General features: G+C 69.4%; 52 protein-coding genes and 6 pseudogenes (1 of these 58 running past the window's edge). 22 read left to right on the forward strand and 36 right to left on the reverse strand.

What is annotated here, in order from left to right; translation table 11 throughout:
- Positions 1–381: 381 nt before the first annotated feature.
- Together ABZ370_RS42405 and ABZ370_RS42410 are read left to right on the forward strand one after the other, a co-directional pair.
- A pseudogene (locus tag ABZ370_RS42405) lies at positions 382–895 on the forward strand (transposase); the annotation flags it as partial.
- 11 nt (positions 896–906) lie between these two features.
- A pseudogene (locus ABZ370_RS42410) lies at positions 907–1,574 on the forward strand (ISAzo13 family transposase); the annotation flags it as partial.
- Positions 1,575–2,093: 519 nt separating this feature from the next.
- Here ABZ370_RS42410 and ABZ370_RS42415 read toward each other — a convergent pair.
- The 8 genes from ABZ370_RS42415 to ABZ370_RS42450 all read right to left on the reverse strand — a co-directional run bounded on the left by ABZ370_RS42415 (position 2,094) and on the right by ABZ370_RS42450 (position 12,735).
- Positions 2,094–2,531: an HIT family protein gene (locus ABZ370_RS42415; RefSeq protein WP_358633415.1), complete on the reverse strand. Its 438-nt coding sequence runs from the start codon at positions 2,529–2,531 to the stop codon at positions 2,094–2,096.
- Positions 2,532–2,554: 23 nt separating this feature from the next.
- Entirely contained in the window at positions 2,555–4,063 is a 1,509-nt protein-coding gene (locus ABZ370_RS42420; RefSeq protein ID WP_358633418.1) for an amidase family protein, read from the reverse strand.
- 750 nt (positions 4,064–4,813) lie between these two features.
- Positions 4,814–6,544, reverse strand: a complete 1,731-nt coding sequence (locus ABZ370_RS42425) for a CocE/NonD family hydrolase (RefSeq protein ID WP_358633421.1) — start codon at positions 6,542–6,544, stop codon at positions 4,814–4,816.
- An 11-nt stretch (positions 6,545–6,555) separates the two neighbouring features.
- On the reverse strand, positions 6,556–8,073 hold the full coding sequence (locus tag ABZ370_RS42430) for a long-chain fatty acid--CoA ligase (RefSeq protein WP_358633424.1): 1,518 nt from the start codon (positions 8,071–8,073) through the stop codon (positions 6,556–6,558).
- Between the two features lie 133 nt (positions 8,074–8,206).
- A complete protein-coding gene (locus tag ABZ370_RS42435) occupies positions 8,207–9,064 on the reverse strand; it encodes a fumarylacetoacetate hydrolase family protein (RefSeq protein WP_358633427.1) in 858 nt (285 codons plus the stop codon).
- Positions 9,065–9,154: 90 nt separating this feature from the next.
- Complete coding sequence (locus ABZ370_RS42440) at positions 9,155–10,246, reverse strand: mandelate racemase/muconate lactonizing enzyme family protein (RefSeq protein ID WP_358633430.1); 1,092 nt, start codon at positions 10,244–10,246, stop codon at positions 9,155–9,157.
- Between the two features lie 75 nt (positions 10,247–10,321).
- Positions 10,322–11,815, reverse strand: a complete 1,494-nt coding sequence (locus ABZ370_RS42445) for an MFS transporter (protein ID WP_358633433.1) — start codon at positions 11,813–11,815, stop codon at positions 10,322–10,324.
- 131 nt (positions 11,816–11,946) lie between these two features.
- Positions 11,947–12,735 (reverse strand): class II aldolase/adducin family protein, encoded by a 789-nt coding sequence (locus tag ABZ370_RS42450; protein ID WP_358633562.1) that lies wholly within the window; start codon positions 12,733–12,735, stop codon positions 11,947–11,949.
- Between the two features lie 381 nt (positions 12,736–13,116).
- On the opposite strand from ABZ370_RS42450, the gene ABZ370_RS42455 reads away from it, so the two are divergent.
- Together ABZ370_RS42455 and ABZ370_RS42460 are read left to right on the forward strand one after the other, a co-directional pair.
- Positions 13,117–13,734, forward strand: coding sequence for a TetR/AcrR family transcriptional regulator (locus tag ABZ370_RS42455; protein ID WP_358633436.1), 618 nt, complete (start codon positions 13,117–13,119; stop codon positions 13,732–13,734).
- 14 nt (positions 13,735–13,748) lie between these two features.
- The gene (locus ABZ370_RS42460) at positions 13,749–14,933 is read left to right on the forward strand and encodes an alpha-hydroxy-acid oxidizing protein (RefSeq protein ID WP_358633439.1); all 1,185 of its coding nucleotides are present in this window, start codon (positions 13,749–13,751) and stop codon (positions 14,931–14,933) included.
- A 132-nt stretch (positions 14,934–15,065) separates the two neighbouring features.
- Here ABZ370_RS42460 and ABZ370_RS42465 read toward each other — a convergent pair.
- A pseudogene (locus tag ABZ370_RS42465) lies at positions 15,066–15,788 on the reverse strand (acyltransferase domain-containing protein); the annotation flags it as partial.
- A gap of 1 nt (position 15,789) precedes the next feature.
- Between ABZ370_RS42465 and ABZ370_RS42470 the strand changes: the two are divergent.
- Entirely contained in the window at positions 15,790–16,269 is a 480-nt protein-coding gene (locus ABZ370_RS42470) for an extracellular solute-binding protein (RefSeq protein ID WP_358633442.1), read from the forward strand.
- 334 nt (positions 16,270–16,603) lie between these two features.
- The gene (locus ABZ370_RS42475; protein WP_358633445.1) at positions 16,604–17,320 is read left to right on the forward strand and encodes a helix-turn-helix domain-containing protein; all 717 of its coding nucleotides are present in this window, start codon (positions 16,604–16,606) and stop codon (positions 17,318–17,320) included.
- 633 nt (positions 17,321–17,953) lie between these two features.
- Here the strand turns inward: ABZ370_RS42475 and ABZ370_RS42480 are convergent.
- Complete coding sequence (locus ABZ370_RS42480) at positions 17,954–18,895, reverse strand: AraC family transcriptional regulator (RefSeq protein ID WP_358633448.1); 942 nt, start codon at positions 18,893–18,895, stop codon at positions 17,954–17,956.
- Positions 18,896–18,976: 81 nt separating this feature from the next.
- On the opposite strand from ABZ370_RS42480, the pseudogene ABZ370_RS42485 reads away from it, so the two are divergent.
- The 3 genes and pseudogenes from ABZ370_RS42485 (at position 18,977) to ABZ370_RS42495 (ending at position 21,381) form a co-directional block, all read left to right on the forward strand.
- Positions 18,977–19,815: pseudogene (locus tag ABZ370_RS42485) on the forward strand (NAD(P)H-binding protein).
- Between the two features lie 122 nt (positions 19,816–19,937).
- Positions 19,938–20,567, forward strand: a complete 630-nt coding sequence (locus ABZ370_RS42490) for an NAD(P)H-dependent oxidoreductase (RefSeq protein ID WP_358633451.1) — start codon at positions 19,938–19,940, stop codon at positions 20,565–20,567.
- Positions 20,568–21,048: 481 nt separating this feature from the next.
- Positions 21,049–21,381, forward strand: a complete 333-nt coding sequence (locus tag ABZ370_RS42495; protein WP_358633454.1) for a VOC family protein — start codon at positions 21,049–21,051, stop codon at positions 21,379–21,381.
- Positions 21,382–21,511: 130 nt separating this feature from the next.
- On the opposite strand, the gene ABZ370_RS42500 is transcribed toward ABZ370_RS42495, so the two are convergent.
- Positions 21,512–22,054, reverse strand: a complete 543-nt coding sequence (locus ABZ370_RS42500) for a TetR/AcrR family transcriptional regulator (protein ID WP_358633457.1) — start codon at positions 22,052–22,054, stop codon at positions 21,512–21,514.
- Between the two features lie 93 nt (positions 22,055–22,147).
- Between ABZ370_RS42500 and ABZ370_RS42505 the strand changes: the two genes are divergently transcribed.
- The 4 genes and pseudogenes from ABZ370_RS42505 to ABZ370_RS42520 form a co-directional block, all read left to right on the forward strand.
- Positions 22,148–22,894: an alpha/beta hydrolase gene (locus ABZ370_RS42505; RefSeq protein ID WP_358633460.1), complete on the forward strand. Its 747-nt coding sequence runs from the start codon at positions 22,148–22,150 to the stop codon at positions 22,892–22,894.
- A 490-nt stretch (positions 22,895–23,384) separates the two neighbouring features.
- Positions 23,385–23,843 carry a hypothetical protein gene (locus ABZ370_RS42510; protein WP_358633462.1) on the forward strand — a complete coding sequence of 153 codons (459 nt, stop codon included), beginning with the start codon at positions 23,385–23,387 and terminating at the stop codon, positions 23,841–23,843.
- Between the two features lie 57 nt (positions 23,844–23,900).
- Positions 23,901–24,152, forward strand: coding sequence for a hypothetical protein (locus ABZ370_RS42515; RefSeq protein WP_358633465.1), 252 nt, complete (start codon positions 23,901–23,903; stop codon positions 24,150–24,152).
- 107 nt (positions 24,153–24,259) lie between these two features.
- Positions 24,260–24,541, forward strand: a pseudogene (locus ABZ370_RS42520) (transposase family protein); the annotation flags it as partial.
- A gap of 333 nt (positions 24,542–24,874) precedes the next feature.
- Here ABZ370_RS42520 and ABZ370_RS42525 read toward each other — a convergent pair.
- The 3 genes and pseudogenes from ABZ370_RS42525 to ABZ370_RS42535 all read right to left on the reverse strand — a co-directional run.
- Positions 24,875–25,224: pseudogene (locus ABZ370_RS42525) on the reverse strand (DDE endonuclease); the annotation flags it as partial.
- On the reverse strand, positions 25,221–25,520 hold the full coding sequence (locus tag ABZ370_RS42530) for a winged helix-turn-helix domain-containing protein (protein WP_358633468.1): 300 nt from the start codon (positions 25,518–25,520) through the stop codon (positions 25,221–25,223). The gene ABZ370_RS42530 and the pseudogene ABZ370_RS42525, both read right to left, overlap by 4 nt.
- Positions 25,521–25,929: 409 nt before the next feature.
- Positions 25,930–26,490, reverse strand: coding sequence for a GrpB family protein (locus ABZ370_RS42535; protein WP_087684447.1), 561 nt, complete (start codon positions 26,488–26,490; stop codon positions 25,930–25,932).
- A gap of 597 nt (positions 26,491–27,087) precedes the next feature.
- On the opposite strand from ABZ370_RS42535, the gene ABZ370_RS42540 reads away from it, so the two are divergent.
- Positions 27,088–27,444: a hypothetical protein gene (locus ABZ370_RS42540; RefSeq protein ID WP_044570566.1), complete on the forward strand. Its 357-nt coding sequence runs from the start codon at positions 27,088–27,090 to the stop codon at positions 27,442–27,444.
- Positions 27,445–28,056: 612 nt separating this feature from the next.
- On the opposite strand, the gene ABZ370_RS42545 is transcribed toward ABZ370_RS42540, so the two are convergent.
- From ABZ370_RS42545 to ABZ370_RS42610, 14 genes are all read right to left on the reverse strand, one after another.
- On the reverse strand, positions 28,057–28,842 hold the full coding sequence (locus ABZ370_RS42545) for a hypothetical protein (RefSeq protein ID WP_358633471.1): 786 nt from the start codon (positions 28,840–28,842) through the stop codon (positions 28,057–28,059).
- A gap of 29 nt (positions 28,843–28,871) precedes the next feature.
- Positions 28,872–29,414: a SigE family RNA polymerase sigma factor gene (locus ABZ370_RS42550; protein WP_358633474.1), complete on the reverse strand. Its 543-nt coding sequence runs from the start codon at positions 29,412–29,414 to the stop codon at positions 28,872–28,874.
- A gap of 829 nt (positions 29,415–30,243) precedes the next feature.
- Entirely contained in the window at positions 30,244–30,462 is a 219-nt protein-coding gene (locus ABZ370_RS42555) for a hypothetical protein (RefSeq protein ID WP_358633572.1), read from the reverse strand.
- A 314-nt stretch (positions 30,463–30,776) separates the two neighbouring features.
- The gene (locus ABZ370_RS42560) at positions 30,777–31,469 is read right to left on the reverse strand and encodes a hypothetical protein (protein WP_358633477.1); all 693 of its coding nucleotides are present in this window, start codon (positions 31,467–31,469) and stop codon (positions 30,777–30,779) included.
- Positions 31,466–32,623, reverse strand: a complete 1,158-nt coding sequence (locus ABZ370_RS42565) for an ROK family glucokinase (protein WP_358633479.1) — start codon at positions 32,621–32,623, stop codon at positions 31,466–31,468. The genes ABZ370_RS42560 and ABZ370_RS42565 overlap by 4 nt, the downstream gene beginning before the upstream one ends.
- 190 nt (positions 32,624–32,813) lie before the next feature.
- Positions 32,814–33,596, reverse strand: a complete 783-nt coding sequence (locus ABZ370_RS42570; protein ID WP_358633482.1) for an ATP-binding cassette domain-containing protein — start codon at positions 33,594–33,596, stop codon at positions 32,814–32,816.
- A complete protein-coding gene (locus tag ABZ370_RS42575; RefSeq protein WP_358633485.1) occupies positions 33,593–34,699 on the reverse strand; it encodes an ABC transporter permease in 1,107 nt (368 codons plus the stop codon). The genes ABZ370_RS42570 and ABZ370_RS42575 overlap by 4 nt, the downstream gene beginning before the upstream one ends.
- Positions 34,696–35,640, reverse strand: coding sequence for a sugar ABC transporter substrate-binding protein (locus ABZ370_RS42580; protein ID WP_358633566.1), 945 nt, complete (start codon positions 35,638–35,640; stop codon positions 34,696–34,698). Before ABZ370_RS42580 ends, ABZ370_RS42575 begins: the two co-directional genes overlap by 4 nt.
- 203 nt (positions 35,641–35,843) lie before the next feature.
- Positions 35,844–36,563 carry a GntR family transcriptional regulator gene (locus ABZ370_RS42585; RefSeq protein WP_358633569.1) on the reverse strand — a complete coding sequence of 240 codons (720 nt, stop codon included), beginning with the start codon at positions 36,561–36,563 and terminating at the stop codon, positions 35,844–35,846.
- A gap of 116 nt (positions 36,564–36,679) precedes the next feature.
- Entirely contained in the window at positions 36,680–37,675 is a 996-nt protein-coding gene (locus tag ABZ370_RS42590; protein WP_358633488.1) for an ABC transporter ATP-binding protein, read from the reverse strand.
- Positions 37,672–38,700: an ABC transporter ATP-binding protein gene (locus ABZ370_RS42595; protein ID WP_358633491.1), complete on the reverse strand. Its 1,029-nt coding sequence runs from the start codon at positions 38,698–38,700 to the stop codon at positions 37,672–37,674. Before ABZ370_RS42595 ends, ABZ370_RS42590 begins: the two co-directional genes overlap by 4 nt.
- Positions 38,697–39,593 (reverse strand): ABC transporter permease, encoded by an 897-nt coding sequence (locus ABZ370_RS42600; protein WP_358633494.1) that lies wholly within the window; start codon positions 39,591–39,593, stop codon positions 38,697–38,699. Before ABZ370_RS42600 ends, ABZ370_RS42595 begins: the two co-directional genes overlap by 4 nt.
- Positions 39,590–40,573: an ABC transporter permease gene (locus ABZ370_RS42605; RefSeq protein ID WP_358633497.1), complete on the reverse strand. Its 984-nt coding sequence runs from the start codon at positions 40,571–40,573 to the stop codon at positions 39,590–39,592. The genes ABZ370_RS42600 and ABZ370_RS42605 overlap by 4 nt, the downstream gene beginning before the upstream one ends.
- Before the next feature lie 20 nt (positions 40,574–40,593).
- On the reverse strand, positions 40,594–42,264 hold the full coding sequence (locus tag ABZ370_RS42610) for an ABC transporter substrate-binding protein (RefSeq protein WP_358633500.1): 1,671 nt from the start codon (positions 42,262–42,264) through the stop codon (positions 40,594–40,596).
- Positions 42,265–42,603: 339 nt separating this feature from the next.
- Between ABZ370_RS42610 and ABZ370_RS42615 the strand changes: the two genes are divergently transcribed.
- A complete protein-coding gene (locus ABZ370_RS42615; protein ID WP_358633503.1) occupies positions 42,604–44,550 on the forward strand; it encodes a cellulase family glycosylhydrolase in 1,947 nt (648 codons plus the stop codon).
- 175 nt (positions 44,551–44,725) lie between these two features.
- Positions 44,726–45,364, forward strand: a complete 639-nt coding sequence (locus ABZ370_RS42620; RefSeq protein ID WP_358633506.1) for an HAD family hydrolase — start codon at positions 44,726–44,728, stop codon at positions 45,362–45,364.
- Between the two features lie 122 nt (positions 45,365–45,486).
- Here ABZ370_RS42620 and ABZ370_RS42625 read toward each other — a convergent pair whose 3' ends face one another.
- From ABZ370_RS42625 to ABZ370_RS42650, 6 genes are all read right to left on the reverse strand, one after another.
- Positions 45,487–46,773 carry a cytochrome P450 gene (locus ABZ370_RS42625; RefSeq protein WP_358633509.1) on the reverse strand — a complete coding sequence of 429 codons (1,287 nt, stop codon included), beginning with the start codon at positions 46,771–46,773 and terminating at the stop codon, positions 45,487–45,489.
- 163 nt (positions 46,774–46,936) lie between these two features.
- A complete protein-coding gene (locus ABZ370_RS42630) occupies positions 46,937–47,431 on the reverse strand; it encodes a hypothetical protein (protein ID WP_358633512.1) in 495 nt (164 codons plus the stop codon).
- Between the two features lie 92 nt (positions 47,432–47,523).
- A complete protein-coding gene (locus tag ABZ370_RS42635; RefSeq protein WP_358633515.1) occupies positions 47,524–48,411 on the reverse strand; it encodes a transporter substrate-binding domain-containing protein in 888 nt (295 codons plus the stop codon).
- Positions 48,412–48,621: 210 nt separating this feature from the next.
- Complete coding sequence (locus ABZ370_RS42640; RefSeq protein WP_358633518.1) at positions 48,622–49,278, reverse strand: bifunctional 4-hydroxy-2-oxoglutarate aldolase/2-dehydro-3-deoxy-phosphogluconate aldolase; 657 nt, start codon at positions 49,276–49,278, stop codon at positions 48,622–48,624.
- A 188-nt stretch (positions 49,279–49,466) separates the two neighbouring features.
- Positions 49,467–50,432: a sugar kinase gene (locus ABZ370_RS42645; protein ID WP_358633521.1), complete on the reverse strand. Its 966-nt coding sequence runs from the start codon at positions 50,430–50,432 to the stop codon at positions 49,467–49,469.
- Positions 50,433–50,651: 219 nt separating this feature from the next.
- Positions 50,652–51,077, reverse strand: coding sequence for a ribonuclease (locus tag ABZ370_RS42650; RefSeq protein ID WP_358633523.1), 426 nt, complete (start codon positions 51,075–51,077; stop codon positions 50,652–50,654).
- Positions 51,078–51,246: 169 nt separating this feature from the next.
- On the opposite strand from ABZ370_RS42650, the gene ABZ370_RS42655 reads away from it, so the two are divergent.
- The 4 genes from ABZ370_RS42655 (at position 51,247) to ABZ370_RS42670 (ending at position 53,593) form a co-directional block, all read left to right on the forward strand.
- Positions 51,247–51,903 (forward strand): XRE family transcriptional regulator, encoded by a 657-nt coding sequence (locus tag ABZ370_RS42655; protein ID WP_358633526.1) that lies wholly within the window; start codon positions 51,247–51,249, stop codon positions 51,901–51,903.
- Positions 51,900–52,082 carry a DUF6126 family protein gene (locus ABZ370_RS42660; protein WP_358633529.1) on the forward strand — a complete coding sequence of 61 codons (183 nt, stop codon included), beginning with the start codon at positions 51,900–51,902 and terminating at the stop codon, positions 52,080–52,082. Before ABZ370_RS42655 ends, ABZ370_RS42660 begins: the two co-directional genes overlap by 4 nt.
- An 82-nt stretch (positions 52,083–52,164) precedes the next feature.
- Entirely contained in the window at positions 52,165–53,025 is an 861-nt protein-coding gene (locus tag ABZ370_RS42665) for a hypothetical protein (protein WP_358633532.1), read from the forward strand.
- 94 nt (positions 53,026–53,119) lie between these two features.
- On the forward strand, positions 53,120–53,593 hold the full coding sequence (locus tag ABZ370_RS42670; RefSeq protein WP_358633535.1) for a carboxymuconolactone decarboxylase family protein: 474 nt from the start codon (positions 53,120–53,122) through the stop codon (positions 53,591–53,593).
- A gap of 50 nt (positions 53,594–53,643) precedes the next feature.
- Here the strand turns inward: ABZ370_RS42670 and ABZ370_RS42675 are convergent, their stop codons facing one another.
- Together ABZ370_RS42675 and ABZ370_RS42680 are read right to left on the reverse strand one after the other, a co-directional pair.
- Complete coding sequence (locus ABZ370_RS42675) at positions 53,644–53,841, reverse strand: hypothetical protein (protein ID WP_358633538.1); 198 nt, start codon at positions 53,839–53,841, stop codon at positions 53,644–53,646.
- Positions 53,838–54,221 (reverse strand): hypothetical protein, encoded by a 384-nt coding sequence (locus ABZ370_RS42680; RefSeq protein WP_358633541.1) that lies wholly within the window; start codon positions 54,219–54,221, stop codon positions 53,838–53,840. Before ABZ370_RS42680 ends, ABZ370_RS42675 begins: the two co-directional genes overlap by 4 nt.
- Positions 54,222–54,391: 170 nt before the next feature.
- Between ABZ370_RS42680 and ABZ370_RS42685 the strand changes: the two genes are divergently transcribed.
- Entirely contained in the window at positions 54,392–55,651 is a 1,260-nt protein-coding gene (locus ABZ370_RS42685) for a hypothetical protein (protein ID WP_358633544.1), read from the forward strand.
- 11 nt (positions 55,652–55,662) lie between these two features.
- Positions 55,663–56,189, forward strand: the 5' portion of a protein-coding gene (locus tag ABZ370_RS42690; protein ID WP_358633547.1) for a GNAT family N-acetyltransferase. The gene runs 22 nt beyond the window's last position; the window shows 527 of its 549 coding nt (coding positions 1–527); its start codon is at positions 55,663–55,665; its stop codon lies beyond the right edge, outside the window.

Here is a 56,189-nt window from a genome sequence, read left to right on the forward strand (position 1 = left end):
ACGCCCCCGCCCTGTTATCTTTCTTCCTGCCCGGGCCGTCCCCCCCCCCCCACGTGCCGCCCCGGCGGGCGGCCCCCCGCGCCCCCGCCCCCCCCCGCCCGGGCCTGCGCCTGTCAACCGGAGAGGACCCGTTGCCGACCACCACCTCATGCGAAATGTCGGGTACTGGGCCGCCACCTCCATGAGAGCTCAGTGCCCCGGGCCGGAACGGGTCCGGACGCTCGTCGCAGTGGCCGCGGGCGCCTGCCTTGGTACCGGCATGACGCTCATCGCCGGGGTGCGGCATGTCCAGGCCAGGGACGGGGCGGGTGGCGGCACCCTGGCTCAGGCAGAAACCAGCCGGGCGAGACGGCCATCGGCTGATTGAAGGAGATCAGCACGATGACCGCACCTGACAGTGTGCCCCTGCACGCCCTGACCGAGGACAATCTCGCCTCGGCGAGTCCGGATCTGCTCCGCGCGATGATCAAGACCTTCGCCGACGCGCCGATGTCCTCCGAGGCCGACGCCGCCTGCGGTGCCGAGTACGGGCAGGTCAACGACGAACACGTCAACCACCGCAACGGCGATAGCCTTCCGTAACCGCCCCCTGGACCAAGGCCCCTACACCTTCGTCTGGGTCGACGCGCTGACACAGAAGGCCGGCGAGGGCGGCCGCATCATCAACGTCCACGCGCTGGTCGCGGCCGGTGTCAACGCCGACGGACAGCGCGAGATCCTCGGCCTGGACGTGGCCACCGCCGAGGACGGCGCCGGCTGGCTCGCCCTTCTGCGCTCCCTGATCGCCCGCGGCCTCACAGGCGTGCAGCACGTCATCTCCGACGCACACACCGGACTCGTCGACGCCATCGGCGCCGTCCTGCCCGGAGCCTCCTGGCAGCGCTGCCGCACCCACTGAAGCCGTAGGAGCTGACCAGGCAAGGGCACCCGGTCTCCGCTCCGACCGTCGGCCGGCTGCTGAAGGGGCAGGGCTTCAGTCTGCAGGCCAGCGCCAAGAAACTGGAGGGAAAGCAGCACCCCGACCGGGACGCGCAGTTCCGCTATATCAACGAGCAGGTCAAGAGGCACCAGGCCGCCGGACAGCCGGTGATCAGCATCGATGCCAAGAAGAAGGAGCAGCTGGGCCAGCTGCCCAACCCCGGGCGGCAATGGCGTCCCGCAGGTGATCCGGTGCAGGTGGAGGACCACAGCTTCTACTTCATCGGCCCCGACGTCGAGGTGGCGATACCCTTCGGCATCTACGATCTGGCCCACGACAGTGGCTGGGTGAACGTAGGCACCGATCACGACACCTCTGTGTTCGCCGTCGAGTCGATCCGCCGCTGGTGGCGGGCCCGCGGCCGGGTGGACTACCCGGATGCCGACATGTTGTTGATCACTGCGGACTGCGGAGGGTCCAACAGCTACCGCTACCGCTTATGGAAGGCCGAACTCGCCGCGTTCGCCGCCCAGATGGGTCTTGCGGTGACCGCCTGTCACTTTCCGCCCGGCACCTCGAAATGGACAAGATCGAGCACCGGCTGTTCTCCCACATCAGCATGAACTGGCGTGGCAGGCCCCTGACCAGCCACGAACTTAAGGACGGAAGAGAGGGACAGCGGGGAGTGGCCGCTACGAGCGGCGGTCAGACCGCGGAGGCCGTGGGCTTGTCGACGCGCGCCACCTGGCGGCTCCTCTACGAGTCGGCGGCACGGGCCAAGGAACTGCTGTGCCTGAACGTCGAGGACCTGTTCACCAGACAGGCGTGGCAGGATCACTGCCAAGGGCGGCGCGATCCCGTGGATCCACTGGCAGTCCGGCGCGGCGCAGTTGCTGCCCCGGCTGATCGCCGGCCGCTCCGAGGGCCCGCTGTTCCTCGAGGAGATCTTCGAGGAGTCCTCCCGGCTGCAACTGCTGCCTGTGCACCCTGAAGTGGCCACAAAGGGGATTGCCGCCAAGCCTCACGGTCTCCGTACCGTCTCGGCCGCCACTCTGCGGCCGAGACGGAGCAGGCCGGGCTGTTCACGGCGGTTGCCCTCACCAGCGGCTACGGGCTCAACAACCACGCCGAGCAGATCTTCGCCAGCGGTCTGGGAGCTCGCGCGAGTTCCGGTTCACACTCCGGGGCCGAAGTCCCGTGCTTGTTCATAACCGAGTTCCAGCAGGGCGGCACGGAGCTTTGCTGCGGCTTCGTCCATAGCTGACTGGTCCTCCTCCTGCTTGGCCTTGCTGAAATCAAAGTCGGACATGTCCCAGACCGGCGCGACATGTATATGCAGATGCGGTACCTCAAAGCCTGCGATGACGAGGCCGGCGCGCGGAGCGTTCCAAGCCCGCTGCACCCCTTGCCCCACGGCCTGGGCTACCTCGAAGCAACGCGCCAGGAGGGCCCCGTCGGCGTCCGTCCACCGGTCGACCTCACGCCGCGGCACAACAAGAGTGTGACCAGGCCGCAACGGAGCGATGGACAGAAACGCGACGATTTCCGGATCCTGCCAGACGAAGCGTCCGGGCAGCTCGCCAGCGATAATGCGTGAGAATACAGTAGTCATACGTGAAATTGTCCTCAGAGACGTCAGGCCGCGGATGACGGCGTATCGGGCAACGACGGCCAGAGATGCGCCCACGGCCACGCCCGCTCCAGCTGCGCGGCCAGTGCCAGCAGTTCGGGCTCCGAACCCGGGCGCCCGACGAACTGGATGCCGAGCGGCAGCCCACTCGACGTCCGGCAGAGCGGCACCGACGACGCCGGGCGCCCGGTCACGTTCGCCAGCTGGGTAAAGGGCGCGGGCTCGAGGTTCGCGGCGGCCAGTTTCTCGACGAGGTTCATCCGGCCCAGCACACCGCCGATCCGGGCAGCCAGCAGCCCCCGTGCGGCGAGCCGGACCGGCAAGGCGAGATCGAACTCGCCGATCGGCCACGCCGGCCGGGCGGTGGTCGGGGTGAGCAGCATGTCGTAGCGCTCGTGGAACGCGGCCAGCGCCCGGGTGTGCTGATGCCAGCGGGACTGCGTGGCCAGATATCTCGGCGCCGAAAGGCTCCGGCCGATCGCAGCCATGATCCGGGTCTCGATCTCGAAGTCGTCCTCGGCACAGCCGGTGAACTCCCGTGCGGCGGTGACCTCGGCGGCGACCATCGCGTACCAGGTCGTGAGGAAGTCGGTGGCCAGGCGCTGCCCGTCGATGGCCGGGGCGGATTCCTCCACGACGTGTCCGAGTCCGGTGAGCAGCTCCGCCGCGTCCCGAACCGCAGTGGCGGCCTGCGGATCAACCGGTCCGCCGAGCGAGGACACCGTGGTCAGCCCGATCCGCAGCGGGCGCGGGGCGTCGACGACGGCGTCGGCGTACGGACGCTCCGCCGGAGCCACCCGGTACGGGCCCTCCGGTGCGGAGCCGGCCAGCACGTCGAGCATCGCGGCGGAGTCACGGACCGTGCGCGACAGCACGCCCTGCACCGCGGCGCCATGGAAGACCTCGTCGACGTCCGGCCCGGACGGGACGACGCCACGCCCCGGCTTGAGCCCGAACAGCCCACAGGCCGCAGCCGGGATCCGGATGGAGCCCCCGCCGTCGTTCCCGCCCGCGACCGGGACGACTCCGGCCGCGACGGCCGCCGCGGACCCGCCGGAGCTGCCACCGGGCGTCCGCGACGGGTCCCAGGGGTTGTGGGTCGGGCCCCCCGCGACCGGCTCGGTTATCGCCCGAGCGCCGAACTCGGGGGTCGCGGTCCGGCCGAACACGACCAGACCGGCATCGAGCCAACGCTGTACCACCGTGGACGTCTCCGGGCGCGGGAAGCGTGCCAGCGACCGATTCCCACTGCCGGTCGGAACCCCGGCGAGATGCTGACCCAAGTCTTTGATCAGGAACGGGACGCCGGCGAACGGCCCGGACAGCGGGCCGCGAGCGCGGGCACGGGCGTCGTCGTCGAGTCGGTGGCGGATCGCGTTGATCGTCGGTTCGACGGCATCGGCACGGGCAATCGCCGCCTGGAGCAGTTCAACCGGGCTCACCGCTCCCGACTTCACCAGCCCGGCCAGCCCGACGGCGTCGTGCTCCCGGTACTCTTCCCAAGTGATACCCATACGAGTGTTCCCATCAAAACGATAAAAGGGGCCGGTCCGCGGCATGCCCAACGTCACGCCCCGGTCATCGGCGTCCCGGCCACGGCCTCACGCAGGTCTCGGCCGGCCGGTCACGACCGCGTCAGACACCGCGTAGCGATGTTGATCAGCCGTGGTCCGAGTCAACACTGTGCCGCAACGGCACACTCAAGCCCATGGATACCGGAATCACACCACGCCGAGTGTCTGCGGCCGGCAGCTGCGGACGCGGGCACGCGATGAAGCTCAGACTGACCGGAGGCAGAAGGGGTGTCCGGCTGCCGGGCCGGCGTAGGCCCCTCCGCCTTCTTGCTATGCCGAGTTGACGTCGCCAGTGGGCTGCGGCTGACGCGCGCCATTTCGCGCGGTCTGGCCTTCCCGCCCCCGACCTGGCGCCTGACCCTCGCCGTCGTCCGCGACGTACTCGCGCAGGTCCTCGGACATCGGCGTCCGACGACCCGCACCCGCGCCACCTCGACGGCCGCGACCTCTACGGAAAGTCGGCGGCGAACTGAGCGAGACGGCTGGCGCGGGGCAGGTCGACAGCGATCGCCGAACCGCCGTACGGACCATGATCGCCATACCTGATGACGAGCGACTCGCTGGGCGGAGGTTTCGCCGCGATGTGACGCAAGTCACATCGCGCGAGGTGGCATCGTTCGTCACTTGATGCCTAAATCTCACTCCTTACAGCCGCCACTCGCTGTGCGCCCGGATCCGCCCGACGACTGCTCACGGAGCCGGGATCGCCGGGAGCAGCAGGTACGACTTCACATCGGGACCGAAGTGCAGGGTGACCGTGCCGCCGAAGATCTCTGCCGGACGATCCTCCGGGTCGGTGTGGATGAAGGGGCCGACGCCCGTCGTCGGGTACATCGCGTTCTCGATTTCCGTGCCTTGGTTGCTGTAGTCGCGACCACCGATGCCCAGCTCGAGGACGTAGCCGGCCGGGACCACGATGCTCGTCGGCCAGATCTCGATGTCGACGTCGACGGGCTCACCGGGGACGAGCAACTCGATGGCGTCGTGACTGTGCACCGGTCGATAGGGTTCGGACCTGTCGGTGTCGAGTCGCCGATGGGAAGCGCGGAGCCATCCCAACGCGATCGGCACCTTCGGGTCGTTGGACCCGATGAACGTGACCTCGGTGCCCTGCGGGTCGTAGAGCCTCAGGCTCAAGAAGAGATCAGCGTCGGCCGTGGCGGACGAGATCCGCAGTTTCGCTGCGGCTGGACCGGTGAACTCTCGATCGTGACCGGCAGGCGGGAGCCTGAAACGCAGGTCTTCGTGCTCCGGCTGGTAGCTCAACGTGCCCGAGGCGCCCGGCGAGGTGCGCAACTCCATGGTCTCCGGACACAGATGGAATTCGGTCCACTCGGTCCGTGCGATCGGCCACTCCTGCTCGAATCGCGGCTCGAACCTCTCTCCTGGATGGCGCACGAGAAGCTCGACGGGCGGCCGATCCAGCCAGCCGTTCTGTTCCCCCTTCAAGAATGTGCCGAAGAACTGCTTCTGCAGCCCGAGCCCGCGATCGTTGTAGAACGGATTGAAGTGGGTGTCCCCGTGCATCTCGAGCCACTTGAGCTCGGATCCGGCTGCCAGGAACCCCTCTACGTTTCCGCGCGTGTGCAGTCCCATCCCGCCCCAGTTGCCAGCCGACAGCAAGGGCACTTCGATCCGGGACAGATCGGCGGAGCGCTCCTGATAGAACTCTCCCTTCACCGGGCGCGCAAGGAGCTCCGCGTAGAGGTCGCGCCGGTTCTGCCGCAGGACATCGTCATCGAGATCGACGTCACCAGCGACGGGACGGCCGGTGTTGCGGTCGGTCGGTCCCCGGCTGCCCATGCCGTACTGGACGGTGAACATCTGGCGTGCCTGCGCTCCCTTGACGAACTCGCACGCGATTCCGCCATGGCGCGCACCCTCGCGGTAGTGGTCGGCGAAGCCCTCCCATACACAGATCGCCGCGAGATGAGGTGGCCGCAGGGCGGCCACCTGCCACTGGTTGGCCGCGAAGTAGGAGATACCGAGGAGGCCGACCTTCCCGTTGCTCCACTCCTGCTGCCCGGCCCACTCGATGCACTCGTAGAGGTCACGAGCCTGGAGCGCGGTCAAGACGTCCAAGAAGCCCGGGGACCGTCCGCTGCCCCGGGAGTCGACACGAACACACACATATCCATCGGGGACCCACTTTTCGGGGTCCGCCATCTCCCAGTTCTGGTAGCGACCCGTCGACCCGTGCGCCACCTCCGGGTATGCCTCATGCATGCGCCGCCAGTTGGCCGGGTAGCCGTCGGCCAGGTGCAGTCCCTTTCCGTAGGGGCCCATCGCCAGGATCACGGGGTAGTCGCCCGGCTCTGTCGGACGGAACACGTCTGCGCGCAGGACCGTGCCGTCGCTGACGCGGATCGGGGCGTCCCAGTCGATCGTGATCCCGTCGACCTCGGCGGGTTGGTCTCGCATGTGTGCCATCGTCAGCTCAGCTCTCTCTTGAGGATTTTTCCGGTGGACGTCATGGGCAGCGCATCGCGGAACTCCACGAGGCGCGGGTACTTGTACGCGGCGAAATGTTCCCTGCCCCAGGCGACGAGCTCGTCCGCGGTGATCTGAGCGCCTGGCTCGGCCACGACGATGGCCTTGACCTCCTCGCCGTGGGAGCCGTGCGGGACGCCGACCACCGCGACGAGCGAGATCGCAGGATGCGTCATCAGCACCTCTTCGAGTTCGCGGGGATAGACGTTGTAACCGCCACGAATGATCATGTCCTTGGACCGGTCGACGATGACGAAGTAGTCGTCGCCGTCCTTCCTGGCCAGATCGCCGGAGCGGAACCAGCCGTCCTTGATCGCCTCGGCTGTGGCCTCGTGCCGGCCGTGGTAGCACTTCATGATCTGGGGGCCCTTGATCGCGATCTCGCCGATCATCTCGGGGGCGCCCGGGGGTATGTCGCTCCAGTCGTCGTTGATGAGTTTCATCTCGACGCCTGCTATCGGCTTGCCGATGGAGCCGACGCGTGGGTCTTCCCCATAGACGCTGAATGACGAGATGGCAGAGGTCTCCGACAGCCCGTAGCCCTCGAGGATGGTGACGCCGAAGCGATTCTGGAAGTCCCTGTGCACCTGGGCAGGTAGTGCTGAGCCACCCGCGGCGGCGACGCGGAGGTTGGCGGCGATCTCGGCTACCGGGACGTCGGGGGTCAGCGCGCCGAGCAGAGCCCAGTACATGGTGGGCACACCTGCGAAGAACGTGACCTTCTCGCAAACCATCGTGGCGATCGCGGATGCGGCCTCGAAACGCGGCAGCATCACCACAGTGCCGCCGAAGGCGAACGCAGCGTTCTGGATCACCGTCTGGCCGAAGGCATGGAACAGCGGCAGTGCGCACAGGTATGTGTCGGGTCTTTCTGCGTCCGCACCGTACATGCCCTTACCCGACAGCGCGGTGAAGTGCATGTTGCGGTGGCGCAGCTCGGCGCCCTTGGGCTGACCCGTCGTTCCCGAGGTGTAGAGAATCACCGCGGTGTCGTCGTCGTCGCGCTCGACTCTCTCGAAGGCGGGCGACTGCTGCGACCACGGCGCCGACCCGCTCCCGAACACCACGAGAGCGACATCAGTCCCGTCGACCGCTTGGCGCGCCGTTTCCCCTGTAGGGAGTTCCGCCGTGCCCTCGAACGCGAAGTAAGCGACAGCGCCGGAATCATCGAGATGGTAGGCCACCTCGCGCGTCTTCAACAGCACGTTGAGCGGCACGACAGTCGCGCCGGCCTTCAGGATGCCGAAGTAGACGATCGGGAAGAAAGGCAGGTTCGGACACGAGAGCGCAACCTTGTCGCCCGGCTTCACGCCGTACTCGACCAGCAGTTTCGCCACCTGGTTCGCCGCCCCGTCCACCTGGGCGTAGGTCAATCTGGTGTCACCGAACACGACTGCGGTGCGCTCCGGATACATACCGACCGAGTTCTCCAGCAGGCCGGCGAGGTGACATTCAGTCATGGCCGATTCCCTTTCGATGAGGCGACTCACTCGATGCGGAGCGGACTGTCCGACACCAAGGCGACCCGAATACGCGTTCACGACTCACGAAACGCGCTCCGTATGCGCTCCGTGGGGCCGTCCAGCGGCCCGGTCACTGCGCGGCCCGGCCGGGACGGGCCACCACGGTGTTGCGCAAGGTGCCGAGACGCTCGACCTCGACATCGACGACGTCGCCGGGCTGCATCAGCCAGGGCGGCGTGCGCGCGTAGCCGACGCCGGAGGGGGTCCCGGTGGCGAGCAGGTCGCCCGCACGGAGGGCGAACGTGCGGCTGATCAGCGCGAGAGTGTCACCGACGGTGTAGACCATCTGGTCGGTACTGCCCTCCTGCACCACCTCACCGTTGACCCGCGTCCGAATGGTGAGCCCGTGGCGGAGGTCGCCCACCTCTGTGGCGGGTACCAGCGGCCCGAGCGGTCCGGAACGGTCGGCGTTCTTCCCCAGGGTCCACTGCGAGGTCAGCTTCTGCGCTCTGCGTGCGGTGACGTCGTTGAACGTCGAGTAGCCCACCACCGAGCCGAGTGCCTCTTCCGGCGTCGCGTCGGTGAGGGTCGCGCCGACGTAGGCGACGACCTCCCCCTCCCAGTCCAGACCGTCCTCATCGAGGGGAACCGGGATCTCCGCCCCATCCACCGCAAGTGAGGCCGGCCAGCGAGCGAACAGCGTGGGATGAGGAGGGATCCCGTCTGCTGCGTACGTTCCCTCGGCCAGATGCGCCAGGTAGTTCAAGCCGACGCAGATCACGCGCGCGTCGGGAAGCACAGGCGGGACCAGGTCGACATCGGTCGCGGGCAGCGAAGGTCCGGTCGGTGGCAGCGTCACCGCATGGTGGGGATCGGCCCAGAACTCTTCCAGTCCGCAGATCGGCGCGACGCCGGCGCCATCCTCGGCGAGCCTTGCGACGACGGTGCTCCCGTCGGTCTCGCGCAAACCGACCAGCCGTATGCCCATGCGAGGTGCCTTCCTGGAATGTCGCAACGTTCTCGAACCGGTGCCGGAGCCGGAGTTGACGTCGGGCGTCGCGCGCGGCGTCCGCAGCGGTTATTGCGCGACCTGGTATTTTTCGAACGAGGCAGGATCGATCGAGACACCTGTTCCTGGCGCCTGACTCACCGCCACGAAACCGTTCGTGATCTCCGGACGGACCGCGAAGAAGTCTTCCGGCAGCCAGTCGTAGTATTCGACTGCCAGGGCTGTGGTTCCACAGCACACCAACTGACTGTGCAGTTCCCATGAGGTGTGGGGAGCCACGGGGATGTTCCAGGTGTCGGCGAGTGCGAGGACGCGCATGAACTCCGTGACCCCGCCCATCCGATGGGCATCGGGTTGCAGGATGTCGACGGCTCCGTGCTCCAACAGCTCTCGGAATCCGTAACGCGAGTACTCGTTCTCACCGGCGGCGATCGGCACCCCGATCGTGCCGTGCAGCCGACCGTAGTCGTGGATGGAGTCTGCGAGTATCGGCTCCTCGAGCCAGGTGATGTCCAGGTCGGTGATCGCGGCGGCGAAACGACGCGTGGTGAGCAGGTCATAGCGCTGGTTTGCGTCGACCATGACGCGACCGGACGGGCCGACGACGTCGCGGACGATCTCGACCCGTCGGACCGCGTCGTCGAGGTCTGCTCCGACCTTCAGCTTGACGCCCCAGAAGTTGCGGGCGGCGTAGGCCTCGGCGGCCGCCCGTAGCTCGTCGTGTGACAACGAGACCCAGCAGCCGTCTCCGTAGACGGGGACCTCGGGGGCCACACTGCCGAGATGGGCATGGAGCGGCTGGTTCGCCGTCCTCGCGCGCAGGTCCCACACTGCGATGTCGACCGCCGAGATGGCGTACATGGCCACACCCTTGCGGCCCCGACTCAGCGAGTGCATGAACATGCGTTGCCACAGGTCGCGGACGCGTGCCGGGTCTGCCCCGATCACGAGCGGAACCAGTTCCGTGCTGAGGAAGGACGCCACGGAGGCGCCACCGCCGCCGATGACGGTGGTCCACCCCTCCCCCACCCTGCCGTCGGTGTCCGTGACCCGCACCACCACCACACCGAGGACATCGAGGGCGGACCCGTAGCTGCTCCGGATCGGGTGCGGCTGCGGGACGGCGAGGTGATGCACCTCGGCCTGGGCGATGACGGCCACGTGGGGTCCTTTCGTCGGAGGGGGGCGCCTTGCTGGGTGCTGCTGTCACGGACTGCCGTCGACGGACAGGAGGATTCAGTGACCTCCCGACTGCGATACAGCTGAGTCCGTGGTCGCGGGCTCGTCGCCGACCGACCGCGGAAGCAGTAACAGTGTGAGGCCGGCAAGGAGTGCGGCTACTCCACAGGTCGTCCACACGGTGAGGTATCCCGAAAGGGGGGCGTATCCCTCGTTCAGCCCTCCCAGCGAACCGGTCGCGGACAGCACGATGGCGAAGACAGCTGTCGCGATGGTGCCGCCGATGGTCTTGGCCGCATTGGTCATGCCCGTTGCGAATCCCGTTCGATCCGATGGGGCCGCCGACGCTGCCAGAACGGGAAAGGCAGCCATGACGGCTCCCGATCCCAGACCGGTGACAACCAGGTTGACCACCGCTTGGCCGGGCGAATCGTGGAAGGGAAGCCAGAGGCCATATCCGGCCGCGCCGACGAATGCCGCGGACACCACCGTCCGGCGTGCTCCGAGCCGACCTGCGACAAACGGGAAGACGACCGCACCGATCGCGATGAAGACGACGTGAGTTCCGATCGCGACGGACACGAACTGTGCACCGGCGCCCAATCCATAGCCTGTGACGTCGGGGTCCGTGCGGGCGAAGGTGACGAGCGGGATCTCGGCGCCGAGAACCGCGATGCCGAACAAGAGCGCCGCCAGCTGCACGGGCCACTGCGCGCGGATCTTCAAAAGCCGCACGTCGATCACGGGTTCGCGCTGGCGTGCTTCGTAGCGTACGAACGGGATCTGGATGAGCAGGCAAGTGATGACGAGCAGCCAGGCGAGTGGACTCGTCGCACCCTGGAGATGCAGGAGCACCATGCCGGCCAGGAACGAGGCAAGCGAGGCCGCCAGCAGCCCGAGCCCCACCCAGTCCGGACGCGCCGCAGAGGCAGTCGGCTCGTCACTCTCGATACCGAACCGGACGACGATGATGCAGGCAGTGGTCAGGACGGCTGGGATCGACAGCGACACCGGGAGCGGCACCGCGCCCGCCAGGGCGCCGCTGGAGACGGACCCGGCGATGATCGAGATGTAGAACGCACCGACAAGAAATCCTGCCGCGTGTCGGCTCAGGCGGTGGTGGTCCTTGGACCCCGCTGTCCGTCGATAGATGATCGCGATCTCGATCGGGAGCCAGACAGCGCATGCCCCCTGCAGCGCGTAGCCGATGAGAAAAGTGGTAAACGACGGGGCGAACACCAGAATCCACGACCCCAGCGCCGTGAGAGACGTCGTCCAGATCAGCACCTGCTTGTGCCCTCGGACGTCACCGAGTCGGGAGAAAGCGAGCACCATGAGTGCTGCCATGCCGTGCTGGGTGGTCTCGAACCAGTTGAACTCGCCATCGGAGATACCGAGGTGGTCGGCGACATCGGTGATGATCGGGCTGTAGAAGCCGCGCATGATGCCGTAGACGAGTTCGGTGAAGACGAGGAGTCCGATCACCTTCGCCAGTCGCGAGACAACCAGGCCCGGCGGTGGAGTGGCGGCTGAGTGTGTGTCGGCTGCCATCGGGAGGGGAACCTTTCGATCTGTGGACCACGCCGGGCATAGCGTCAGCACTCAGCTGCATGGCGGGAATCATGCGAGTTCGCGGAAGCTGCGCCGGCGACGCTGACCACGGTCACCACGGTGTGCGGAGGTCAGTCGAACAGATCGGGAGAGTCCGCGACGATCTGGTCCCACAGAGGCCGGAACTGGAACCAGCCGGCGACCGGATTCCCGGTCTGATTCCGCACGTCCACCGCCGTGTCGTGGTCGACGAGGGTCGGCGTGCCGGCAGCCATCGCCAGTAGTTGGGTCTGGCAGGAGCGCTCCATGGTGATGAACCACCACGCGGCGGCCGCGACGGACTGCCCCACGGTGAGGAGACCGTGGTTCTGAAGGATGACCGCCTTCGCACCGCCGAGCGCGACACCGATCCGGCGGCCCTCCTCGGTGTCGTTCACGACGCCACGGAAGTCGGAGTAGAGCCCCTGATCTTCGTAGAACGCGCACGCGTCTTGCGTGATCGGCGCGAGCGGGATGCCGAGCGTGGCGAAGGCCTTGCCGTGCGGCGAGTGGGCGTGGGCGGCGGCGACCGCATCCGGCCGGGCCTTGTGAACCTCGGAGTGGATACAGAACGCCGCCCGGTTCACCGGTCGCTTGCCATGGAGCAGGTTGCCGACGTGGTCGACATGGATCAGGTCCGACACCTTGATCTGGTTGAAGCTCATGCCGAACGGGTTGACCCAGAAGGTGTCGGCGTATTCCGGATCGCGGGCGGTGATGTGGCCGGCCACTCCCTCGGAGAAACCGAGCTTGCCGAAGACCCGGAACGCGGCCGCGAGCTCGCGCTTGCGGTGCTCCCGCTCCTCCTCGACGGTGAGGTTGACCGGAGGCAACGGCAGTTCGAAGTCGTCGGGAGCCGGCCCGATGCTGGCGCGGACCATCTCCAGGACGTCGGGCGTGACTGCGCTCGTCATGGCTACCTTTTCTATAGAATACAACTCTGTATGTGATAGGGCCGATACTCCGACCTATCCGGCCGACGTGTCAAGCGGTGCGGTCCACCCGCGAACACCAAGGGCGGCATGACCGGTGGCCACATGGACCCCTTGCCTGCGCGGCAACACCCCGGAGCGGGAACGATCCGTAGCGGTCCCGGGGCTCCACCGGTCGGCCGGTGCGCGCACCACTCACGCCACACCAACAGCCCTCGTGAGAAGCGTCGGTATCGACGCATGCTGACTGGAGTATTTCAGATACACTCATGTATCCGTAGGGACGAGCATGGAGGAGCAGTGCCACGAGGATCGACCGGCCAGCGTGCCGTGACGACCGCCCGGCTGCTGGCGAGCGCCGCCGAGGTCTTCGCCGAGCGTGGCTTCAACGGGGCCAGTATCGGAATGATCTGCGAGCGGGGCGGCTTCACACGCGGCGCGTTCTACTCCAACTTCGCAAGCAAGGACGAGCTCTTCTTCGCTATGTTCGAGGCGCATGCCGATGTGATGCTCACACGGTTGCGGACCGCGCTGGAGCATGCTTCTGGAGCGAGCGATCCGCTCCAGCACTTCGCCAGCCTCGCGACCCGCCAGTCCGACAACGATCGGCAGTGGTTCCTCATCTCGACAGAGTTCACCCTGTATGCGATCCGCAACCCCGCGGCGGCGGCCGCCCTGGCCCGCAAGGACGAGGAGGTCCGTCAGGAGATCGGGCGGATCTTCACCGAACTATTGGCGATGGCCGGCCGCGAGTTCGTCATTGATCCCGCTCTGGTGGGCCGCTTCGCGGTCGCCTTGCGTGAAGGTGGCAACGCCCAGGAGTTCGTGGAGCCGGGAAGCCTCGATGCCCGGCTCATGGAGCGGTTGATGCTGCCGACGGTTCTCGACGCATTCTCGCGGGCCTCCTCCGACCCCTCGAGCGATTCCCAAAGGACCGACCGCCAGTAGGAGCGAGAGACGAGATGGCCAATTACGCGGACTTCAATATCGGGCTCTACTTCACGGGGCTCGGGGGCGACAACCCGCCGCCGTACCCGGTGACCTTCGCGGGCCTGGAAGCGGCTGCGCGAGAGAAGCTGGAACACCGACTGTTCGACTACGTCGCGGGTGGGGCCGGTGATGAGCACACTCAGCGCGCCAACGTCACCGCTTTCGAGCAGTGGGGGATCATGCCGCGCATGCTCGCCGGCGCAGCCGAGCGCGACCTGTCGGTCGAGCTGTTCGGCCACCGGCTCCCTACCCCGCTGCTGATGTCACCGATCGGTGTCATCGGCGTGATGACCGACGACGAGCACGGCGACCTCGCAACCGCCGCTGCCTCGGCGACCTCCGGCGTGCCGATGGTGGCCTCAACCCTCATGCAGGACCCACTGGAGGACGTCGCCGCCGCACTCGGTGACACTCCCGGATTCTTTCAGCTCTACACACCCAACGACCGCGACCTCGCAGAAAGCCTCGTGCGCCGCGCCGATGCCGCCGGCTTCAGCGGCATCGTGGTCACCCTCGACACCTGGACCCTGGGTTACCGGCCCCGCGACCTGCAGCACGCGACATTCCCCCAACTGCGGGGATACTGCCTGGCCAACTACTTCAGCGACCCGGTCTTCCGCTCACGGCTTGCCGCCCCGCCCGAGGAGGATCCAGAAGCCGCAACCATGCACTGGGCGACGACCTTCGGCAATCCCACCCTGACCTGGGACGACCTCACCTGGCTGCGCAGCCTCACCGACCTCCCGCTCCTACTCAAAGGCATCTGCCATCCCGACGACGTACGCCGCGCTCGTGACGGTGGCGTCGACGCCATCTACTGCTCCAACCACGGCGGCCGGCAGGCCGCCACCGCCCCCGCCCTCGACCTGCTGCCGGCGGTCGTCGAGGCCGCCGACACCATGCCGGTGATCTTCGACTCCGGTCTTCGCTCAGGCCCTGACATCGTCAAGGCCCTCGCGTTGGGTGCCACCGCCGTCGGCATCGGCCGCCCCTACGGTTACGGCGCCGCGATCGGAGGCCAGGCCGGTATCGAATTCGTCCTCTCCTGCCTGCTCGCCGAAGCAGACCTGACCATGGGCCTCAACGGCTACGCCAGCATCGCAGATCTCACCCCGGACGTGCTCGTCCGAGGCTGGGACTGGTCTGGCGACGCTTGAGGCGCTCCAGGTGCTCCAGCCGCCGACGCGGTCGTTCGAACAATCTGCGCGGTTATGTGCTGGGTGTGCTCGGAGTGCTGAAGGTGGCCACGGCCCGCCGTAGTGTTGCGGGCAGGGGGTCCAGCCGTGGGTGAGCCGCCAGTGGCGCCCGGACCGCAGGTGGCCCACCACGGCGCGATGCAGCGTGGTCCGCTGCGGCAGCCGGTCGAAGTCGGCGGTGCCGGGCGGGACGTGGAAGACGAACTCCAGGACGTCGTCGTCGCCGACGGATCGGCTGCCGAAGTGGGTGAACCGTCGCTGGACGCGGAGGATGTTCGCTTCCGGCGGCAGGTACGCGGCGAGCTGGTCGTCCAGGAGCCAGGAGCTGCACGTGGCGAATCGGGCGGGCTCGTCGGGGAAGTGCCGTGTGAAGAAGTCCCGCGCGGCCCGCAGCGACGCGTCGCACCGGGCCGGGGTCAGCGGCCCGTCTCCGGGGATGTGCACGTCCAGGACCCGTTCGCCGTCCGCGGGCCCATCCGGTCCGGGCGGGCCGCCGAGTGCCGCTGTGTCCAGCGTGGTGCGCTCGAATTGCAGGCACCCGAGTCGGTGCAGTGTGCCGCGGAAGTGCCGCATCACCCACCGCTGCCGGTCGAAACCGCCGGTGCGGTGTGCGAGGCGGTACGTGGTCATCTTGGCGCCGACGTCGGCGAAGGTGGCGGCGACGATGTCGTCGGGGACATCGAGGCGGCGCTGCTGCTCCAGAGCCGACGGCAGTGCCAGCAGGTACAGGTGGACATAGAAGTAGCGTCCGGTTTCCCCGAGCGCGGCGGGCGCGTCGGGCCAGGCCGTCTCCCGCGGCGCGGGCGCCGTACACATCGTGGGGCCGTGGGGGCTCGCGGCGCTGAGCAACTCGGTACCCGGCACCTCCGGCCGCTGGCGCGTGGCCCCGCTGCCCCAGTGGGGCACGGGCAAGCCGGTCCTGGGCACCGACGGCGTCTCCCTGCACGCCATCACCGCCGACAGCCCCCGCAAGGAACGCGCGATGCGGTTCCTCGAATGGATGTCGACGACACCCGAGGCGATCACCACCCGGCTCTCCAGCGGCCGTTCGAGCCTCTTCCCCGCCGCGAAGAACCAGGTCGAAGCCGCCTCACGCCAGTTCAAGACCGACTTCTACGACGGCCAGGACCTGTACGGCCTGGTGACCGACCAGGCCCGCCTGCTGCGCACAGGCTGGACTTGGGGGCCACGGATGCAGGCCACCGCGACGTCCTTGCACAACGGCCTGGCCCGGCTCTGGACTGATCGTGCCGGATACCTGCTGGTCAGTTGCGTTGCCTCAGGTCAAACCCGGTGAAGCCATTTTGGAGCGCTACGGGCCTTTCAGGGCTTGCGGCGCCTCGGGCCAAGACGCTTCGGTCACCCGATGCGCGGCACCCGGCGCGGGCCAGAAGGGTCGCACCCGGACGGCCGCACGGTCCATCGCCGCGATGCGTGGGTAACCGGCTCCAAGGGTCCGGACGGCACCCCCCATCGCCTACCCGTTTTGGCGGCGACGCCCGCCCATGGATGTGCTCGACGTGCGGATCGAGGACGAGCGAAGTCCGAAACCGGTCGTGCCAGCTAGGGCGATGTGTCACTTAATGCCAATATGGCGCTGAGGGAATAAGATGGTGAAAGGGTGGCGAAAGATGACCGACGACGTGGCATCGACCGAACGCAGTCGTGGCGGGATGAGTGAGCAGCGGCGCCGTCGCGTACGTCTGGAGATCTCGCGTGAGGCGGCCCGCCTGTTCTGGGCGCAGGGCGTCGACGGCACGAGCGGTGACCAGATCGCAGAGGCGGTGGGTCTGTCGACCCGCACCATCTGGCGTCATTTCCGTAGCAAGGAGAGCTGTGCGGAGCCGATCGTTGCGCAGAGCGTGGAGTGGGAACTGGCCACTCTGCGCAGCTGGCCGCCGCACCGCTCTCTGGAGGAGCACTTCGCCACGGAGGCGAAGCGGTTGGCCAGCGAGATCAGTTCGTCGGAGCAGGGCGATGCCGGGCTGGGCGTCAAGATGATTCGATTGGCCGAGACCGAACCGGCCCTGCGCACGGCCTGGCTGATGGCCTGCGACCAGGTGGAACACGAACTGGCCGGGGTCATCGCGACTCGCCTCGGAGTCACGCCCGACGGCCTTGAGGTGCGTTTGCACGCCGCAGCCGCTGCGGCGGCCCTGCGAGTCATCAACGAGTACGTCGGAGCCGGTCTTCTGGACGGCGCCGATCCGCGGAAGCTCGGTGACGAGAGTTTCGCCTTCATCGCGGACGCTGTCCGCACGGCCACCGGGGGCGCCGTGGGTGACCCGGTCCACATAGACGAGGCGCCCGCCGAGCCGGACGAGGGCGCCGCCGATCGACAGGAGTAAGCGGTGTCCCCTGAGCGGCAGGAGGAGGCCCGGCTGCTGCCACACGCACCGTGTAGGCCGCTCACCCGTCAGTCCCCCAGAGCATGACAGCGCCGTAGCGGGCAGGTACCGTCGCAGCGCAGAGGGCTGCATCCGCCGTGAGTACAGCGATGTTGTGGCGCCGCAGACGGCGGTCCATGGCGCGCCGGGTGGCTTCGGTGACCCGGCGCCTGGTTCAGCTCAGCACTCACTGTGCCCACTTGAACCCTATGGCCCGGAGCGCCATTTTCGGCGAGTATCAGCCAGCGGGGCCGGGCAGCGGAAGCGTGATCACTCCCGCGACGGCTACGGCCAGTCGGGCTACGAAGACCCCGGCTCTCCATCCCCGATACAGCGGCCGGTGGCGTCTGGCCCAGCCCGGCGCCCTGGAACCGGGCGGCTTGTCCGCGGCGAATACGTCCGGGGGTCGAGACGGCCTCAGCCGGAGCCGCGTACCCCCGGCAGGAACCGCCCAGGACGGCCGCCTGGTCCGGGGCGCCCGGCGCGGATCACGCGGGCCGGACACCTCGGCGAGCCGCTCCAGCAGCACAGGCACCTCCAACGGGTTGCGGACGCCGCCCTCCGCAACTGGCCACCTGTCTGATCTCCTGCCACTCAGGCTTCGGCCATGCGGCGAAACTCGCTCGGGTTGGTGCCCCGGAGTCTCTTGAACGCCACGCTGAACGCGAACGGATCGGTGTAGCCGACGGCGCGGGCGACATGAGCGACAGTCGAGGACTCTTGCCCGACCAGGAGATCCGCCGCCAGCGTCATGCGCCAGCGGGTCAGATAGGTCAGCGGCGGTTCGCCGAGCAGATCGGCGAACCGTTTTGCCAGTGTCGAGCGGGAGACCCCTGTACGCCGGGCCAGTTCGCCCACCGTCCATGGCGCCGCCGGTTCGGTGTGCAAGAGGCGCAGCGCCTGGCCGACCACCGGGTCCTTCTGGGCGGTCCACCAAGCCGGGGAGTGGCCGCCGGGCCGGTCCAGCCAGGTGCGCAGCGTGCACACCAGCATCCAGTCGAGGAGCCGGTCGAGCACGACCTGCTGGCCCGGTTCGTCGCGGGCGACCTCGGAGGCGAGGTGGTCCAGCACCGGGTCACCGGTGTCTCCGGCGTCCACGCGCAGCACGACGGGCAGCGCGTCCATCAGCTGTCGGCTGATCTCGCCGCGGACCGGATAGGCGCCGACCACCAGAGTCGTCGCACCACTGTCGTCGTCGCCCCCTTCGCCGGGATCGTGCCAGCCCAGTCGATGCCGGGTGCCGCCCTGCTCGGGCGTCGCGCAATCCTCTCCGCAGACGATCGGCTCGGCCGCGCTGCCGGGTTCGTCGACGAACGTGAATGTCGTAGGACCGCGCACCACGATCGTGTCGTGGGCGCCGAGGCGCTCAGGCGGACGCCCCTCCGGCACGATCCAGCCTGCTCCGGTGAGGACGGTGCACAGGGTCAGCGGCGCACCGTCCACGAACTGCAGTGACCAGGGCGGGGACAGCGTCGAACTGCCGAACAGGGAGCCGCGAGCCCGCACCCCGCGGAACAGGTCACTGGTGACGTCCACAGCCACAGGGTAGACGATCGCAAAGGTATTGTGGCTTCTCACCCATGTGAACGTGTGGCCGGTGCGTGTTCAGTGGTTGTCATGACGCGAAAGACTCACCTCGTTCTCGGCGCGACCGGCAGGACCGGCCGCAGGATCACCGCTCGACTGCGGCTGCACGACGCACCGGTACGAGCCGCCTCCAGGTCGAGCCGGGTCCGGTTCGACTGGTCCGACCCCGACGGCTGGGACATGGTCCTGCGAAACGTCGGGGTGGCCTACGTGGTGCCCCGCCCGTGCCGGGTCCGGTGCACGAGTTCGTGGTGCGGGCCGAAGCCGCCGGAGTGCGGCGGCTGGTCCTGCTCTCCGGGCGCGGTGCGGACGGCTGGGGCGACTCCGCCTTCGGACGGCACATGCGGTCGGCCGAGGAGGCCGTACGCGGTTCGTCACTGGGATGGACCGTCCTGCGGGCGTCGAACTTCGCCCAGAACTTCGACGAGGACGTCTTCCACGCGCCACTGGTCGGAGGCGCACTGGCCCTTCCGGCCGGCGAAGTGCCCGAGCCCTTCATCGACGTCGAGGATCTCGCCGATGCCGCGGTCGCGGTGATGACCGGAGGGGACCGGCACGCCGGACGGGTGTACGAGTTGAGCGGTCCCCGCTCCCTCACCTTCGCCGAAGCCGTCGAACTGATCTCCCGGGCGTCCGGACGGCCCCTCACCTACCGTCGCGTCACCCGGGACGAGTACGTCTCGTCCCTCGCCAGACAGGGCCTGAGCCGGCACGACGCCGAGGACATCGCCGCCATGTTCGCGCTGATGGAGAGCGGACTGATCGCCGAGACGACTGACGAACTGGCCTCCGTGCTGGGACGTACTCCTCGAACCTTCGAGGAGTACGTCGTCCGGACAGCCGCAGCGGGCGCCTGGGACGAGCGATGAACCGCCAGGCACTTCACTCCGGGGCGCGGCCGACGCCGCCGTGTGCACCGGTTGCCCATACGGGCGACGCGGCGCCTCGCAGCACCGCCCCGGATCCACACCCCGCAGACGGAAGTACTGACATGAGCACTGATGACAACAACTCGCTGACCCTGGTGGTCACCGCACACCCGGATTCCGACTCCCTGACTCACCACGTGGCCGAACGGCTCGTCTCGGCCCTCCGCCCCAGGGCGGTCGAGGTGGCGGACCTGCACCGCGAGCAGTTCGACCCCAGGTTCACTCCGGTAGACCGCCGGGCCTATCACGAAGGTGGCAACCACCCTCCCGATGTTGTCCGCGAACACCGCCGTCTCGACCGCGCCACCGACCTCGTCCTGGTCTTTCCCGTGTACTGGTGGTCCATGCCGGCGCTGCTGAAGGGATGGATCGACCGCGTGTTCGTCAACGGCTGGGCCTTCGAGTACTCGGCCGAGTCGGGTGTGCGCCCGAGGCTCCAACGGCTCACGACACATCTGCTGCCCGTCGCCGGCGCCGACTCCGGCACATACGAGCGTCACGGATACGAACGGGCGCTGCGGACGCAGATCGAGCACGGCATCGTCGACTACGTCGGAAGCCGCCGTGGTGCCACCGCATTCATCCACGAATCCGAGCAACTCTCCTCCGCGGCCACGGCGGCGAGCGTCACACGCGCCGTACGCGCCGTCAGCGAGGCCGTACGGACGGAGAAAACTGTTTCCGAGGTTTGACGTGCTGGATGTGCTGGATGGGTTCCGACAGGCGCTGTGAGGATGCTGGATACGATCATCTCGACGGGTCTTTTCGCAGGTAGGAGCGCTGCACTGAACGTACCGCTTCGCGTACGTCGTCGTTGCTGGTCAGGGTGAGGTGGTCGCCGGCCTTGAGGCCGTGTCAGCCGTTCCTCGATGAGGAGCTGCTTCCTGTCCTTGTCGGCGGCGGTGAGATGCCTGCCGCTGCGCACGGCCTGGCTGATGGCCTGCGACCAGGTGGAACACGAACTGACCGCGGTCATCGTGACTCGGCTCGGACTCAAGCCCGACGGCCTTGAGGTGCGTCTGCACGCCGCGGCCGCTGTGGCCGCCGGATGCCCGTGCCCATCGCCCTTCCGCCTCTCTTCCACGTCGGCATCGTCGTGAAAGACTTCGACCGCGCCGTCGCCGATTACGAGAAACGGTGGGGGCCAACACAGAGCAGATAACGGATCTTGAATTGCCCACCGCCGAACTCCACGGGGAAGAGGTCGGCTTCTCTGCCCGTTACAGCTTCATCAGGACGGGATCTTCGGAGATCGAACTGATCCAGCCGCTCGACGGCCGCTCGCCGCACACGGAGCACCTCGACCTCCACGGAGAAGGCGTCCACCACCTTGCCTACGTGGTGGGAAGCATCGGCCAGTCCCTCGAATCGCTGCGAGCGACGGGAGAAGCGGCTCCTGCCACCTTCGAGGCATCGGTCGCAGGGCTGACACGCTTCGTGTACCTGGACGGTCTGGCCCATGGGCCGGCCATCGAGCTGATCGAAATGATCGGCGAAGACGCCTGACCACGACACGGTCCCGGACGTACGCGACACCGCAGCGGGCCGGTCAAGGAGGGCTGCATGACGAGCGGCACGATGCAGCCTCCGGCCCAACGACCGAGTTCGGTCCCTGCCCGCACCGAGAGCCCGGTCGTCAGAGGGCGGGTGCGAGGCCGGCCCGGAGGATGTCGAGGTAGTTGTCGATTGCAGTCCCCTGCCGCTCCGCCGGGTGCTCGCTGACGGCGTGGATCAGGCCGCACAGGAGCTTGAGCAGGTTTTCGCCGGTGAGGGCAGGGACAGGGCGGATGCCTGCGAGCAGGTCGGAGGTGACCTCGACCAGCTCTCCCTTGGCCCGGTGCAGAGACTCTGTCTCGTCGGACCCGGTGATCAGAACGTCGGTGAGGCCCGGTCGCGCCAGAGCGGTCAGCAGCGCCGTGCGGAGGAAGTCAACGAGAGCCTTGGCGGGATCGGGGTATCCGCCGGCTACGGCCGCCGCATCGATGAGCTCTCGGACCGCCTCTTCCAGGACGGACTCCCGCATGGCCCGCTGCGTGGGAAAGACCCGATAAACCGTCCCGACCCCCACGCCCGCCCTGCGCGCGAGCTCGTTGAGGGTGAGCGCAGTCTCCCCGCCGATGACGGCACCGCGGGCCTCATCGAAGATCCTCTGCCTGTTGCGTGCGGCATCCGACCTCATGATCCCTCCTTCGCACACCTATGTGGATAACCTATCAGGTGGATGCTACGGTGAAGTGGATAACCAATCCACTTCACTTCGTCAGGAGCGGTCATGACCGTTGTGTTCATCCATGGAGTACCCGAGACGCCCTCCCTCTGGAACGACATCCGAGCGCGGATCGACCGCCCCACCACGACCCTGCGGCTGCCCGGATTCGGCAGCCCTCGCCCGGCCCACCTGGACGGCAAGGAGGCGTATGCCGGCTGGCTGGCGAGGGAGCTGCGCGCCCTCGGCGAGCCCGTCGACCTCGTGGGCCACGACTGGGGCGCGCACCTGGTGATGCGGATCGTCTCCGCCTACGACGTTCCGGTACGCAGCTGGGTGTCCGACGTCGCCCACGGCTGGCACCCCGACTATCAGTGGCACGAGGCGGCCACCCTCTTCCAGAAGAGCCCGGAGGGCGAGGAACTGCTCGCGTCGCTGCGCACCCAGGCCCCCGGCAGTCCTGGTTTCGGTGACTACCTCCGCCCCCGGGGGATGAGCGCCGAACTGGCGGCAGAGGTCGACACCGTCTACGACGAGGATATGAGCACGGCCATCCTGACGCTCTACCGCTCGGCCTGGCCCAACTTCCACACCGACTGGGGCAAGGACTTCGACCGCCCCGCTCAGGCGCCGGGGCTCGTCCTGATCCCGACCGGCGATCCCATGGCACAGCCCGCGATGGACCTGGACATGGCCGCACGACTCGGAGCACAGGCAGTGGAACTGGACCACCTCACCCACTACTGGATGCTCCAGGATCCTGACCGGGGCGCGGAGGTACTCAACCGATTCTGGGACTCCCGGCCCGCATGACATCCGATGACATCTCGGTCGGTGACGGAGCGAGACTTCGGCGCCAGCCGCTACCTCATGCCTGACCAGCAGAAACCGCACATGGGGTTCGGAAAGAGAACGACCTCTGACCTCGAAGTTTCATGACGAGCCGCCGACGGAGTCGGTGGCTCGTCTTCGTGCAATGGACCGAGGTGGGGTAGGCCGGGGGCCCGAGTGTCGTCTCGCGTGGATTCCGGGTTCCACTGCTCCGACTGGAGGGGTCCTTCGTAGGGACGGGGGAATTCGCTGGTCAGCCGGGGTCCGGCAGGAGTGCGAGCCGGTCGAGGGCGGCGGTGATGTGATTGAAGCCCCGCCATCTTGAAGTCACAGGTCATCGGGGTGGCGTGATCGTTCGGGAGGGTGCTCGTGATGGTCGCGGGCAGTCTGGGGCCTTGATCGTCAGGCGGCGGTCAAGGCCGGTCCGTCCGTTTCCAGGTCGCGGAGGCGTACGGGTTCGTAGGCTCGCGGGATGACGGAGATCAACGAGATCGCCGAACGCGTCGCGGCTCGTCGGGCTGAACTCGACGAGGAGGAGAAGCTCCTGGCCGAGCGACTCGATGCGGTCCGTGCCGAACGCGAGGAACTCGCTGTGGCCACGCGCGGCGTGGGAGCGGATGCACGCGAACTGGACGCGGAGAAGCCCTCGGCGCAGGCGAAGACGGCACAAGTGGGCGGGCATGGAGTGCTGCTGGTGCCGCACCGGGAGACGGGCGCCGGCGAAGACGTCCTGCCGCCGGATTATCAGCGGCTGATGAAGATCGTGCGGAATGCCGGTGGTCCGGTCCGGGTCAAGGACGTCGGTGTCGAGCTGGGCCTTGAGGTCGAGGTGAAGGGCCGACTGGAGCCCCTGCGCGGCAAGTTGAGCAAGCTCGCCGGGCGGGGCCGGCTGCGCAAACTGCCCGACGGACGCTTCCAGATCACACCGTAAGCACGGAAGCGCACCCGTAACTGACGTGGCCCCGGAGGCCGTTGGCTTGACGTGTGCATGAAAGGGATCAACGGACCCGCCGGGGACACCGGCTTCCCTGTCTACCAGTGCCGCCTGCCGGTGTCCCGAAAAACCAACGAATACTGCACTGATCTGCTGACCCGCCACCTGAAGAAGATCGGATCCCGCTGGCGGGCCCTGCCGCCCGGACAGATTGTCATCATCGTGCTCGCCGTGCTCCGCCATGACCAGCGCATTGCTGACATGGCCGGCGGCAACGCCGTCGGCGACACCACCGTGCGCCGCTGACGGGATGAGCTGAATCCCTGCTCGCCACCCAAGCGCCCCGCCTGGACCGCGCATGCAAGAAGATCGCCAGACGGGGTGGTGAGGTCGTCCTGATCGACGGCACCCTCATCCCCACCGTCCGCCGCACCGGGACGGCGAACCGGCCCAACTACTCTGGCAAGCAACGACGTCACGGCCTGCACTTCCTCGCCCTCACCGACGAAAACGGCCGCCTGATCTGGATCTCCGCGGCCCGTCCCGGCCGCACCCACGGCATCGCCGCCGCCCGCCGCGACCACATCCTCACTCACTTACGCGCGGCCGGCCTCGGCGCCCTGGCCGACCTCGGCTTCCTCGACCTCGCCCACGGCGGTGACGATCCGGTGATCGTCACCGGCTACAAGGCCACCCGCGCCCGCAAGCTCACCCCGGGCGAGAAGGAGGCCAACCGGATCCTGGCCGCCGCCCGCTCCCGTCGAGCACGGCTGCGCGCACCTGAAGACCTGGCGCATCCTCACCAAACTCCGCACCGGCCCCGCTCGGGCCACCGACCTCCTGCGCGCCATCTGAGCTGGTACCCGTCGCTGAACTCGGTCGGGAGTGTCGCGAGCGGCCAGTTGCGCAACGGCCCGCACACTGACCTCGGCACGTTCACCCTGCTGAGCCGTCAGCAGGGGGTGGGCGGGCTGCAGGCGTGGAACGAGACCGACGGCTGGTTCGCGCCTCCGTACAACCCGGATGCCATCGGATGCATACGCCGGGAGGCGGACAGCGGTGAGCCAGTCGTGCTCGGCCTCGTACCGTTTGAGCCCGGCGGCGAAGTGGGTGTTGAGATTATCCCAGACCACCACGATCGAGCCGTCGAGCTGGATGTGCGCGCGGACCAGCAGATCCCGGTAGTCCTTCCAGGAGAAGCTCTTGCGGGCGCCCTTGAACAGGAGATGGGTGCGGGGCCGGTGGATGAGACGGCTCGGCTCGCCGGGTTTGTAGCAGCACAGGGCCGCGACAGAGGTCCCGCGGCGGGATCTGCCCCTGACACGGATGACGGGGTGTGTCCGCGCCGGCCTCAGGTACGGGCGCGGGACGACGTCATGGAGAATCCGGCTTCGTCCTCGAAGACGATCCAGGCCCCACACGCCGCCGCGAGGGTTTTACCCGCGGCCACACCTCCTTCTTCCACAGCTCGACCGCGTGCTCGTCGGGTTCGAGGGCCCTGCGGGCGGGCGCCTGCCAGGACCAGCCGTGCCGCTTCAGAAGCCGCCACACCGTCGCCACCGACAGGCTCAGCCTCAGACGGCGGCGAACCACCGCCTGGACGCGGGCCAGGGTCCACCGCTGATCGTCGAAGCCGTGCGCCGCCGGCCCCTTGCCGAGTTCTTCCTCGAGCATGACGAACTGGGCATCAGTGACGGTCGGGGAGTTCGCCGGGCCCGCGGAGCAAACCCCTCCACGCAGCCCTCGCGCCAGGCACGGCGCCAGCGCTCCACCGACCGCACACTCACCGCAGACCCTTCGCGATCACAGCGGTCTTCTCACCCGCAGCGAACCGTTCCGCAGCCTGAAGCCGGATCCCCTCACGAAAAGCCGAGTCTCAGCGGGCAGGCCCCCACCCTCCGGATAACGCATACCACCGGCATACCGCAGAGATCATCAACCGTCACCACCAACGACAACCCGCAAACCTCAGTAGGTCCCGGCGACGGTGGCAGTTCGTGACTCATGACTGTTCTGCGCCGGTGACGTAGGCGTCGCCAGTCGAACAGATTCACAGATCACAAACCCGTGACACCATCCCGCGTCATTGGCGAGCTGCCCTGGCTCGAGTCTTGATCGCGAGGATGACGTCGCTCTTGGCGTCGGCGTAGTCGTTCATGTCGTTCCACTGCTGGCTGAGCAGAGCTCGTTTGACACTCTCATACAGGGCGCGATCGTCTGCATTGGTGCGCAAGTGGTCACGGAAGAGAAGGTACTCGTGCACCGCTGCGTCCCCTCGTTCATATACGTGCACGTGAACGTCGCGAGTCGGCGTACGCACGAGCCGATGTCCTGGCTCACGAACCCGCAGTTCGTAACCTGCGGCCAACAGCCCGTCGAGGTAGTCCTCCTCTGCTGTGATGTCGGCCACCGCGACGACGATGTCAACAATCGGTTTGGCGGCAAGGCCTGGAACCGAAGTCGATCCAATGTGCTCGATATCGACGTCCACTGCCGCCAACGCGTCAAGGATCCGACGCCGGTGATGCAGGTAGACCTCCGCCCACCGGGCGTCATAGCTGCCAAGGCCGACCTCGAGCGCTTCTGGACCACCGATAATCTCGACCGTCGTGACGTCCGGCCGACGAGGCTTGCCGCTGTTCATCACCAACACATCCTTTACGTCTTGCGCCAGTTCGCCATCTCGATCGACGGGGCTACGGTTGGCGGCTTCGTCGAGCCTCGCCGTCGTCACGCGGGCTCGGCGGATCGGGACCTGCGTCGCGCCGAGAGCGACGCGTTCCTGCTCGACCCGGAAAAGGTCGATTCTACCGTGCAGCGCGACATGCTCGGCCCAGGCACAGTTGTCCTTGCTCAGCGGCATGGATTGCGGCGCGCGAACCAACAGGCCCCTGAAGCGGGCCAGAGGACTGTTGGCCCCTCGGATGAGCGGCTGCCCCTCCGTCATCACTGCGGACACTTTGTCGGCGCCGGGGCTAACGATGTCGGCGTCCCTGCTGTGAGTGCAGTACACAAGAACCCGATCTGCGAGCGGTCCCTAAGTCTGCCGCCGCTATCCCGGGTCCTCACTCGAGCGGCTCTCGGCAGACAACGCTTGCAATGAAGTCTGGCCTGAGTTACGTTTTCGGGCTGACCATTTCAGCCCGGCCAGGCTGTCGAAGTGCCCAGCAAGGTGGGCAAGACCCGCCGCGTGTTGGCGGCGAAGCCCGCGCCGCGGGCTCTACACAATCTGGAGCCAGTAATGACCGACACCGGCAGCGTTTCCGACGGGTTCCACACCTTCGACGAGCTGTACGAATTCAGGCTGCTCTACCACGCACACGCAGTCCGGGCGTGGCTGGCCGCCAGGTATCCCGTCGTCCGCTCATGGAAGCACCACGACGGTGAACCATGCTTCGGGGGCGGCTGGTTCATAGTCATGGCCCAGCTCCCCACGGGGCAGGTCAGCAATCACTACCGAGCCAATAGCTGGTCGTTGTTCGGTGACGTGCCCGAGGTAGAGACGGCGCCCGTGTGGGACGGGCACAGCACCACCGACGTAGCTCGCCGGCTGCGCACCCTCCTCAGTGGGGATGGATCTACGAGCGTGGCGAGTTGACGCTGCGCCGATAGGGCAGTCCGCTTTCGACATGAGTCGCGGAGGGCATCCCCGGCGCCACCCTCGCCGACCTCCCACGCGAGCGCCGCGCCCACCTCTTCACCACGGACCATCAGCGAGAAGCAGGCCGGCCTGCGCACCGAAGCGGTCGCCACGCTCCTCAGAGCAGAGGAAGAAGCCCCCGAAGAAGTCCTGTGCCGCCCCAGGACCAAGAAACTCGTGGAGGGCCTGCGCCTGTTAGGCACTGGCTCTTCCGAGAGCCGCTTGCGCGCACTTGCTGATCGCTGTGGACTGCCCCGGCGCCTGTCCGCGCCGCCCAGGTCACACTCGCATCATTCCTGCTCTGGGCAAGATCCGTGTGAAGACGGACCGTAGCGGGTACCCCGACGGGGACCCGGTGCGGCGGGGTTTCCCCCGTCGCCCGGTGCGGGCGGGGAGCTGTGGGGGGCTCGTGTCACCCCTCCAGGGAGGGGAAGGGAGAGCCTCCCCCTGCCCCCGGTGCCGCGGGCGTCTTCCGGAGCCCCGGCCCGGCCCGGACGGGGCTCCGGAGGCCGCCGGGCGTCGCGAACCGTCGTCCGACCTCGGCTCCCCGCACTCAGTCTCCCGCTTCGTCTACTTCGTCACCTTGATCCCCTCGAACGCGGTGGACTTCGGCGCCAGGCAGACGAACCAGTCGTAGGGCGAGTGCTTGGGGCTGTGGATGACCGGAACGGCGGCGTTCGCCTCGGTGGCCGCGGACGCACGGCCGACCTTGGTAGACGTGCCGTCCTTCCAGGTGCAGGTGACCTCCCGGGCGGTCTTGGCGACCTGGCCAATCACCAGGCGCGGGGCCGTGCCGTTCCCGGGGAGCAGCGGGAGCGAGACGGTCCCGGACTCGCCGCCGGACAGGACGTCGTCCTCAGGTAGCGCCATGTCCGCGATCTGAGTGGTCCTCGCCTCTTCACCGGTGACCCGGTGCACGAAGTGCGCGACCTTGCCCACCAGTTCGGAGGCCGTGGAGACGTCCTCCGGGTGCTCGCCGAACTCCGCCATCGCCGCCAGGGTGGCCTGGGCCTCCGCCGTGTCCGCCGGAGCCTTCCACACGTCGATGTACACCCTCCACGGCACTCCCGCGTCGGTGCCGCTCGCCAGGGTCGTCCGCATGTGCGGCTCGGGCGCCTCCGCGCTGGCGACCGGCCGGCTCGCCGGCGACACCCCCCGGTCCCCGTCACCGGACAGCCCCGTCAGCGCCAGAGCCCCCGTGGAGCCGGCCACGACCAGGGTGGTGGTCGCCACGACCGCCCAGCGACGGGCCTTGCGGCGGCGGCCGCCGCGAATCAGTGCCTGGGCGGGGGCTATGCCGATCTTCACCTCGTCGGCCGCGTCGGCCAGCAGGAGTGCGATGTCGTGCTGTGTCATGTTGTGGCTCGTCTCCCAGTCCGCGCTTTTCACTTTCGTCCTCCCTGCGTCACTGTCTCCGCCAGTCCCGATATGGCGCGCAGCTTCGCGATCCCCTTGGCTGCGTTGCTCTTCACCGTGCCGACCGAACAGCCCATCGCCTCCGCCGTCTGTGTCTCGGTGAGGTCCTCCCAGTAGCGCAGGACCACTGCTTCCCGCTGCCGTGTCGGCAGTTCGGCCAGCGCCTTCAGCAGCGTGTGGCGGTCGTCGGCCTGGGCGATCCGGTCACCGGTGTCGGCCACCTCGTGTGTCAGGCCCGCGTCCTCGCTCCTGGGCACCAGGAACTCCCGCAGTTTCCTGCGGTATCTGCGGGCATGCGCGTTGATCATCACTCGTCGTACATACGCCTCTGGGTCGTCGGCCGAGGCGACCCTGTGCCAGGCCACATAGACCTGTTCCAGCGTCGACTGGACCAGATCCTCCGCAGCGTGCTGCTCCCCCGTGAGCAGGAATGCCGTGCGCATCAGCCGCGGCCAGCGGCCGCCGACGAAGGCCTGGAACTCTCTGTCCCCGGCCTGTTTTCGAACCCCCATGAGCACCTCCTAGATGTCCAAAAGAGGCTATGAGAGGCCGAGACCGTTGCCTCACCGCGGAATCTTTTCCGCGTTCTCGTCGGAGCGGGGGGTGCCTGTTGAGTCGGCACGGAGCGCGGTGCCGGTGTTGCCACCGGTCCGTTCCTCCGTGCCGCTCGCCGAACGCGGCGTACCCGTCTCCGAGTACCGGGCTCTCCACGGACTCTGCCGTTCGCGCGAGGTTGGGGTGGGTCCAGGGGTTGGAGGTCGTGTTGCCTCTGTAGCGGTAGCGGGGGTGACCGTCACCGCTTGGAAGTCGAACAGTTCGATCCCGTCTGCCGAGGGCTTTTGCCACCGTCCGGTGTGGTCGGTGAACCGTCGGCGGACGTCCTTCCACTTCCAGCGGCGCAGTGCCATCCACCAGCTGATCACCCGATGCCGCGTGAAACTGGCCAGGGAGCTCAGGGCGGCTTTGCAGACCGCGTGCTTGAAGTATGGCGCCGACTGGACAAGAGGCGACGCACAACTTGCAGTCGATGCAGGGGTTGTCGACTGGCCGACGTCTCGTCCGCCTTCGCCGGACCTCGCCCGTGCTCCGCGTCGGCCACCCCGACCTTGCCGGCGAGCGCGAGCACGCGCTGGCCGCGACGAGAAAGCAACTCCCATGCTGGACATCGCGGACGAGTTGAACCGCGCAAGTGCACCGCCAACCTGTTCATCGACGACGAGGTCCTGGCGGACGAAGGTCCTCAAGCCCAGCGAGGTCGCCCCCGCGACCTCGGCCGTGCTGGACCACTGGCTGCCCAAGGTCCTGGACCCGCAGGCCGTGGCCGTCGTCGAGGGAGGCGTCTCAGGGATCCGTGACGGCGCCACCGTGATGATCGGTGGATTCGGCCGTGCGGGCCAGCCGGGTCAGCATGTTCTGGGCGCTGTAGAGGCGCCGGGCGGGCGAACGCGCACACGAAAACGCGAGGCTGCCGGCGGCCGCCCGCACACGAGCCTTCGGCGCCTCTGCCGCGCCCGGGCGCGGCAGAAGGGGGAGCGCGTTGAGATGGGTGAGCACCGCCACGACGCCGGGCACCGCCGCCGCGGGCTGCGAGACGAGCCACTAGAACACGCGTGTCAGCCCAGAACAGTCCCCACACATCTCACGAGATCTCACAGACTTTGCGGACTGCCCCGGACTGTGAGGCTCCGACCTGGACGTACGCGACTGTCCCAGACCGACTAGACCCTCGTGGACGCCGATTACCACCTATGCCAGGTCGTGCCCAGCGACGGGCCGAGGACGAGTACGGGCCCGTCCTCGGGGCCGTCGGTCCGGTACTGAAGTGTCTTGGTCTCGCTCACCCCGAAACGGTATCCCGAACGTCGCGCGGGTCCCTACGGCGTGATGGTGGAGACCACGTAGACCTTCGGGCGGTCCGGGTTGTCGTTCCTGACCGTGATCCGCAGCTTGGGCTGCGGTTCCTTCTGCTTGATCACCATTCCGGACCAGTCGTGTCCGGCCGCTCCCACCTGCCAGCCGACCTTCTTCGCCTGGTCGCGGGTGATGGTCACGGCGCCCTTCTCCAGCGCGGAGCCGCGGGTGCCGAGCTTGGCCAGAAAGCGGTCCAGTCCGTCCCGGGAGGTGACGAACTGCACGTACAGCGAGCTGACCTTCCAGGAGTTGGTCTCGTACGAGGCGACCTTGTGCGCGTGCTGCGGAACCGGAATGTCGTAGATGCGCCGCTGCACCCGGGACGGATAGCCCGCGGACAGGCCCTTGGCCTTGGCCGCCTGGGCCTTCTCCCCGCCGCCGTCGCGGCTCTGCATGGCCGAGATCGCCAGATAGCCCGCCGGGATGGCGATCAGCAGGAAGACGATCACGCCCCTGAGCCAGCGGCGCGGCGGACGGCCGCCGCCGCCACCGGGCCGACCGGACGCGCCGGGCGTACCCGGCACCCCGGGCGCGCCGGGCTGCTCGGGCACGGGGCTGCCGTTGGCGCCGGGTGCGTGGCTGCCGTTGGGGCCTGGGGCGGGGCTGCCGTTGGCGCCGGGCACGGGGGCTCCGGGGCGCTGCTCTGCGGCGTTCATTCGCGACCTGCCTGACCACCGCGCGGCGCCAGCCGCAGCGGTGAGGAGGACCCGGCGCGCTCGTACCGCTCCACCCGGCGGCGGGTGGCGCGGCGGAAGCGGCGGGCGACGAGCCGGGCGAGGTCGGCGGCGCCGACCATTCCCGCCTCGGGACCCAGCTGGGCCTTGACGATACGGGCCTCCGGCCGGTAGCCGCGCCCGGTCAGGGTGCGCCGGAAGGCGTCCCGGGCCGGGCTGATCAGCAGATCGTCGGCGGCGCTGACGCCACCGCCGATCACGAAGCAGGAGGGGTCGAGGGCGGCGGCGAGGTTGGCGATGCCGACGCCGAGCCACTGGCCGATGTCCTGGAGGAGCTCGATGCACATGGCATCGCCGTCCCGGGCCAGCTCGGTGATCAGCGGCCCGGTGATCTCGTTGATGTTGCCGCCGACCCGGTCGGTGATCCCGTACGCCACCGGGGACTCGGCGGCCGCCAGCTCACGGGCCTCCCGGACCAGCGCGTTCCCGGAGCTGTACTGCTCCCAGCAGCCCCGGTTGCCGCACGGGCAGCGGTGTCCGGCGGGCACGACCTGCATATGGCCGAACTCCCCCGCGACCCCGTACTTGCCGCGCTTGACCTGGCCGTCCTCAAGGATCGCGCCGCCGATACCGGTGCCGAGCGTGATCATGACGAGATGGTCCTCGTCGCGGCCGGCGCCGAAGCGCCACTCGGCCCACGCGGCCGCGTTCGCGTCGTTGTCGACCATGACCGGCACGGCGAGCCGCTCGGCCAGCCGGTCGCGCAGCGGTTCGTTGCGCCAGGACAGGTGCGGCGCGAACAGGACCCGGCTGCGGTCCGCGTCCACCCAGCCCGCCGCTCCGATGCCGACCGCGTGCACATCGTGCCGGTCGGACAGGTCCAGGACGAGTTCGGTGATGGTGTCCTCGACGACCTTCGGGCTCTTGGACTTGTCGGGCGTCTCGGTGCGCACCTTCTCCAGGATGTTGCCGTCGGCGTCGACGACCCCGGCCATGACCTTCGTGCCGCCGATGTCGATGCCGACCGTGGGGACCCGGGGCGCGCTCAGATGTGAGCGGCGCTCGCGCGTGCCGACGGTCCGCAGCACGGTGGCCCGGGCCGAACCCCGGTGCACTCTTTCGCGGTAAATGCTCATCGGCCGGCCCCTTCACCGGTGCGGGGGATGCGGTCGCTGCGGGTGCGTGCTCGCAAGAGTTCGTCGTCCCTGCGGGGGTCTCGGGAGGCCGGGGCCTCGGCGTGCGATGGTCAGGAAGCGGGTGGGGCCCGCCGTGCGATTGTGCCTCAACCACGCCTCGCGATGCAGGCGCGGGCCCGCCCCGCGGGCTTCAGCGCGCCAGTTCGTGGGTGAGCTGTTCCAGCTCGCTGCCGCCTGCCATCTGGCGGGTCAGTTCGTCCAGGGTGATCTCGTCCTTGGCGTGGCTGCCCGCCATCGCGCCGCGCTTGAGGAGGACGAAGCGGTCGGCGACCAGGAAGGCGTGGTGCGGGTTGTGCGTGATGAGTACCACGCCGAGCCCGGCGTCACGCGCGGCGGCGACGTACTTGAGCACCACCCCGGACTGCTTGACGCCCAGCGCCGCCGTCGGCTCGTCCAGGACCAGCACCCTGGCGCCGAAGTGGACGGCGCGGGCGATCGCCACGCACTGGCGCTGGCCGCCGGAGAGGGTGCCGATGGGCTGGTCGACGTCGCGCAGGTCGATGCCCATGCGCAGCAGCTCGCGGTGGGTGGTCTCGCGCATGGCGGACACGTCGAGGCGGGCGAAGGGGCCGCGGCCCTTGCGGATCTCGGAGCCGAGGAAGAAGTTCCGCCACACCGGCATCAGCGGGACGACGGCCAGGTCCTGGTAGACCGTGGCGATCCCGCGGTCCAGGGCCTCGCGCGGCGAGCCGAGCCGGGCGTCCGCCCCCTCGATGGCGTAGGTGCCCTCGTCGTGCCGGTGCAGCCCGGCGACGATCTTGATGAGGGTGGACTTGCCCGCGCCGTTGTCGCCGAGGACGCAGGTGATCTGCCCGGCGTGGACGTCGAGCGAGACGCCCTCCAGGGCCTTGACGTTGCCGTAGTACTTGCCGATGTCGCGCAGCGCGATCAGCGGCGTCCCGGATGTGGTCATGCGCTTGCCTCCGCCCGCTTGCGGACCCACCAGTTGAGCAGCGTGGCGAGCAGCAGCATCGCCCCGAGGAAGAACTTGAACCAGTCCGCGCCCCACTGCGCGTACACGATGCCCTTGTTGGTCATGCCGAAGATGAACGCGCCGACGGCGGCGCCGACCGCCGAGCCGTAGCCGCCGGTCAGCAGGCAGCCGCCGATGACGGCCGCGATGATGTACAGCAGTTCGTTGCCGACGCCCTCACCGGACTGGACGGTGTCGTACTTGAACAGCAGATGCTGTCCGGAGATCCAGGCCGCCAGGGCGACGCCCATATAGAGCCCGATCTTGGTGCGGTTCACCGGCACGCCGACCGCGCGCGCCGCCTCCTTGGCGCCGCCCACCGCGAAGATCCAGTTCCCGGCGCGGGTGCGCAGCAGAATCCAGGTGGCGAGCGCGATCAGGGCGAACCACCACACCACGGTGATCTGCAGCTCCACATCCCCGATGGTCAGCTGGGAGGCGAAGACCCGGCGGGCGGAGGGGAAGCCCTCCATGTCGGCGATGGTCTTGGTGGAGACGGTCTCGCTGATCAGCTTGGTGAAGCCGAGGTTGCAGCCCTGGAGGATCAGGAACGTACCGAGCGTGATGATGAAGCTCGGCAGGCCGGTGCGCACCAGCAGATAGCCGTTGAAGAAGCCGATGGCGAGGGTGACCAGCAGGGACACCCCGGCGCCGACCCAGACGTTCGCCGTCATCTGGTACGAGAACATCGACGAGACCAGCGCGGACGAGGTGACCAGGACGCCGGTCGACAGGTCGAACTCGCCGCCGATCATCAGCAGCGCCACCGGCACCGCCATGATCCCGATGGTCGACGAGGCGTACAGCACGGTGCTGAAGCTCGACCACTGGAGGAAGGCCGGGGCGGCGATCGAGAAGAAGGCGAAGACGGCGGCGGCGCCGACGACCGCGCCCAGCTCCGGGCGTCCGGCCAGACGGCGCGGCAGCGGGGTCCGCGCCACCGGCCGCGCGTCGGCCGCGTCGACCTTGTCGGCCTTGTCGGGTTCCGTGGCGTCCGTCGTGTCCGGCGCGTCTGGCGCGCCCGTCGTGTCCGGCGCGCTCATCGGGTGCCCCGCTTCGTGAACGCGGCCAGCTTCTTGGCGTCGTCCTTGGTGACGATCTCCGGGCCGGTGAGGACCGGCTTGCCGCCGCCGAGCACATCCGCGTTGTAGCGCTGGAGCCAGAGCAGGTCGACCGCCTCGTACCCCTGGAGATACGGCTGCTGGTCGACGGCGAAGCCCAGCGTGCCGTCCTGGAGCCCGGCCGCGACCTTCGCGTTGAGGTCGAAGGTGTCGATCTCCGCCTTGCTGCCCGACTGCTCGGCGGCCTGGGAGGCGGTGTCGGCGAACGGCGCGCCCAGCGTGAGGACAGTGTCGATGTCCTGGTCGGACTGGAGCTTGGCCTCGATGGAGGACTCCACGTCGGGCATGTTGGTGCCCTCGACGTAGATCTTCTCCAGCTTTCCGTCGAAGGTGTCGGCCGCGCCGTCACAGCGCTGCTCATGGCCCACGTTGCCCTGCTCGTGCAGGACGCACAGGGCCTTCTTGCGGCCGCGCTTGTTCAGCTCCTCGCCGACCGCCTGGCCCGCGATGGTCTCGTCCTGGCCGACGTGGGTGAGCGCGCCGAACTTCTTGGACTCCGCCGACCCGGAGTTGACCGTGATCACCGGTATTCCGGCCTTCTCCGCGCGCTCCACCACGGACTTCATGGCGTCGGGCTTGGCGAGGGTGACGATCAGGCCGTCGACCTTCTGGTCGATGTACGACTGGACCAGCTGGGCCTGCTCCTTGCCCTCCTCGTTGTGGGCGTAGAGGAACTTGACGTTGTCCTTGACGGCGGCCTGCTTGGCGCCGTTCTGCACGATGTCCCAGAACGTGTCGCCGTCGCCGGAGTGGGTGACCATGGCGAAGGTCATCCGCGGGGTGTTGACCGCCGCGTGCCCCGAGGCCGCCTGCGCGGCCCGCTTCTCGGCACGCAGCCCGCCGGTACTGCTGCACCCGGCCATGGCCGCGCCGAGTGCCGCCGCCAGCACGGCGGCGGTCAGCGCGCGTGCCCCTGTCCCAACTCTGGCCACGAAGAAGCCTCGTCCCTCTTGTTCCGCTTGTCCCGTTTCATGTCGGCGGCCGGGAGCGACATGATCGACCCCGGCCGCCGCCAAGTATCCGTTACCGGGCGCGACCGGGGTGGTGGGGGGCTGTGCGGCGGAGGTCAGGGCCGTACGAGCAGCTGGAACTCGAACGCGTAGCGCGAGGCGCGGTAGGTGTGCGAGCCGAACTCGACCGCCCGGCCCGTGTCGTCGAAGGTCGTCCGCTCCATGGTCAGCAGCGGCGCGCCCTCGGGCTCGCCGAGCTGCTTGCCCTCGTCGGCGGTGGCCGCGCGGGCGCCGACCGCCTGGCGGGCGCTGTGCAGGGTGATCCCCGCGGCGCGCATCAGCCGGTAGAGGCCGGTGTCCTCCAGCTCCGCGCTGTCCAGCTTGAGCAGCCCGGCCGGGAGCCGGTTGGACAGATGCGCCATGGGCTCGCCGTGCGCCAGCCGCAGCCGCTCGATCAGCACCACCTCGGTGCCCTCCGCGATGCCGAGCGCGGCGGCGACCTCGGCGGTGGCGGGCTCGGTGGTGTTGAGCAGCACCCGGGTGGCGGGGCGCTGGCCCGCGGCCTCCAGGTCGTCATAGAGGCTGCTCAGCTCCAGGGGCCGCTTGACCTGGCTGTGCACCACCTGGGTGCCCACCCCTCGGCGCCGCACCAGCAGCCCCTTGTCGACCAGCGACTGGATCGCCTGGCGGACCGTGGGACGGGACAGCCCGAGCCGTCCGGCCAGCTCGATCTCATTGCCGAGCAGGCTCCCCGGTGCCAGCCGTCCCTTTTCGATCGCCGACTCCAGCTGCTGGGACAGCTGGAAGTAGAGCGGGACCGGGCTGCTGCGGTCCACGCTGAACTGGAGCGCTTCCGCCCCGCCGGAGGAGTCTTCTTCCTGCTTTGCCACGGAGTGAGCGTAGCCGGATGAACTGATGACGGGAAGTCGTGAAGTTCTGTTGTCCGGACAAACTACGCAGAGGAGTCGACAACGCTGTCCTTCGTGTCCGTCCGTAACCAGCACAGCGAGCGGTGGCCCGGCCCCACCTCCGTCTCGGGCGGCCGCCGCGTACAGGCGTCCATGGCGTACGGACAGCGCGGCCGGAACCGGCAGCCGTCCCCCACCACCACCTCCCGCCGCTCCGCGTCCCGCCGCGCCCGCCCGGCCAGCCGTTCGGCGCGGGCCGCCCGCGCCCGCTCGCGCCCGGCGGCCGAGCTGGGCGCAGCGGCGGCCAGCGTCTGGGTGTACGGATGGCGGGGCGCGAGGATCACCTCGTCGCTGGGGCCGCGCTCCACGATCTCGCCGCGGTACATGACCATCACCTCGGAGGCGAAGTGCCGGGCGGTGGCCAGATCGTGGGTGACGTACAGCAGGGCGAGCCCGCGCTCGTCCTTGAGCCGGTCCAGCAGCCCCAGGATCTCCAGCCGGATCGACACGTCCAGCATCGACACCGGCTCATCCGCCAGCAGCACACCGGGCCCCGGCGCCAGCGCGCGGGCGATCGCTACGCGCTGCCGCTGCCCGCCGGAGAGCTCGTACGGGCGCTTGTGCGCCATGTCGTCGGCGGGCGTCAGGTTGACCGACCTCAGCAGCTCCCGCGCCTTCGCCTCGGCGTCCGCGCCGCGCCGCGCCCGGCCATTGACCAGGAGCGGGCGGATCAGATGGTGGCCGACGGTGTGCGCGGGGTTGAGCGAGGCGAACGGGTCCTGGAACACCATCTGCACGGCCCGCCGGTACTCCTTCCCCCGCGTCCGCCGCGCCCCGCCGAGCCGCACCTCCCCCTCGGTGGGCGCCACCAGCCGCGACAGCGCCCGTACGACGGTCGACTTACCGCTCCCGGACTCGCCCACGAGCGCGAGCGTCCGCCCGGCGTGCAGCGAGAACGACACCCGGTCCACGGCCCGGAACGGCACCCGGCCACGCTGCGGAAAATCGACGGTGAGGTTCCGCACCTCCAGTGCTGTCACGGCTGGCGCCCTTCTTCGGGTCGAGGGCCCGTCCGCGCCACCGTGTGCAGATGGCAGGCGGCGGAGGTGCCCGGGGCGAGGGGGACGAGGGGCGGGGGCGTCGTGGCGCAGGGGGCGAAGGCGTGCTCGCAGCGAGCGGCGAACGGGCAGCCGGGCAGGGCCTCGCGGAGGTCCGGCGGGGAGCCGGGGATACCGCGCAGGGCACGGCGTTCGCCCGCCAGGTCCGGGAACGAGCGCAGCAGGCCCTGGGTGTAGGGGTGGGCGGGGTCGGCGGCGATCCGTTCGGCGGGGCCGTACTCGACGATCGAGCCCGCGTACATCACGGCCAGCCGGTCGCTGATCTCCAGCAGCAGCGACAGGTCGTGGGTGATGAAGACGACGCTGAAGCCCAAGTCGTCGCGGAGCCGCTGCACCTCGTCGAGGATCTCGCGCTGGACGACGACGTCGAGCGCGGTCGTCGGCTCGTCCATGATGACGATCTCGGGTTCGAGCGCGAGCGCCATGGCGATGACGACGCGCTGCCGCATGCCGCCGGACAGCTCGTGCGGATACGCCCGCACCCGGGCCGGGTCGATGCCGACCATGTCGAGCAGGGCGCGGGCGCGCTCGTACCGCTCGGGGCGGCGCATGCGGGGGCGGTGGGCGCGGAAGATGTCGTCGAACTGGCGGCCGACGGTGGTGACCGGGTTGAGCGCGTTCATGGCGGACTGGAAGACGACGGACAGCCGCGACCAGCGGAAGGCCCGCAGCGCCTCCCCCTCCAGCGCGAGCAGATCCGTTTCGGCGCCCGCGCGGTCGCGGTGGACGACCCGCCCCTCGGTGAGCCGCGCCGGGGGCCCCAGCATGCGGGCGACGGCGTACGCGAGCGTCGACTTGCCACAGCCGGACTCGCCCGCGATGCCGAGGAGTTCGCCGCGCCGCAGCTCGAAGCCGACGTCGCGGACGGCGTGGGTGGGGCGTTCGCCCTCGTACGTCACGCTGATGTGCTCGGCGCGCAGCACCACGTCATCGGCGTCATCGCTCATGGGCTCACCTTCCGTACGCGCAGCCGTGGGTCCAGGACCTCGTCCAGGCCGAAGCTGATCAGCGACAGGGCCGTGCCGAGCGCGGCGATGCACAGGCCGGGCGGGATGAACCACCACCAGGCGCCGCTGGTCAGGGCCTCCGCGTTCTGGGCGAAGTAGAGCATCGTGCCCCAGGTGAGGTGGGACGGGTCGGCGAGGCCCAGGAACGCGAGGCCCGCCTGGGTGAGGATCGCGAAGATCACCGCGAAGATGAACTGCGAGACGATGATGGCGAGTTCGTTGGGCAGGATCTCCACCAGCACGATCCGCCACCGCTTCTCTCCGTACACCCGCGCCGCCAGCACGTAGTCGCGGGTGCGCAGCGACAGCGTCTGGGCGCGCAGCACCCGGGCGGAGGCGGCCCAGCTGGTCAGGGCGATGACGAGGATGGTGGACCAGGCCCCGCCGCCCTTGACGTACGCGGAGACGACGATGACCAGCGGCAGCCCGGGGATGACCAGGAAGACGTTGCTGATCAGCGAGAGCACCTCGTCCGCGAGCCCGCCGAGGAAGCCGCCGCCGATCCCGACGACGACGGAGACGACGGTGGCGATGAGGGCGGAGGCGACGCCGATCAGCAGCGTGCCGCGGGCGGAGACGACGAGCTGGGCGAAGACGTCCTGACCGGTCTGGGTGGTGCCGAGCCAGTGCGCTCCGGAGGGCGCCTGGCCCAGGTCCGCGGTGAAGGCGTTGGGGTCGTCGGCCAGCCAGGGGCCGAGGGCCGCGGTGAGGACGAAGACGGCGAGCAGGGCGAGCCCGGCGGCGAAGCGGCGGGAGCGCAGGGCGGGCCGCAGCCAGCCGCGGCCGGTCGCGCGGGGCGTCGCGGGAAGGGTGGGAACGGTGGGGGCGGTCATCGGGCCTGCCGGGTGCGGGGGTCGACGAAGCCGTACACCAGGTCCACCAGGAAGTTGGCGGCGAGCACGCCGAAGGTGATGACGAGGAAGACGGCCTGCATGAGCGGGTAGTCGGTGTTCTGGACGGCCTGGAGCAGGGTGAAGCCCATGCCGGGATACGAGAAGACGATCTCCATCACGAGCGAGCCGCTGACGATGAAGCCGAGCGAGATGGCGAATCCGGCGACCGAGGGCAGCACGGCGTTGCGGGCCGCGTAGCCGACCATGATCGTGCGCGGCGGCAGCCCCTTGGCCTCGGCGGCGACCACGTAGTCCTCGGCCAGGGTGGAGACCATCATGTTGCGCATGCCGAGCATCCAGCCGCCGACGGAGCTGAGCACGATGGTGGCGGCGGGCAGCACGGCGTGTTCGGCGGCGGAGGTGAGGAACGCTCCGCTGAGGCCGATGTCGAGGGTCTCGTCGTAGCCGCCGCCGAGCGGCAGTACGCCCCACACCTGGCTGAAGAGGTAGAGGAGCAGCAGGGCGAGCCAGAAGTAGGGGATCGCGGCGAGGAAGGTGGTGGAGGGGACGAGGGAGTCGAACCAGCTGCCGCGCCGCCATCCGGCCAGGGTGCCGAGGGTGAGGCCGAGGGCGACGCTGAGGAGGGTGGCGGCGCCGACCAGGACGAGGGTCCAGGGGACGGCGTCGCCGACGACCTCGGTGACCGGGCTCGGGAAGTATGTGACGGAGAGCCCGAAGTCGAGGTGGGCGAGCGCGCGCAGATAGTCGCCGTACTGGACGAGGAGGTTGCCGTGGCCGAGACCGAGCATGGCTGCCAGGGCCTCTTCCTGACCGGCCTCGACGGGCCCGGACTGGGCCTGGCGGGCGAGCATCATCTCCACCGGGTCGCCGGGGATGAGGCGCGGGAGGAAGAAGTTGACGGTGACCGCCATCCAGGCGGCGACGGCGTAGAAGCCGAGCTTGCGCAGGAGGTAGCGCACGCGGTCCGCCCCCGCCGCCGCTACTTGCCCGCGGCCGGTTTGATGCGGGCGGCGACCCAGCCGCCGTCGGGGTCGAGCCAGATGGAGGGCGCGGCGTACAGATCGCCCTCGGTGGGATAGCCGGTGACCCGGTTTCCGTTGAATTCCTGCTCGTTCTGCGCGGAGAAGAGCGGAATCAGCGGCATGTCCTTGATGAATTCCCGCTGGATCTTGTAGTACCAGGGCTTTTGCTTCGCCGGATCGGTGGTCTCACCGATCTTGTCGAGCGCCTTGTCGATGGTGGCGTTGGCGTAGCGGCCGAAATTGCCGACGTTGGTCGTCTCACCGATCTTCGGCGGGATGGAGCTGTCCAGCATCTGCGCGTAGTAGGCGCGCGGGTCGGGGGTGTACCCGGCGTTGTCCAGCAGCATCTGGAACTGCCCGCGGGCGCGGTTGTTGGACCACTGGGCGTACGACTCGGCCTTGACGACGAGGTCGATCCCGGCCTTCTTCAGCTGTTCCTTGGCCATCTGGGCGACGCTGACGTAGTCGGTCCAGCCGGAGACGAGTTCGACCGATACGGACAGCTTCTTGCCGTCCTTGTGCCACATGCCGTCCGACCCCTTGGTGTAGCCGGAGCCGGTCAGATAGCCGTCGACCTTGTCCTGTCCGGTCTCCGGCTTCGCGTCCTTCAGCGACGGGTCGAGGACGGACTGGTAGTTGGGGAGCAGCAGCGCCATGGCATTGGCGGCGGGCGCCTGGCCGTCGTAGACGCTTCTGTTCATGAAGTCGCGGTCGAGGGCGGCGCTGATCGCCTTGCGGACGCCCACATCGGCGGTGGGGCCGCGCTGGGCGTTGGGCACGAAGGAGGTGGTGGCCAGCGGAATGTTGACCAGGTCGAACTTCTTGTTCTTGCCGAGGTAGTTCTTCTTGATGTCGGGGATGAATCCGCCCGCCCAGTCGATCTGCCCGGAGGTGACCGCGGCGTTGGCGGCGTTGTTCCCGGTGAAGGCGCGATACCGCAGGGTGTCGAAGTGCGGAAGGCCCTTGATGTAGTAGTCCTTGCGCGCGACGAGGTCGAGCGTCGTGCCCTTGACGGATTTCACCTTCCAGGGGCCGGTGCCCACCGGGCTGGGGTTGAGCGTGGTCGCCTTCTCCTTGGCGGAGAGCTTGGACCAGATGTGCCGGGGCAGCATCTTTATCTTGCCGAGGAGGAAGTATTCCTTGGTGTAAGCGGACTTGGTGAAGGTGACGACCACGGTGTGCTTGCCCTCGGCCTTCGCGGCGGCCACCGGGAGGGCGTACATGTTCAGCGCCTTGTTGTCCTTCGTCATCTGGAAGGTGTAGGCGACATCCTCGGCGGTGAAGGGCTTTCCGTCGTTCCAGGTGACATTCGTCCGTAACTGGATGCGGATGGATTTCCCGCCGTCCGCCCAGGTGTACTTGGTGGCGAGCCACGGGTCGACCTCGCCGGTTTTCGCCGCGTTGAAGTGGAACAGCGGCTCGTAGATCATTCCGTTGGTCGCCTGGAGCGGCTGTGGCGCATACGGATTGAAGTTGCGGACGAAGTTGCCCCCGGCCCCGGCGGACACGGTCAGCACCCCGCCGGCGCCCCCGCTCCCGCCACTTCCGCCGCCGCAGGCGGCCAGGGTGCCGGAGAGTGCGAGTGCGGCCGCCGCGGCGATCGCGCAGCGCGGACGGCCCGTGCTCATCAACATCATGGTGTCCCCCTCGGCATGCCTCTCGGTATGCCCTCGGTATGCCTCTCGGTATGCCCGCACACCCCTGGCGCCGTGAAATTAGGGGGCTCTGTCAGAGGGTGTCAAGAGAGCGAACAGCGCCTTCCGACTGAACCGGCTTAGTCGCCACTTGTCGAATCCGTCGAATACCCAGGTCCGGCCGTACAGAGCCGCATTCGGTTGATCTCCACCGCGAAAACAGCCCTCGTATGATCCTCGTCGACGCTGTTGACTCTAAACCGGTTTAGCTCTTCACTGCTTGAGGAGCGCGATACCGCCCGCTTCCCCACCCGGCCAAGGGAGAGTCCGTCGATGCAGCGCCCCTCCGCCCGGCTCACCCGCCACGAACGCCCCGTCACCTGGCTGGGCGCCAACTTCTGGTCCCGGACCGGCGGCCCGCTCATGTGGCGGAGTTACGACGGCGAGGTGATCGACGCCGAGCTGCGGGTGCTGCGGGACCACGGGCTGACCATGACCCGCTCGTTCTTCTACTGGCCCGACTTCATGCCCGCCCCCGACCGGCTCGACGACGACATGTGCGCGCGCTTCGCCGACTTCCTCGACCGGCACCACGCCCTCGGCATGACCACCGTCCCCACCTTCCTGGTCGGCCACATGTCCGGCGAGAACTGGGACCCGTCCTGGCGCGGCGACCGCGACCTGTACGGCGACGTCTGGCTGGTCTCCCGGCAGGCGTGGTTCGCGCGCGAGACCGTGCGCCGCTTCGCCGCGCATCCGGCCGTCGCCGGGTGGCTGGTCTCCAACGAGATGCCGATCTACGGGCGCGAACCGGGCGGCTCCGCCCCGCCCGCCCCCCGCGAGACCGTCGCCGCCTGGGCCCAGCTCGTCGTGGACGCCGTCCGCGCCGGGGGCGGCGCCCAGCCCGTCTCGCTCGGCGACGGCGCCTGGGGGCTGGAGAACTCCGGCCACGACAACGGCTTCCGGCTCCGCGACACCGCCGAGCTGTGCGACTTCCTCGGCCCGCACGTCTACCGCATGGAGGACGACCCGGTGCGCCAGCACTACGCGGCGGCCTGGGTGTGCGAGCTGACCGGAACGTACCGACGGCCCGTGATCCTGGAGGAGTTCGGCGTCAGCTCCGACTTCGCCTCCGGCCCGGGCGCGGCCCGCTACTACCGGCAGACCCTGCACAACAGCCTGCTGGCCGGGGCCACCGGCTGGATCGCCTGGAACAACAGCGACTACGACGGACTCCGCGACCAGGAACCGTACCGCCACCACGCCTTCGAGATGCACTTCGGCCTGACGACCTCGGACGGCACCCCCAAACCCCAGCTCCTGGAACTCAAGGAATTCGCCCGGCTCCTGGACGAGGTCGACTTCCCCCACTGCCACCGCGCCCCCGCCGACACCGCCCTCCTCGTCTCCTCCTACCTCGACACGCCCTACCCCTTCACCCGCGCCGAGGACCGCGCCTACGTCCAGCAGACCTGCCGTCAGGCCTGGGTCTCCACCCGTCTCGCCGACACCCCGGCGGCGGTGGTGCGCGAGAGCGACGGCCCGCTGCCCCCGGGGGTACGGCTGTGGCTCGTCCCCTCCACCAAGCAGCTCCTCTCCCCCACCTGGTACGACCTGGAGCAGCGGGCCCGCGACGGCGCGACCGTCTACGTCTCGTACTCCCCCGGCGCCCACGACGAACAGCGCGGCCCCTGGTACGCCCACCTCGACGAACTCTTCGGCGTCCGCCACCAGCTGGACTACGGCCTGCTCGACCCCATCGAGGACGACGAGGTCGTCCTCACCCTCACCCGCCCCTTCGGCACCCTCCCCGAAGGCGCCCGCCTCACCTTCCGCACCGCGGGCGCCCGGGCCTTCCTCCCCGTCGAACCCGACGGCGCCGAAGTCCTCGCCGTCGACGGCCACGGCCGCCCGGCGCTGCTGCTGCGCCCGGTGGGCGAGGGCTCCGTCGTCTTCTGCACCTACCCCGTCGAGCACATGGCCGCGGTCACCCCGCGCGTCAACCCCGAGTCCACCGCCACCCTGTACGACGCCCTCGCCGCCCACGCCGGAGTCCACCGCCCGGTCACCGTGAACGACCCCCGCGTCGCGGTCGACCGCCTCGTCCACGACGACGGCAGCACCTTCGTCTGGCTGGTCAGCCAGGCCCCCGCCGAACTGACCGTCAAACCGACCGTCACCGGCGCCCGCCTCCTGACCCTCACCGGCGCCCCGGCCGACACCATCACCCTGCCCCCGTACGGGGTCCGGGTGCTGCGCCTGACCCTCTCCCCTCGCTGACCGGACGCGAGGCGTCATCGTCGCGGACCACGGCCGTGGTCCGCGCGCACGCGGGGTTGGTCCCGACACGGCCCCAGCCGGTGTGTGAGAGCCCGGGTGGTCCCCGCGCATGCGGGGGTCCGCTCTGCCTTGAGGTGGGGGCGAGGCGGGCTTCGTGCTGTTCTACGCTGCCCACATGATTCGCACGGTGGTGCTCGACGTCGGCGAGACCCTGATCCGGGACGACCGGGGCTGGGCGGCGTGGGCCGACTGGTTGGGGGTGTCGCGCCACACCCTCTCCGCGCTGGTCGGTGCGGTCGTGGCGCAGGGGCGCGACAACGCGGAGGCGCTGCGACTCGTCCGGCCCGGGATCGACATCGCCGCCGAGCGAGCCGCCATGGAGGTCGCGGGCGTCGGCGAGCAGCTGAGCGAATCCGACCTCTACCCGGATGTACGTCCCGCCCTCACCGCTCTTCGCGAGACCGGTGTACGCGTCATCGTCGCGGGCAACCAGACCGCGCGCATCGGGGAGTTGCTGAGGGACCTCGCACTGCCGGTCGACGCGATCGCCGCCTCGGGAGAGTGGGGCGTGGCCAAGCCGGACCCCGCCTTCTTCGTGCGCGTACTGGAGCTGGCGGGAACAGCTCCCGGTGAGACCGTCTACGTGGGCGATCACCCCGCGAACGATACGGGCCCGGCGAAGGCCGCAGGTCTGCGCACCGCGCATCTGCGCCGTGGGCCCTGGGGGCACCTCTGGTCGGGTACCGCCGAGGTGGCTGCCGCTGACTGGCAGGTCGACTCGTTGCACGACCTCGCGCAAATCGCCGCAAGCTGAGGCGAAGCGCCCGCCCGGGTACCTCCGGGGGCACCTTCAACACCGAGGGCGGGCAGAAGGGCCCTCGGTGTGCGGTGGGTGAGTCCCGCCGGGGCGCGGGCCGGTAGGGGTTCCTGAGGGCGCTACCGGCTGCCCTTGGGGGTCGCGGTGAAGGCTACGGGGAGGGCGGAGAGGCCTCGGACCCACGGGGAGGGGCGCCAGAGCAGGGCGTTGTCCGGGGCGGCGAGGCGGACGTCCGGCAGCCGGTCGAGGAGGACCTCCACGGCGGTCTTGGCGATCGTCTCGGCGATCTCCTGGGCCGGGTGGGGGCAGCGGTGTTCGCCGTGACCGAAGGAGAGGAAGGAGCTGTTGCCCTCGGTGAAGGCGTGGGTGTCCGGGCGGACCCTGGGGTCGGTGTTCGCGCCGTGGAAGCCGAGGATCAGCAGGTCGCCCTTGCGGATGTGCTTGGCCGCGAGGCTGGTGTCGCGGGTGGCCCAGCGGGCGGCGAGGTTGGCGACAGGGGTGTCCTCCCACAGCACCTCGTTCATGGCCTGCCCGACACTGTGGCGGCCGCCGGAGAGGGAGAGCGCGAACCGTTCGTCGGTGAGCAGCAGCCGCAGGGTGTTGCCGATCCAGTCGGCCGTCGGCTGGTGACCCGCCGTCATGATGACGATGAAGTCCTGGACGATCAGTTCGTCGGAGTAGCCCCGGTACGAGGCGACCAGCCGGGAGGCCACGTCGGGGGCGGGCGCGGCCCGCTTCGCCGATGCCAGCTGACGCATCACCATGTAGACGTACTGGTACGCCTCGAAGGCGTTCTCCTTGCCGTCGATCGCGTCGTTCATCGCCTGGACGAGGGCCGGGCCCTCGGCGTCGGGGATGCCGTAGATGTGGGCGAGGACCAGTTCCGGCAGCAACCGGGCGTAGTCGGCGATCAGTTCGGCCTCGCCCTGGTGGCAGAACTCGTCGACCAGCCGGTCGGCGATGTGCTCGGCCTGGCGGCGCAGTTCGTACGGGTCGACGTCCTCCAGGGCTTCCCCGATGGCCTCGGCGCGGCGCCGGTGGTCCTCGCCGGTCGCGTACACCACGGACGTCTGGTCGCGGCTGATCATGGGGGCCAGGGGCCAGTTCTCGGGCACGTTGTCCCACTGGTTCCACTGGTTCGCGTCCCGGGTGAACAGCTCGGCGTCGCTGGTGACCTGGTGCAGTTCGCGGTATCCGAGCACCAGCCAGCCGGGGAGGTTCCCGTCGAGCAGCACCGGGGCCACCGGCCCGTGCTCGCTCCGCATCTCCCCGTACACCCCGAAGGGGTTGGTCTGGAAGCCGGGCCCGCTCAGCGACCGGGCGCCCTGGTGGGCGGGGCATCCCGGCGGTGGTGTGGCGGAGGTGGCCACGGCGTTCGCGGACGGCTGTTCGGGGCTGGCTGTCATCGATCAAGTCCTTGTGCACGCGTGGACGTAAGGGACGTAAGCCAGGCCAGAATAGATCGTATAGTCGGTCATGTGCCGGGCAACCGCGTTCACTCCCACCGCGCCCGCCGTGCGGAAACGGCGAAGCCCCGGCGCGAGTCGAAACGCGCCGGGGCTCGGGACGTCAGTGAGGCGGATCGGGCAGTTGGGTGAACGCGCACGTCCCGATCGGCCGAGTGTTGGGGCAGCGGCCCTCCCACACCTCTTGCGACCGGGTCAGCACGGTGACGAACACCGGGCCGCCTTGGACATCGTCGGTGTTGGATGCCAGCGTGGCTTCGAGAACGTCGCGGGGACCGCCCACGGCCACCCACCCGCCAACAGGGGTGCCCGGATTCGTCGACTCGTCGACCGACAGGACATAGACCTGACCGTTACACACCGTCGAGATGTACTTCGCGCCCACTCCGCCTGTGATGACACCTTCATTACCCGCGGAGTCGACGTCGGTACAGGCATTCGACTTCTCGTGCTCATCGTGCCCGCCGCGCCCGGTGTGGGCGGACTGCGTCGTCTTCTCGGGCTCGGGCTGCGGCTCGGTCGCCGCCGCGCTGGTGCCGATGGCCGTCGCGAGGGCCGCGACGGTCATGGCTATGGCAAGCTTTCGCTTCTGCCTCATTCGATTCGCTCCTCTATGGAGAAAGCGGTTCGTAACCTGGCAAAAGAGGTTTACCCGGATAATCCCGATTTCGGTCGGACGGACCCACGTTTTCACTCAACTGGGCGCGCCAGCCAGTCGTCCGCGTACTTCTGGTACGTCCCGTCATGCGTCGCCAGGTGCACCCACTGGTCGACGTACTCCTTGAACTGCGCGTCGGCGCGGGGCAGCGCGTAGGCCTTCTCCGAGAACGAGAACGGCTTGTCCGGGTGGACCGCGCACAGCTCGGGGTGGATCTTCGACTGGTAACGCGTCTCGCTCGCGTCCGTCATCATCACATCGGCGCGGCCGTCGATGATCTCGTCGAAGATCGTGGTGTTGTCGGGGTGGACGGTGAGCGTGGCCCGCTTGATGTGGGCGCGGGCGAACTGCTCGTTGGTGCCGCCCGGGTTGACCACCACGCGGACGCCGGGCTGGTCGATGTCGTCCAGCGTCCGGTACTTCTTCTCGTCCTCGCACCGCACGATCGGCGTCTTGCCGTCGGTGAGGTACGGCTCGCTGAAGGCCGCCTCGCGGGCCCGCTCCAGGGTCACCGACACCCCGCCCATGGCGATGTCGCAGCGCCCGGCGGCGAGGTCCTCGACCAGCTTCGCCCAGGTCGTGGCCACGAACTTCGGCTTGGCGTCGAGGCTCTCGGCCAGGTCGCCCGCCATCGCGATGTCGATGCCGGTGTAGGCGCCGGTGGTGGCATCGCGGTGGCTGAACGGCCGGTAGTCGCCCGTGGTGCACACGCGCAGCACGCCGCGCGCGGGCACCCGGTCCAGCAGCGAGCCGCGCCGCTGCGCGGCGGAACCGGTGGTGGAGTCCGCGCGCGTGGTGGACCCGGCCGCGGAGCCCGCGGCCGTGGTGGGCCCGGCCGCCGCGCCGTCGGCCAGGGCCGATCCCGCGGCGGTGGCGGCGAGCACGGCGGCGACGGTGGCGAGCGTGACGGCGCGTCTCATGGGGCACTCCTCGGCAGCGGCATGATCACAGCGCGCTCAGGGTGGCAGAAGACGCCGCGCTCGGGAACCCGTTGACCACCTGCCGGAAGCGGGGGAACCCGGCGAGCCGCCACAGGGTGCCTTGTCGATCAGGCCTTGTCGATCAGGCCGGATCGGCGAGCGGCGGCGCCGGGACCGAGCCGTCGTCGGTACCGCCCCGGGCCGGGGCCCTCAGAACCGCTCCGGGCCGGGGTCCTCCAGCGGCGGGCCGACCTCCGCGAGGCGGGCCAGCAGCTCGGCGGCGCGCTTGGCCACGGTGTCGCGGTCGCCCTCGGAGAGCGCCGAGCCCATCCCGCAGGCGACCGCCCCGGCGGCGATCCAGTCCGGTGCGTCCGCCACGGTCACCCCTCCGGTCGGCACCATGGCGGCCTGCGGCAAGGCGGCCCGTACGTCCTTGATCCAGCGCGGCCCGAACGCCGCGGCGGGGAACAGCTTCAGCGCGTCCGCGCCCAGCTCCATCGCGCGCACCGCCTCGGTGGGGGTGGAAATGCCGGGGAAGACCGGCAGGCCGTAGCGGTGGCCGGTGCGGATGACCTCGGGGTCCAGGCTCGGGGAGACGAGGAAGCGGGCGCCCGCGTCGACGGCCATCCGGGCGGACGCGCCGTCGAGCACCGTGCCCGCGCCGATCACCGCGTCGTCGCCGACCTCCCGGATCAGGGTGGTGACCGCCTCCAGCGCGAAGGGGGTGGTCAGCGAGATCTCCAGGCTGGTGATGCCTGCGGAGAGCAGAGTGTCCGCCGTAGCCGTGGCGTGGTCGTAGCTGTCGCTGCGGACGATGGCGAGGACGCGCTGCGCGAGCGCGGCCCGGGTGATCTCCCAGCGGTACACGGCAGTCGCCGCCTTTCCTCTCCTAGGGTCTGCTGCCTGATCGTGCCGCACCCCTGTGCCTCCGGGATATGCGGCGGGGTGAGCGGTGTGCGCTGTGCACTGGACGGTGTGCGGTGGATGGTGGCCGGTGTGCGGTGCCGTGAGGCGCTTGATGATCCTGGTTCTTCGGAACCGGACCCGGTCCGCCGCTAGCGGTGGACCCCGTCCCCGCCGCTGACGATCTCGGCGAGCGCCCGGTCCCGCGCGAACGCGGAAGGCAGCCCGTCCGTATCCGAGGCGGCCTGGACGACGAGCGCGGCGACACACGCGGCCTCGGCCAGCGCCCGCGGCTCGGACAGCCCGCGCAGCCGCGCCGACAGGTACCCGGCGGCGAAGCCGTCACCCGCGCCGATCGGGTCGACCACCGGCACCGCGTGCGGCGACTGCTGCCAGCGGCCGTCCGAGGTGATGACGGTGGCGGAGTGGTCGGCGCGCTTGATCACGACTTCCTGGGTGCCGCCCTCCAGCAGCTCCAGCGCGGCCTCGTCGGCGGACTGGGCGGTGAGCATCTCCAGCTCGTCCTCCCCCGCCAGGACGAGGTCCGCCTCGCGCAGCAACGGCCCCGCCGTCTGCGCCCACTGGTTGGCGCCGCCCAGCTTGCGCCGGACGTTGGGGTCGAACGACACCTTCGCCCCGGCCTCCCGGGCCAGCTCCACCAGACGGCGGCTGGCGGCCGCGGCCGTCGGCGAGAGCATCGGCGTGATCCCGGAGATGTGCAGCATCCGGGCGCCGTCCAGCGCGTCGGGGCCGATCTCGTCGGGGGTGAGGCGGGACGCGGCCGATCCCATGCGGTAGTACTGCACGTCGATCGCGCGGTGCGGATGACTGTCACGCAGCAACAGCCCGGTGGGCGCGTGCTCGTCGACGACGGCCTGCGAGACGTCCACCCCGTCGGCGCGCAGCTCGCGCAGCACCGCCTCGCCCGCCGGGTCGGCGCCGACCCGGCCGAGCCAGCGCACCGCGTGGCCGAGCCGGGCCAGCCCGGCGGCCACATTGGACTCGGCGCCCGCCACGGAGCGGCGGAAATGCACGGCCCGGTCGAGCGGGATTCCCGGCTCGGCGAGCAGCAGCAGCATCGCCTCGCCGCACGTGACCACTTCCGGACCGTTCGCCACCGCTGCCTCCCCGCACGTCCACGTCTACCCGGAACGGTATCGGCAACCACCGACAAACGGCGGGGTGGGGGGACGAGATCGTCCGTAAAGAGACCGAGATCATTCGCGGACCGGCGCGCGTGCACGGCACAACGGCCGCCGCCCGCACAGCGCAACGGCCGCTGCCCGGGCGGGGCGGCGGCCGTTGCGCATGGGGGGTGGCGGCTTCTCCGATGCGGCTCAGCAGTCGTAGTCCACCAGGTCGAACGACTCGTAGTGGTCCGAGGTGTAGTAGTCCTCTTCCGTCTTCTTGCCGGTGACGACGCGGCGCGCACCGCGGTCGTCGGAGCCGGGGGTGATGACGGTGTACTCGTGGTAGTAACCGGAGGACTGGGCCGGAAGGATGCCCTCGCGGTTCTGGAAGACCGTGCCGTCCTGCGGGAACGGGTACGGGCCACCCTCCTCGATCAGATCGAGGGTGTCATGGGCCTGGGACGGCAGCTTCGAATAACAGATGTCGCCGACGTCCGCGACGGCCCGTACCGATACGGCGGCCGAGGGTGCGGCCGGAGTGGCGGTGGCCGTGACGGCCGTCCCACCGACGAGGAGCGACGCGGTGAGGGCGCCGAGGGCGCCGATGCGGGAAATCCGTGGGGGGATTTTCATGCCTCATAGCATGACGCGCGTAGACAGTGGCATGTCAATGCCAAGTGACGGGAGTTTTCGCGGAGTTCACACGTGGCGGACGAAGCGCGAGGGGGCGAGACCAAACCGTTATTTTGCCCCTGAGGCAAGCTTTTTGCCTCAGAGGCGAAGGCCTCGCTATACCGGAAGCATGAACCCGCTCCCCGAAGGGGACCCTCCCGGACCGCCCGCGGAAGCGTCCGCCGAGCTGCCCAGCGTCGCTCCCCGCCTGCGCGACCTGCGGCGCGGCAGCGGGCTGACCCTGGAGACCGCGGCCCACCGCGTGGGGCTCTCGCCCGCGCATCTGTCCCGGCTGGAGACGGGCCGCCGTCAGCCGTCGCTGCCGATGCTGCTGGCCCTGGCCCGTACCTACGGAACCACGGTATCCGACCTCCTCGGCGAGGTGCCGCCGAGTCAGGACCCCATCGTGCGCGCCGACCGGATGGAGGCGCAGGAGGCGGGCGGCTGGACGTACCGGCAGGCCGGTGGCTCCGGCCGGGCCATGCAGGCGCTGCGGCTGCACGTACCGGAGGGCTCGGGCGGCCAGGACGACCTCGTACGCGTCCACGCGGGCGAGGAGTGGCTGTACGTCGTCAGCGGGCGGCTGCGGCTGGCCCTCGGCGACGCCGTCCATGTGCTCGGCCCCGGCGACGCGGCCCACTTCGACTCGCTCACCCCGCACCGCATCGCCGCCGCGTCCCCCGGCGGAACCGATCTGCTCTTCGTCCACACCCTGCTGCAGAGCGGGGCCGCCGAGCTGTGCCTCGGCGACGCCGTCCGCCGCGGAGGAAGGCCCGGAACGCCATGAACGACGCGACCCCCACCCCGGCCCCGAACCCCCACCCGGACCCGACCGCCCCGAAGGCGATGCGGGAGCAGGACCGGGCGCCGATCCCGGTCTCCGTCCGGGTCTTCATCTACGTCGTCGGCGTCCATGCCTTCGCCGGTTTCCTCTACATGCTCTTCTACCTGGGCGCGTCCAAGTAACTGATCCGGCGCGCGGCGCGCTGGAAGCGCGTACGCCGGGAATACGGCTCCGTGACCGCCCCGCCCGGGAAGGGAGCCCCCGATGGAGGACCGCGCGGCGTCGACCGCCCGCACGATGTGGACCCTGTTCGAACCCGTCCACGCCGTCGCCTACTTCGCCCCCGAGGCCCTGTCCGCGTACGAGGACGCGGGCCTGCGCGGCTTCTGGCGCGGCTACTTCGCCTGCCGGGCCGCGCCGCTGGGCCCGGTCGGGCCGGAGCCCGTCACCGCCGCCTTCTTCTCCTTCGCGCCCGCCATGGTCGCCCGCGCCCTGCCCGACGCATGGCAGCTGACCGCCCCCGAACGCGCCCTGGAGATACGCCGCGCGGGCACCGTGACCGCCCTGCGGCGGCTGCTCACCGGCCATGAGCGCGAGGCGGAACGCGCGGCCGAGGCCCTGGTCCCCCGGGCCGCCGGGCTCGACACCGCCGGGCGCGTCCTGGCCGCCGCCCACGCCTCGCTGGACTTCCCCGACCAGCCCCTGGACCGCCTGTGGCACGCCGCCACCCTGCTGCGCGAACACCGCGGCGACGGCCATGTCGCCGCCCTCGTCGCCGCCGGGCTCGACGGCTGCGAGGCCCTCGCCCTCCGCGCGGGCACCGACATCCCCCGCGCCGAACTCCAGCCCTACCGCGGCTGGACCGACCAGGAGTGGGAGGAGGCCCGCCTCCACCTCACCGAACGCGGCTTGCTCCTCCCCGACGGCACCGCGAGCCGCGACGGCCGCGAGCTGCTGCGCGCCGTCGAGTCGGCCACCGACCGCGCGGCGGAACGCCCCTGGCGCGCCCTGACCCCGGACTCCGTCCGGGACCTGACCACCCTCCTCACCCCCGTCTCCCGCGTCTGCGCCACCGCGCTCCGCTTCCCGAACCCGATCGGCGTGCCGGAGCCGGGCGGCGGGTGACGCGGAGACGCAGGTCATGCCCACCCCTGTCACACTTCGCCACCCTGTTCCGTCAGTGAGGTGTAACGAGTAGCGACGACATGAGGAGCACACCATGGAAGCCCGTCTGAACCTCTTCGGCAATCCGGTCGCGGCCAAGTTCCTCAAGGCGATCAACTCGGCCGGTCAGGCGTTCTCGGACTCGACGCTCCCGGCCGCGACGCAGGAGCTGGTCAAGCTCCGCGCCAGCCAGATCAACGGCTGCGGCTTCTGCACCGACATGCACACCAAGGAGGCCGTGCACGCCGGGGAGACCTCGGTGCGTCTCAACCTGGTCGCGGCCTGGCGGGAGGCCACGGTCTTCACCGACGCCGAGCGCGCCGCGCTGGAGCTGACGGAGCAGGGCACCCGCATCGCCGACGCGGCCGGTGGCGTCACGGACGAGGCCTGGGCGAACGCCGCCAAGCACTACGACGAGGACCAGCTCAGCGCCCTGGTGTCCCTCATCGCGCTCATCAACGCCTACAACCGCCTGAACGTCATCGTCCAGCAGCCCGCCGGGGAATACCGGGTCGGCCAGTTCGGATAGCCGGTCGGCAGTACGACGCCCCGGGTCCTCGCGAGGACCCGGGGCGTCGTTCACCCTCGCGGTTCCGGCCGCCGGGCGCGGCGCAGGGCCGCGATCTCGGCGAGCGGATCACGCGGCTCCGGGAAGCCAGGTGCGCAGCCGGGGCACGCGTACGCGGTCCCGCCGCCCGCGCTGGCGCCGTGCTCCACCGCGACGACGACCGGCTCGTCGGTCGGCCGCTGACAGCGCGCACAGACCTGCGTTGTCACCGGGCACCCCCAGCCTGTACCAGCGCTCCGCGCAGCCGCACGGCGTCGGTGAGGTAACGGTCGGGGCCGATGGGGATACGCCAGTGGGTGCCCGGGCTGGTGGTCCGGTGCGCGGGCGGTACGCCGATGTAGCTGGCCGTCGTCGTGGAGAGTCCGAGTACGCGTACGTCCCGCACATACCACCCCTCGGCGGCCCCCGGCCGCACCAGCCAGTACAGCGGCCCGTACCGGTCCTGGATGACCGCGCCGGAGTCGGCGCCGAGCAGTTTCAGCGCCTGCTCCCCGACCGACTCGGACGCCCTGACGGCGTCCCACCACCGGCCTGCGGGTAAGACCGTGAGTTCGTGTCCGCTCGGCGGCGTCCATCGTTGGGCTCTCATCCTCACGTCGGACTCCCCTCGTCGCTCCTGCTCATGACGAGAGAACTGCGGGCGGCACCCCCCGGACGGACCTGCCACGGGACGCCGTGGCGGACTTTCCGCCGGATCGCGGACTTTCATGTCAGTGGCAACCGCTACGGTGAGTGTCACTGAGCACACCGGGGGTGTGAATGGAATCGCAGACGCCGTTCGCGCGCGAGTGCGCGGCACGCGGCTGGGGGCAGCCCGGCACGTTCCTTCGCGCGTTCGACGCGACCGCGGACCTGTTGGGTGAACACGTAGCGCTCACCGACCGTCAGGTCCGCCGCTGGCGCCGCCCTCATCCGCCACGGCCACGGCCACGGGCCTGGCGCGTGCTGCACGCCATGTTCGGCGTGAGCCCGCTGGATCTGGGCTTCCCCGGCCCGGAGCCCCGTGGGACTCTGGACGGACCACCCGGCCGTTATGAGGGGGTACACGTGGAACGTCGCGCCTTTGTCGCCGATTCGCTCGGCAGCGCCGCCGGGCTGGCGATGGGTCCCCGGGACACCGTTGGTACGCCACATGTCGTCGAACTCCGTGAAGGGTTACGCTCGCTCTTCGCCTTCGACAATGCCCATGGCGGAAACTCGATCCGCTCATTGGCGGTCCGGAATCTCCGCCGGGTCCGCCGCATTATCAACACCGGCACCTATCCGACGACGATCGGCCGTCAGCTCCAGCTCCTCGCCGGGGAGACGGCGGTGCACTGCGCCTGGTTGTTCTACGACGCCGAGGACCAGGAGACCGCGCGCCGCTACTGGGGCGAGGCTCTGGCCACCGCCGCCATACTCCATGACGACAACCTCGAAGCCATGGTGCTGGCGATGATGAGCTTGCAGGCCAGTTCCGAAGAGCGGCCTCGCGACGCCTACGAGTTGGCGCACGCCGCCCGTCAGCGGGCCACACCACTCGGCTCGCCGCATCTTCTCTCCGTCATCGCCTCCCGGGAGGCGCGGGCGCTGATGGTGATGCGCGACCACAGCGGAGCGCGGAAGCGGCTCGCCGAAGCCATGCGGCTGGTGGACCGGTCGGACCGCGGGCGCCCGGCTCCCGAGTGGACGGCCTTCCACGGCCACGCCGAGCTGAACTACTGGCAGGCCACCCTCTACTCCGCATCGGACCAGCACAATGCCGCCGTGCCCTTCCTGCGCGCCGCAATATCCCACGGGGACGGCACGTACAGCCGCAACCAAGCACTGGACCGGCTCGCCCTTGCCCGCACCCTCGTACAAGCCGGAGAGATTGACGAAGGCGCCGCAGAAGCGATGGACAGTCTCGAATATCTGGACGAGGTCGAATCGGGGCGCGTGACCCGCGAACTCCACGACATCCGCGCGCTGCTCGACCGAGCGGACGCGGTCAGCGCTCGGGACGCGACCGACCGACTGACCGAGTACATGCGAAGGTGAGGAGAAGCAGAATGGCCGGGGTGACCTACGAGGTACGCACGGGCAGCGAAGCCGAGTCGCGCCTCGACACGTTCCTTCCCGTGTACGAAGAGGTGTTCGCCGAGCCGCCGTACTGTGATGGCCCCAAGGAAGTCGCCGAATTCATCCGCGTCTTCCACCTCCAGGCCAAGCGGCCGGGCTTCCGGGCGGTCCTCGCCCGCGAGGGGACCGACGTCGTCGGATTCGGCTTCGGTTACCAGCTGCCCACGGACAGCCAGTGGTGGAGCGGGCTGCTGGAGCCCATGCCGGAAGACTTCACACGGGAGACGAACGAACGGACCTTCGCCCTCATCGACCTGGCGGTACGCAAACCGTGGCGCCGCCAGGGCATCGCGGCCGGACTGCACAGCCGCATCCTCGACGGGCTCCCCGTGGAGCGGGCCACTCTCACGATGCGACCGGACCCCGAAGCCGCGGCGGCACACGCGACGTATGCGGCGTGGGGGTACCGGCGCATCGGAGCGTCCCGGCCATGGGATGACGCGCCCCTGTACGACGC

Source organism: Streptomyces sp. NPDC005962 (assembly GCF_040629205.1).
Taxonomy (GTDB): Bacteria; Actinomycetota; Actinomycetes; order Streptomycetales; family Streptomycetaceae; genus Streptomyces.

Bases quoted from the DNA above. Each gene is read 5' to 3' on its own strand.
- ABZ370_RS42415 (WP_358633415.1), bottom strand. From the start codon at position 2,531: ATGACTACTGTATTCTCACGCATTATCGCTGGCGAGCTGCCCGGACGC.
- ABZ370_RS42420 (WP_358633418.1), bottom strand. From the start codon at position 4,063: ATGGGTATCACTTGGGAAGAGTACCGGGAGCACGACGCCGTCGGGCTG.
- ABZ370_RS42425 (WP_358633421.1), bottom strand. From the start codon at position 6,544: ATGCGAGACCAACCCGCCGAGGTCGACGGGATCACGATCGACTGGGAC.
- ABZ370_RS42430 (WP_358633424.1), bottom strand. From the start codon at position 8,073: ATGACTGAATGTCACCTCGCCGGCCTGCTGGAGAACTCGGTCGGTATG.
- ABZ370_RS42435 (WP_358633427.1), bottom strand. From the start codon at position 9,064: ATGGGCATACGGCTGGTCGGTTTGCGCGAGACCGACGGGAGCACCGTC.
- ABZ370_RS42445 (WP_358633433.1), bottom strand. From the start codon at position 11,815: ATGGCAGCCGACACACACTCAGCCGCCACTCCACCGCCGGGCCTGGTT.
- ABZ370_RS42450 (WP_358633562.1), bottom strand. From the start codon at position 12,735: ATGGTCCGCGCCAGCATCGGGCCGGCTCCCGACGACTTCGAACTGCCG.
- ABZ370_RS42460 (WP_358633439.1), top strand. From the start codon at position 13,749: ATGGCCAATTACGCGGACTTCAATATCGGGCTCTACTTCACGGGGCTC.
- ABZ370_RS42475 (WP_358633445.1), top strand. From the start codon at position 16,604: ATGACCGACGACGTGGCATCGACCGAACGCAGTCGTGGCGGGATGAGT.
- ABZ370_RS42490 (WP_358633451.1), top strand. From the start codon at position 19,938: ATGAGCACTGATGACAACAACTCGCTGACCCTGGTGGTCACCGCACAC.
- ABZ370_RS42500 (WP_358633457.1), bottom strand. From the start codon at position 22,054: ATGAGGTCGGATGCCGCACGCAACAGGCAGAGGATCTTCGATGAGGCC.
- ABZ370_RS42505 (WP_358633460.1), top strand. From the start codon at position 22,148: ATGACCGTTGTGTTCATCCATGGAGTACCCGAGACGCCCTCCCTCTGG.
- ABZ370_RS42510 (WP_358633462.1), top strand. From the start codon at position 23,385: ATGACGGAGATCAACGAGATCGCCGAACGCGTCGCGGCTCGTCGGGCT.
- ABZ370_RS42515 (WP_358633465.1), top strand. From the start codon at position 23,901: ATGAAAGGGATCAACGGACCCGCCGGGGACACCGGCTTCCCTGTCTAC.
- ABZ370_RS42530 (WP_358633468.1), bottom strand. From the start codon at position 25,520: ATGCTCGAGGAAGAACTCGGCAAGGGGCCGGCGGCGCACGGCTTCGAC.
- ABZ370_RS42535 (WP_087684447.1), bottom strand. From the start codon at position 26,490: ATGAACAGCGGCAAGCCTCGTCGGCCGGACGTCACGACGGTCGAGATT.
- ABZ370_RS42540 (WP_044570566.1), top strand. From the start codon at position 27,088: ATGACCGACACCGGCAGCGTTTCCGACGGGTTCCACACCTTCGACGAG.
- ABZ370_RS42545 (WP_358633471.1), bottom strand. From the start codon at position 28,842: ATGACACAGCACGACATCGCACTCCTGCTGGCCGACGCGGCCGACGAG.
- ABZ370_RS42550 (WP_358633474.1), bottom strand. From the start codon at position 29,414: ATGGGGGTTCGAAAACAGGCCGGGGACAGAGAGTTCCAGGCCTTCGTC.
- ABZ370_RS42560 (WP_358633477.1), bottom strand. From the start codon at position 31,469: ATGAACGCCGCAGAGCAGCGCCCCGGAGCCCCCGTGCCCGGCGCCAAC.
- ABZ370_RS42565 (WP_358633479.1), bottom strand. From the start codon at position 32,623: ATGAGCATTTACCGCGAAAGAGTGCACCGGGGTTCGGCCCGGGCCACC.
- ABZ370_RS42570 (WP_358633482.1), bottom strand. From the start codon at position 33,596: ATGACCACATCCGGGACGCCGCTGATCGCGCTGCGCGACATCGGCAAG.
- ABZ370_RS42575 (WP_358633485.1), bottom strand. From the start codon at position 34,699: ATGAGCGCGCCGGACACGACGGGCGCGCCAGACGCGCCGGACACGACG.
- ABZ370_RS42580 (WP_358633566.1), bottom strand. From the start codon at position 35,640: ATGGCCGGGTGCAGCAGTACCGGCGGGCTGCGTGCCGAGAAGCGGGCC.
- ABZ370_RS42595 (WP_358633491.1), bottom strand. From the start codon at position 38,700: ATGAGCGATGACGCCGATGACGTGGTGCTGCGCGCCGAGCACATCAGC.
- ABZ370_RS42600 (WP_358633494.1), bottom strand. From the start codon at position 39,593: ATGACCGCCCCCACCGTTCCCACCCTTCCCGCGACGCCCCGCGCGACC.
- ABZ370_RS42610 (WP_358633500.1), bottom strand. From the start codon at position 42,264: ATGAGCACGGGCCGTCCGCGCTGCGCGATCGCCGCGGCGGCCGCACTC.
- ABZ370_RS42615 (WP_358633503.1), top strand. From the start codon at position 42,604: ATGCAGCGCCCCTCCGCCCGGCTCACCCGCCACGAACGCCCCGTCACC.
- ABZ370_RS42620 (WP_358633506.1), top strand. From the start codon at position 44,726: ATGATTCGCACGGTGGTGCTCGACGTCGGCGAGACCCTGATCCGGGAC.
- ABZ370_RS42625 (WP_358633509.1), bottom strand. From the start codon at position 46,773: ATGACAGCCAGCCCCGAACAGCCGTCCGCGAACGCCGTGGCCACCTCC.
- ABZ370_RS42630 (WP_358633512.1), bottom strand. From the start codon at position 47,431: ATGAGGCAGAAGCGAAAGCTTGCCATAGCCATGACCGTCGCGGCCCTC.
- ABZ370_RS42635 (WP_358633515.1), bottom strand. From the start codon at position 48,411: ATGAGACGCGCCGTCACGCTCGCCACCGTCGCCGCCGTGCTCGCCGCC.
- ABZ370_RS42650 (WP_358633523.1), bottom strand. From the start codon at position 51,077: ATGAAAATCCCCCCACGGATTTCCCGCATCGGCGCCCTCGGCGCCCTC.
- ABZ370_RS42655 (WP_358633526.1), top strand. From the start codon at position 51,247: ATGAACCCGCTCCCCGAAGGGGACCCTCCCGGACCGCCCGCGGAAGCG.
- ABZ370_RS42660 (WP_358633529.1), top strand. From the start codon at position 51,900: ATGAACGACGCGACCCCCACCCCGGCCCCGAACCCCCACCCGGACCCG.
- ABZ370_RS42665 (WP_358633532.1), top strand. From the start codon at position 52,165: ATGGAGGACCGCGCGGCGTCGACCGCCCGCACGATGTGGACCCTGTTC.
- ABZ370_RS42670 (WP_358633535.1), top strand. From the start codon at position 53,120: ATGGAAGCCCGTCTGAACCTCTTCGGCAATCCGGTCGCGGCCAAGTTC.
- ABZ370_RS42680 (WP_358633541.1), bottom strand. From the start codon at position 54,221: ATGAGAGCCCAACGATGGACGCCGCCGAGCGGACACGAACTCACGGTC.
- ABZ370_RS42685 (WP_358633544.1), top strand. From the start codon at position 54,392: ATGGAATCGCAGACGCCGTTCGCGCGCGAGTGCGCGGCACGCGGCTGG.